This is a genomic window from Bacillus cereus group sp. BfR-BA-01408 (assembly GCF_022663305.1).
Lineage (GTDB): Bacteria > Bacillota > Bacilli > Bacillales > Bacillaceae_G > Bacillus_A > Bacillus_A pacificus.
Window position 1 is genome coordinate 1 of the sequence record NZ_JAKUFF010000007.1, and the last position, 57671, is coordinate 57671.

The window sequence follows — 57671 nt, forward strand, 5'->3', positions numbered from 1 at the left end:
TTCAAGGGCCAACGGGCGCTACTGGTATAGGAGTTACAGGACCTACTGGGCCTACTGGACCTAGCTTCCCTATAGCAACAATTGTTGTAACAAACAACATTCAACAAACAGTACTACAATTTAATAACTTTATCTTCAGTACTGCAATTAACGTAAATAATATTATCTTTAATGGCACAGACACAGTTACAGTTATCAACGGTGGTATTTATGTAATTAGCGTATCCATCTCTACAACTGCACCAGGATGTGCGCCACTCGGAGTAGGAATTTCAATAAATGGAGCAGTTGCAACTGACAACTTCTCTTCAAATTTAATAGGCGACTCACTTTCATTTACTACAATCGAAACATTAGCTGCAGGAGCAAACATTTCTGTCCAATCTACTCTTAACGAGATTACGATCCCTGCAACAGGAAACACTAACATTCGTCTAACTGTATTTAGAATCGCTTAAATTTCACTATTTATTGTTTATGGCAAATAAAAAAAGAGCGAGAAACTCGCTCTTTTTTTGTTATGTACAATAATTTATTACTACTCTAATTCAATTGAAACATTTTTTTGTGGTACAAATGTAGAAATTGCATGTTTATAAATAAGCTGTTGCTTACCTTCTGTTTCCAGTAGGACTGTAAAATTATCAAATCCTTTAATTAACCCACGAAGCTGGAAACCATTTAATAAGTACAGCGTAACAAACGTATTCTCTTTACGGAGTTGATTTAAAAACTGATCTTGAATATTGATTGATTGCTTCATGTCGAATCCTCCTCTTTTTCTCTACTTACTATTATTCGACTTTAGTTGTAGCTTTCCTTCTATGTATCGTAAAATTTCTGACGTTTTTTCACCGTCTGTAACATCAAACCATGTGACATCCATCTTATTACGGAACCACGTTAATTGACGTTTTGCATAACGACGTGAATTCGTCTTTAATTGTGATACCGCTTCTTCTAAAGAGACACGATCCTCAAAATAATCATATATCTCTTTATACCCAATCGCTTGAATAGATTGACAATCTCGTATCCCTCGATTATACAACCCTTCTACTTCTTCTAATAAACCTTGGTCCATCATTATATCAACTCGTAAGTTAATGCGATCGTATAGCATTTCACGATCCATTGTCAAGCCAATTAAGGAAACATCGTATAATAACTCGTTTTCTTGTTTTTCAAGTTGATCACTCATTTTTTCACCCGTCGTGTGGAAAATTTCTAACGCCCTAATGACACGGCGTACATTATTTGCATGAATACGCTCAGCGCTTTCTGGGTCTACTTCCTGTAATTTCTTATGTACATATTCCATACCACGTTCTAATGCTAACTTTTCCATTTGTTCTCGGTATATAACATCACCAGCATCATCCGTAAACTGATAATCGAATAAAACAGATTGTATATACAGACCAGTTCCACCAACGATAATCGGCAATTTACCACGCTCTGTAATCTCGCGAATATGCTTACGAACACGTTCTTGAAATTCGGCAACCGAAAATGATTCTTCCGGATTTTTTATATCAACCATATAATGTGGAATTCCGTCCATCTCTTCTTTCGTCACCTTTGCGGTTCCAATATCCATCGTACGATAAATCTGCATGGAATCTCCACTTATAATTTCACCATTTAACGCTTTGGCAAGATCAATACTTAACTTCGTCTTCCCAACAGCAGTTGGTCCAATGATGACAGCAACTTTTTCACGTTGCACTTCTCCCATATCATTCAACTCTCTTTATGTAATGTACTCCATCTATTGATTATATCCAATCTTACCAATTTTAACGGCATGATTGCAAGTTCTTTCATTACGGTACATGAAATTATAAATAAAAAAGAACATAGTTTGTCCAATTCCGCATATACATGATTAAAAATACCTTCGAGAGGATGAGTTAACTATGAAACAATCCACTATCAATTTTTCATCTTTGACAAAAGACCTCATTTTAGCTACTGCTACAAAAGAACACAATTGTTCACAAGAAGAATTATACTTTGCCTTAAATTGTTTACTACGTTCTTTTCATTCTGCTCTCCAAGAAACAACATTACATCTAGAAAATAAAGATACAGAGTATATACAAAACCAATTTTGCAGTGCATATAAAATTATTACAGGTAAAACTATTTACCCTTTTCAATAATCCATAAAAGGCGGTTGCTTACATACTTTCAAGCAACCGCCTTTTATATTAATACATATACACTACTCTATCACTTTCACTTTTACAGATTTGCGCCCCCAGCTATTCGCACTACCATCTGAGCCAACTAAAACATCAATACGATTTCCTTTAATTGCCCCACCAGTATCTCCAGCAATCGCTTCTCCATATCCTTCTACCCATACTTTTGATCCAAGTGGAATTACTTTAGGATCAACAGCAATTACTTTCATATTTGGATTCGCTGTTAAATCATGCCCCATTGCAGTTAATACACGACCACCATACGAACCATTCTCACTCGGATCTGCTGTATATGCTGTCGCTTCTACCGTTATTTCACGTCCACCAGCCGGTGCACTTGTTTCATTAGATTTCGCAACTTGTTTCGTAGTTGACTGCTGTTTTGCCACAGGTTTACTTGATTCTACATTCTTAACAGATTCTTTACCCTTAACTACTTTATTACTTTTAACCGGCGTATTTACTCTTTCCGGCGCTTCTTCTTTCGTTGCAACTTCTTTCTTTTCAATCACTGGTGCCGTTCCTGTTAAAAATGGCACATGAACATATCCTGTTTTTCCATTATAGTCAAATTGCAACCATTCATTTTGAACTTGATTTGTCGTTTCAATTACATCATTTTTATTCAGTTTACCAAGAATTTCTGAGTCAGTATTCGCTCCAGCGCGAACATTTAACACACCCGCCATCACATAATATGTACTTTTTGTAAATTCAGCACTTACAAACGCTTCTTGACCATTTAATTTAATTTTTGTCCATCCGTTTTCTGTATTTACAACATCTAATTTATTTCCACTTAACATTTTACCTACAAGCTTAGACTCTACAGTTGGGTTTTCTCTAACATTTAATACGTCTGTTGTTACAATCGTTTCTGCTTTCGCAGAACCTGCAAAAATCCCAAGACCAAAAACTGCCGCCGTTGCTATACCTAATAATTTTTTCATGAATAGCCTCCATTTGCTTTGTTTTCGTATTTTTATTATAGCAACAGATTTTTAGTATTTTTCGAAATCACACAATTACAAACCATTCGTAATATGCGATTAATGAGTTGTAACATAAATTTCCATATTAATAAATCCCATTTCTAATAGAATCTTCAATAGTTTTCATATATTTTCCACATACAAGCACCAGGATTTTTTTCCAGAAAAAATTACAGTATTACTTTTTTGTTACAAAAAAATCATATTTCATTACATCTTTTACCAAAATTCATCATTCTCCAATTATTAACCTCCTTTTTTGTAATAAAAAGGAGCAGCTAATAAAAGCTACTCCCTTTACACGTATTATTTAACTTTCTTTTTCCAAATTCCCATCATAAGAGCAGAAACAACTGCCCCTATCAATATCGAGAAAATATATAACACTGGTTTATTGACTAAAGCGATAACAAACAATCCACCATGCGGTGCTGGTAATGTAATTTGGAATAACATTGATAATGCACCTGCAATACTTGAACCGACAACACAACTGACAATTACCCGAACCGGATCTGCTGCTGCAAATGGAATCGCACCTTCTGTAATAAACGATGCCCCCATAATATAATTTGTTAAACCAGACTTACGTTCCGCTTCTGTAAACTTCGATTTAAAGAAGGTAGTTGCTAACGCAATTGCAAGCGGTGGCACCATACCACCGGCCATAACCGCTGAATGCACCCCAAAGTTCTTCGCTTCTATCGCAGCAATACCAAACGTAAATGCTGCTTTATTAATTGGACCACCCATATCAATTGCCATCATCGCACCTAAAATAAGACCTAGTAATATAGCATTTGTACCGTTCAAACCATTTAACCATCCTGTTAACATTTCATTCAATGCTACTACAGGCGGAATTACTACTTTTTGCATAACAACTCCTGTAATCAATAATCCAAAGACTGGATATAACAAAACAGGCTTAATTCCTTCTAACTGTACTGGTAACCCTGAAAATAATTTTTTCAATCCTAAAACAACATATCCGGCTAAGAAACCAGCAATTAATCCACCTAAAAATCCAGCATTCGCATGTGCCGCTAAAAATCCTCCGACAACACCAGGCATAAAACCAGGACGATCAGCAATAGAACTAGCAATAAATCCTGCTAAAATTGGTACAAGGAATAGAAATGCCCCTGTTCCCCCTCCTCCAATAGACATGAACAATTCAGCTAAAGGACCTTCTGCTTTTATACCACCAAACGAAAACGCTAGCGCAATTAAAATCCCGCCACCAACAACGAATGGAAGCATATTACTTACGCCGTTCATTAAATGCTTATAAATTCCTAATCCTTTTTCTTTCTCCGTATTTTCTACCTTTCCATCCTCTTTTACACCTTTAAAGATTGGTGCATCTTGTTTTACAGCCCGATTAAGAAGCGTCTCCGTTTTTCTAATCCCATCAGCGACTGGCACTTGAATAACATGTTTCCCAGCAAAACGGTTCATTTCTACTTGTTTATCTGCCGCAACAATTATAGCCGTTGCGCGTTCAATATCCTCTTTCGTTAAACCGTTTTTTATACCTGTTGATCCGTTCGTTTCAACTTTAATTGCAATTCCTAGCTCTTCTGCTTTTGCTTTCAAGCTATCTGCAGCCATATATGTGTGAGCGATTCCAGTCGGGCAAGCTGTAACAGCTAATACGTACGGTTCATTCCCTTCTGGTTTTGCAACTTCAACCTCTTCTTCTTTTTCATTTTCTTTTTCATCAAATAAACGAAGAAGTTCTTCTTCATCCTTCGTTTCTAACAATTGCTTACGAAACCCTTCATCCATTAATAGTGTAGATAGGCGTGATAACGTTTCTAAATGCGTATTATTCGCCCCTTCACTCGCAGCAATCATAAAGAATAAATGCGCAGGTTGTCCGTCAAGCGATTCATAGTTGATACCGCTTACACTTCTACCAAAACAAATCGCTGGTTGCTTAACAGCTTTTGTTTTCGCATGAGGTATAGCAATCCCTTCACCAATGCCGGTTGTACTTTGTGACTCCCGCTTTAAAATAGCTTCTTTAAATTCAGCTTTGCTATTTAAACGATTTGCCCCGTTTAATTTCTCAACTAACTCATCTATGACAGCTTCTTTATTTGAAGCTGTCAAATTCATAATAACTGTATCCCTTTTTAATAGTTCTGTAATTTTCATATGTTGCTTCCCCCTATCGCTTAGTTACAATTACTTGCGACAATAATTCTTCTACTTTTTCCTTTTCACATAAATCGGCTGAAAATGCTGTTGCACTCCCTGTTGCAACGCCATATTGAAATGCCTTTTCAATATCTTTTGTCTGTTCATATCTTCCTACAAATCCCGCAACGAGAGAATCTCCAGCCCCAACCGAATTAATTACAACACCTTTTGGAATAGTTGCTTCATATATACCTTCTGCCGTAAATAATAAAGCCCCATCTCCAGCCATTGATACGATAACATGCTCTACACCTTGTTCAACTAATTTTCTTCCATATGGTAAAACATCTTCTACTGTGGAAATCTCTACTCCGAATAACTCACCAAGTTCATGATGATTAGGCTTTATTAAAAATGGTTTATTTTTAACTACATGCTGCAAGGCACTACCACTTGCATCTACTACTACACGAATGCCTTTTTCAGCTCCGAACGCTGCGATTGATTCATAAAAAGTAGTTGGGATAGACGCTGGTACACTTCCAGCTAGTACAACACAATCTCCCTGCTCCATACTTTCAATTTGTTTCATTAATTGTTCAAATTGTTCCTTAGTCACACTAGGACCTTGTCCATTTAATTCTGTCTCTTCTCGTCCTTTTATTTTCACGTTAATTCGAGTATCTTCGCTTACTTGGATGAAGTTTGTTATTACACCTTCTGTCTGTAATACATCTTTAATAAATCGACCGGTAAATCCACCAGTAAATCCAAGCGCTACATTTTCAACACCTAAACGATGAAGAACGCGAGAAACATTAATTCCTTTTCCTCCAGGAAACTTCATATCTTTCTCCGCTCGATTTACTGCGCCTAAATCTAAGGAATTAACTTGTACTACATAATCAATAGATGGATTTAAAGTTACTGTATAGATCATTGTTTATCAGCCTCAATTACATTGGTTTGTCTTTTATATTTTTCTAAATCAATTTCTAAATGGTTTGTAATAATATTTGCCTCTTCCACATTGGCAATTTTCGCAAACGCAACTTCCGAAAACTTACTTTCATCTATTAAGAAATATCCTTCATTTGCTAATGTTAATGCCATTTGCTTTAAAAGTGCCTCTTCTGGATCTGGTGTTGTAAAACCAAGCTGTTCATGTACACCATTCGCTCCTAAAAAACATTTATCAAAACGATACTTCTGCATACTTTCCTGCGCCATTGCACCGATTAAAGCTTTCGTCCTACTCTTCATCATTCCGCCTAGTAAATATGCACGAATATTATTTTCAACTAAAGCTTCAATATGCATAAGTCCATTCGTAACAACGGTAACATCTTTATTTATTAAAAATGGAATCATTTCAAATGTTGTACTTCCTGCATCTAAATAAATACAATCACCTTGTTCCACAACGTTAGCCGCATACTTCGCAATTTGTTGTTTTATTTGAATGTTTTTGGATGATTTTTCAACCATCGTTGGCTCCTGTCCTTTTCCCGTTAAAACAGCCGCACCACCATGAACTCTTTTTAATAACCTTTGCTTTTCCAATTGTGCTAAGTCACGACGAATTGTTGATTCAGAGCTTTCTGTTCTTTCCACTAATTGTTGTAATTTAACAACCTTCTGCTCTTTTACAAGTTGCAATATCATTTGATGACGTTCAGGAGTTAACATTTCATTCACCTCTTCTTTGATTACAGTATAATGAAAACGACCACAAAAATCAACCATAAACATTCACAAATAATCAAAATCAGTCACAAACAGTTATAAACAACAAAAAAGAAACCCATTGGATTGTTATATCAAATGGGTTCCTTTACTCGCTTCACTTATAGGGAAGCTTTATATATGCTTAAAACATCGTCTTTATTTAATTTTTTAAAGTTACCAAATTCGCCATAAGCCATCGCTTTATCCGCCATTACATCAATTTCATTTTCTCCAATAGCATAATCAGATAACGTTACTGGTGCCTCAATTGAAGTCCAAAATTGACGTAACGCCTCAATTCCTTCTAACGCAATTTCTCGATCAGTCTTTCCATCTGTTTCTACATCGAATACACGAATAGCGAATTGTTTAAAACGACTTACATTTTCATCTACAACATGTTTCATCCAGTTCGGGAATAAAATCGCAAGGCCACCTCCGTGTGGTATATCATGAACCGCAGAAACTGCGTGCTCAATATTGTGTGTTGCCCAGTCTCCTTTTACTCCCATCGCTAAAATACCGTTTAGCGCCATAGTACCGCAGTATAAAATAGTTTCTCTATGCTCATAACTTTCTAAATCACTTAAAAGCTTAGGGGCAGTTTCAATTACTGTTTTTAAAACAGACTCACAATAACGATCTTGTAATTCTGTATTTGTTCCGTGGTGGAAATATTGCTCTAATACGTGCGACATAATATCTACCATACCGTAAATTGTTTGATCCCTCGGTACAGACGCAGTATGAACGGGATCTAAAATTGAAAATTGCGGGAAAGTAACTGGACTACCCCAACCATATTTTTCATTCGTTTCCCAGTTTGTAATGACAGAACCAGCATTCATTTCAGATCCTGTTGCTGCAAGCGTAAGTACAGTACCAAATGGTAATGCCTCACTAGCAAAAGCTTTTTTCGTTACAATATCCCACACATCTCCATCGTACTTACTACCAGCAGCAATTGCCTTCGTACAGTCAATTACACTTCCTCCACCAACTGCTAAAATAAATTCAACACCGTTATCTTTACAAATTTGAATTCCTTTCTTTACAGTTGATACACGTGGATTCGGTTCAACGCCTGTCAATTCAAACACTTCTGCATTTATATCTTTTAAAATAGAAATTACATTATCATAAATACCGTTTCTTTTAATACTACCTCCCCCGTATACGAGAAGAACTTTTTTACCGAACTGTGGAATTTCAGTTTTCAACTGTTCTAATTGCCCTTTACCGAAAATAAGTTTCGTTGGATTACGAAATACAAAATTTTGCATATCCCTTTACCATCCCTTCTATATGAAAAGTAACTATACTTTTGTATACCATATTTTTTTCATTTCACAAAAATATTTGCCTAACAAAAAAATCCCAGCCTATAGGCTGAGATTTTTTATTGATAATAAGGTGAGATCATTAAGTAAACAATAACACCAGATAAACTTACATATAACCAAATCGGCATCGTCCAACGTACAATTTTACGATGACGTGTTAATTGATTTGTAAAACCAAATACAAGTGCAAACAATGCAAGCGGTACAATAATTGCTGCCAGGATAATATGTGTAATTAAAATGATGAAATACACATATTTAATAAACCCTTCTCCGCCAAAATGTGTTGCCGGCGCTAAGTAATGATACGATAAATAAGAAACACAAAATAGCAACGTCGTCGTAAATGCTGCCAGGATGAAACCACGGTGCATTTTCACATTCTTCTTAATAATAGAGTATAGCGCTGCTAATAAGAATACGAACGTAAAGCTATTAAAAATTGCGTTTAACATTGGTAAAATCGTTACATCAAAATGTACTTCTCCTTCATAGCCAACAGGTCCAAAGAACAAAAATAAAATAATCGCATTTACAATTACAGAAAGCGTTATCACAATAGGAGCATAGCTTTTCTGATTTGTTGATTGATCCACCAAAATGGTCACTCCCTCTTCCTTCAAATATGTATACGTAACCTCACTATTTTAACATACTATTCACAGTGTAAATGTGACAATAGTTTGACACAGCAAGACAAAACAAAGAAAAAAACCCTTCTTAATAAAACTTCTTAAGAAGGATTTTATCGCTTTATTATTCAAATAGCAATGCGATTAGTTTTTGTTAAAAAATGTATCGCTATATGCTTGAAAAATTTCAGACACTTGATATCCCATTAAAGAAATTGCTGTTAATGAAAAGAAACCAATCATAAGAAATCGAAACCACATATAAATCTCCTCCTTGTATTTAGCTTAAAAAACATTCGCTATATTACAAGTTGAGTGGCACTCTTCATCGTCACTTTCCTTTTTCTTTACAATTGCTGTAATAAATCGAATCATAAAGAAAATAACAAAAGGAAATTGTTCGTAATTCACATTGGCATAGTTTAGCAACGGCTCGCGTTGCATATCGAACGGGGATGAGAAGGAATAGAACATACCTTGCTCTTCCATATATACAATTACTATTTTCATACAAAATACGATTCCTAGAAACGAAACAATATCTTGCCATTCTGTCGTATATAGCAGGTTATACAGCTCTAATACGTAATCTTCCATCGTCATCCCCCCTTCCTTTTTTACCATTCTGCTCGCCTTCGTATAAAAAGTCAAGAAAAAAGTTTATATTCACTATGACAATAGTAATTACTCATTTCTATGATTATATATGATTCTTTTATAGCAATGATTGGGTGTAAATCTCTTCGAAAACAAGAAATTAGAATCGAACAGATTCCTCATTCTTACTTGTAGTATTCGATACTGTACTATTTTTATTTCTATTAAAAATAAAATAAGAAAGTATTATAAGAACAGTAACAAGCATCGTCAAAAGTGCTTGTGAACGTAAAGATTCAATTGCAAGCATCGCAACTAAAACTGCTATAATAGCGGCAATTGTAACATACGTTACATACGGGAAAAACCACATTTTCACTTTCAAATTTTGTTGTTCTACTTTCCCCATTTTTTTACGGATCTTTAAATGCGAAACAGCTATAACGAGATAAACGAGCAACGCAATCCCGCCAGATGCATTCACTAAAAATAAAAAGACTTTATCTGGAGATATATAACTAAAAACAACTCCAATATAAGCGAAGAACGTTCCGAATAAAACTGCCCGAACTGGAACACCACTATTGTTCAATTTCAAAAACGCCTTTGGAGCATCTCCTCTTTCTGCCATCGAAAAAAGCATTCTTGAGTTCGTATATAAACCAGAATTTAAACAAGAAAGTACAGCTGTTAAAACGATAAAATTCATAATTTGTGCTGCCGCTGGTACCCCTATATGTTCCAGTACCGCTACAAACGGACTTTTTAGTATGTTCGCTGAATTCCATGGAAGAAGTGTAACAACTACAGCAATCGATCCAATGAAAAATACGAGAATACGCCAAATTACACTATTTGTTGCTGTTTTTACTGCTTTTACAGGTTCAGCAGATTCTCCAGCAGCTACTGCAACAATCTCAGATCCCATAAATGAAAATATAACGACAGTAATTCCAAGTAGCACCGAACTTATACCGTTTGGCATAAATCCTCCTTGTCCTACTAAATTCGAAGTGCCAGGTGCTTCCGTTCCTGGTACAAATCCTAAAATAACAGCTAGTCCAAGACAAAGGAACAAAACGATACTTATTACTTTAATAAAAGAAAACCAATATTCAAACTCTCCAAATGATTTCACCGAAAAAACATTCGTCAATGTTAATAAAATCGTTAATATTAGGCTTAATAACCAAAGTGGGATTTCTGGAATCCAGTATTGAATAATACCAGCACCTGCTGTGGCTTCTATTGCAATAACAATTACCCAGAAAAACCAATATAGCCACCCAATTGTATAACCGGCCCATGGACCAATTGCTTCTCTTGCATATGTTGCAAATGACCCACTTGTCGGGTTAATAGCTGCCATTTCTCCAAGCATTCTCATAACGAAAATAACTAGAAGTCCTGCTAATGCATATGAAATGATAGAACCTGGTCCGGCTGAATGTACAACCGCCCCACTTCCAACAAACAAACCAGCTCCTATTACGCCACCAATTGAAATCATTGTAATATGGCGTATTTTGAGGTCTTTCTTAAGATTTTTTTCCAACTCTTGTACATCCCCTTCCAAACGTAATTTTGAAATTTGCCCCGCATTAACGGGCAGTAAGACCCCCACCTCAAAATTCAGGGGAAGCAAAGAAGTTAGGTGGGAATCTACTCCCCGTAAATGCCCGATTGGTTCAACTTTATGTAAGAGTATTATGTGAAAAACCTTGGCCTACACTTTAAAATATATCAAAATATTCTGAATTTAACAATTGTAATGCAAGCTCCTATAAAAATTATTTCATTAAGTTTAACAATTTCCCATATACAATTGTTGAGAAAATTATAGTTACCTTACAAAAGAATGAATTTTCAGATATTATTAAATAAACAAGATTATACATCTAGACAACTTTTTGTATAGGAGTGTTGATATGTTAAACAAGTTCAAATTCATTTGTTGTACGTTAGTAATTTTTTTACTGTTACCACTATCCCCCTTTCAAGCACAAGCAGCAAACAATTTAGGATCAAAACTACTCGTTGGATACTGGCATAACTTTGATAACGGTACTGGCATTATTAAATTAAGAGACGTTTCACCAAAATGGGATGTAATCAATGTATCTTTTGGGGAAACTGGTGGTGATCGTTCTACTGTTGAATTTTCTCCTGTGTATGGTACAGATGCAGAATTCAAATCAGATATTTCTTATTTAAAAAGTAAAGGAAAGAAAGTAGTTCTTTCAATAGGTGGACAAAATGGGGTCGTTTTACTTCCTGACAATGCTGCTAAGCAACGTTTCATTAATTCCATACAATCTCTAATCGATAAATACGGTTTTGATGGAATAGATATTGACCTTGAATCAGGTATTTACTTAAACGGTAATGACACTAATTTCAAAAACCCAACTACTCCTCAAATCGTAAATCTTATTTCGGCTATTCGAACAATCTCAGATCATTACGGTCCCGACTTTCTATTAAGCATGGCTCCTGAAACAGCTTATGTTCAAGGCGGTTATAGCGCATACGGAAGCATCTGGGGCGCATATTTACCGATTATTTACGGAGTGAAAGATAAACTAACATACATTCACGTTCAACACTACAACGCTGGCAGTGGCATTGGAATGGACGGTAATAACTACAATCAAGGTACTGCAGACTACGAGGTCGCTATGGCAGATATGCTCTTACATGGTTTTCCTGTAGGTGGTAATGCAAATAACATGTTCCCAGCTCTTCGTTCGGATCAAGTCATGATTGGACTTCCTGCAGCACCAGCGGCCGCTCCAAGTGGTGGGTATATTTCTCCAACTGAAATGAAAAAAGCTTTAGATTATATCATTAAGGGAATTCCTTTCGGAGGAAAGTATAAACTTTCAAATGAGAGTGGCTATCCTGCATTCCGCGGCCTAATGTCTTGGTCTATTAATTGGGATGCAAAACACAACTTTGAATTCTCTAATAACTATAGAACATATTTTGATGCGATTTCCTTGCAAAAATAATAAAAAACAACAATAGGTTTTATGTGACCTATTGTTGTTTTTTATTTACCATCAATTAACATCGCTCGTTCATCAAAATCAAATTAAGAATGATGATGTGGAATTGAATACATTAGTTACTATTTTGCTTCAATACAAATACTGAAAGTTCAGGTACACTCAAAAATCTAACAGGCATTCGAGTTGTCCCAATCCCACGATTTACGTATAAATGTAATGGCTTATTCTTTCCTTCTAATTCATACATACCTTCAACATGACTCTCAGCTAGTTTTGTCGTAATGAATGGACCGATAAAAGGGATTTGAACTTGTCCTCCGTGACTATGGCCTGACATTTGAAAATCAACTGGGTAACGTACTATTTTGTCTACAACATCCGGCTCATGTACTAATAACATATTGAAATCTTGTTGCCTTACATGTTTTAAAGTCGAGTCTATTTGCGGCTTACCTAATAAAAAATCATCCAAACCTGATATTGTAATATATTTGCCGTTTTCCGCTTTAATTTTCTGCACTTCATTGACTAACACAGCGAAACCAGCTTCCTCCATATATTTTTTATAAAATAAACTACCTCCGCCGCCCCTATCATGATTCCCAAACACTGCATATTTCCCTAAGGGCGCATGTATTTTTTGTAAAATCCCTTTCGCTTCTTCTCTTTCGGCTTTGTACGATCCAAACTTATCTATTAAATCCCCTGTGAAAACTACTACATCTGGATTTAATGCATTCATCTTCTCCACCAAATTTTCTAATTGTTTCAGTGTGAATTCTGGTCCTAAATGTACATCTGAGAACTGTAATATTTTTTTATTATGAAACTCTTTAGGAATTGTAGAAGCTTCTATTTCATTCCACGTAACTGTTACTAGTTTTCGTTCTATTTCTGTCGCATAGAAATACAAACTTATAGAAATCATTACTACACTTACGAAACTGATTATAGATATCTTGACGATTGATTTTTTTTGTTCTTCTTTTACGTGATACGTATTCATGTTCTCACCTCTAGAAGTACTTTAAAACCTTATTGTTACATTCATGTGACAACACGAACAATGTTAGTTATATTCAATTCCAGCCCTGCTCACTTTGACAAATTTATACAGAAGTCATAACATATTTTTATAATACATAGATTCTTAAAAATGTTCCATTTATTCTTTTATCATTTTATTAAGGAGAGATTATTCATGTCTGTATTTACACCAGAAGAAATCACGGAACTTGCTGCTAATTCCGGAAGAAAAAAAGCTCATTTATCATTACTCCCTATGCTAATTCTCGGTTTTTTTGGCGGTGCTTTCATAGCATTAGGGTATTTACTCGATATTCATGTTATTGGAACAATGCCAAAAGCTTGGGGATCATTTACTAGTTTTCTAGGTGCCGCTGTATTCCCTATCGGTCTTATACTCGTTATTCTTGCAGGCGGTGAGTTAGTAACTGGCAATATGATGACCGTTTCAATGGCGTGGCTTCATAAAAAAATCGACTTATTTCACTTCATTCGAAATTTAGTTATTGTTACGTTTAGCAACTTCATAGGTGCTGTATTCGTTGCTTATTTTTTCGGTCATGTCGTCGGATTAACAGAGGGAGCTTTTTTAGCAAAAACAGTTTCTATTGCGCAAGCTAAACTACAAGATACACCACTACAAGCCTTCATTTCTGCCATCGGATGTAATTGGCTCGTTTGTTTAGCTGTTTGGCTTAGTATGGGAAGTAAAGAATTTATCGGAAAGATTATCGGCATTTGGTTCCCAGTTATGACTTTTGTTGCAATTGGATTTCAACACGTTGTAGCCAATATGTTTGTCATCCCAGCTGCAATTTTTGCTGGTCATTTAACATGGATTGAATATTTTCCAAACTTCATTTTTGTTTTCTTCGGAAACTTAGTGGGAGGTATGTTATTTGTGGCATTACCTTATTTCATATCTTATAATAAGAAACTACCTTCCAATAAAGAGCAAACCGAATTAAAGAAAAAATCTGTATCCGCTTAAATGAACCGTCTATATAGACGTATCTAAAAAATATTACAAATTCCATTTTTTTTACGAATATATGTGCGTACACTTGTTCTCGAATGTTTTATACGTTATAATAACAACTTAAATAGCATTATTTACATATGAGGTGAAAAACATGAACAAAACAGAATTAATTAAAAACGTAGCACAAAATGCTGAGATTTCTCAAAAAGAAGCTACTGTAGTTGTACAAACTGTAGTAGAATCAATCACTAACACTTTAGCTGCTGGTGAAAAAGTACAACTTATCGGATTCGGTACATTCGAAGTTCGCGAAAGAGCTGCTCGTACAGGCCGTAACCCACAAACTGGTGAAGAAATGCAAATCGCAGCTTCTAAAGTACCTGCTTTCAAAGCTGGTAAAGAACTAAAAGAAGCTGTAAAATAATGAAAAATAGCCTTCTCGTTTACGAGAGGGCTATTTTTTTCATTACATAATTAATAAAAATCTGACCATTATGCTGTTTCTTTTGTTCCTTTATGCACATAAAGCCTTTGCTTTCAAAGAAAGGTTTTGCTGTAATACTCGCTTCTGTATAGATCTCCCTATACCCTAGGTTCGCTGCTTCTCTTTCTAACTTCTGTAATATGTAGGAAGCTATCCTTTTTCCTTGATAATCTTTATGTGTAAATAAGCGATCTACGTAATGATCCTCATTATAATCTCCAAATCCCACTATCACACCGTTATGATCCGCTACATAACTAATGTTCTTCTCTAAAGACTGTAACCAGCTTTCTCTATCTAGTCGCTCTGGTGCCCATGCCTGTAGCTGTAATACGTTATAATCTTTTGCATTAATTGTATGAACTGTTTCATAGAACAACTGTAATACTTGTTCTAAATCCTCTTTATGGAATGTTCTAATGATCGTATCTTTTAACATATATGAACCACCTTACTACACTATCATTTAACTTTTCTACCATCTAGTATTCAATATTTCTGCTTTATTATATCTTTTTTCTTTCTATATAAACAAAAAACAATACTTATTTCAAAGTATTGTTTTTTGTTTAAAAGCCTATGCAATTACTCTATAGATTTAAAGTTTTATTATTTTAATTTCACTCTTTGCAATCGTAATGCATTTAATACGACCGATACAGAACTAAATGCCATCGCTGCTCCTGCAACCCAAGGCGCTAAGAAACCAAGCGCTGCAATCGGGATTCCTAAGCCATTATAAGCTAGTGCCCAGAATAAGTTTTGCTTAATATTTCTTATCGTCATCTTACTCATAAAGATTGCATCAGCAATACTATTTAAATCACCACGGATTAACGTAATATCTGCCGCTTCCATCGCTACATCCGTTCCTGTTCCAATCGCCATACCGATATCCGCCGTTGCAAGTGCTGGAGCATCATTTATTCCATCTCCAACCATTGCTACTTTTTTACCTTGCGCTTGCAGTTGTTTCACTTCTTCTGCTTTTCCTTCTGGTAATACTTCTGCGATTACGTGATCAATACCTACTTGCTTAGCGATTGCCTGAGCAGTTTGTGTATTATCTCCTGTAATCATAACAACGTCTAGACCCATTTTCTTAAGTCTTGCGATAGCTGCTTTTGACGTATCTTTTACAGTATCTGCAACGGCAACTATACCAGCATATTCTTTATTGATCGCAATAAGCATTGCTGTTTTTCCTTCTCGTTCTAACTCTTCCATTGATTTAGAAACTTCTTCAATATCAATATTGAATTTCTTCATTAATCGGCGTGTACCAATTAATAATTGTTCCCCTTCTACAACTGATTCAATACCAAATCCAGGAATCGCTTCAAATGTTTCTGAACTTGGAATATCAATTTTCTTTTCTTTAATTCCATCTACAATCGCTTCTGCAAGTGGGTGTTCAGAATTCTTTTCTGCCGCACCTACTAAACGTAGTATTTCTTCTTCATGGAATCCATCTGCTACAATTACATCTGTTAACACAGGCTTCCCGTTTGTCACAGTACCTGTTTTATCTAGAATAACTGTATCTAATCGATGCGTTGCTTCTAAATGCTCTCCGCCCTTAAATAAAATACCATACTCAGCTGATCTTCCTGATCCAGCCATAATAGATGTAGGCGTTGCAAGACCTAATGCACATGGACAAGCGATAACAAGTACTGCTATCATTTTCTCAAGTGCTCCGCCAAAATCACCTGGTGTAACAAAGATCATCCACACTGCAAATGTAATAATCGCGATTCCAACTACAACTGGTACAAAAATACCAGAAATTTGATCAGCTACCCTTTGAATAGGAGCTTTTGAACCTTGTGCCTCTTCTACTACTTTAATAATTTGAGCTAATGCAGTATCTCTTCCTACCTTAGTTGCTTTCACTTTTAAAAATCCATTTTTATTCATTGTAGAACCGATTACTACATCCCCAATTGTTTTATCAACTGGAATACTTTCACCTGTTAACATCGATTCGTCTATTGCTGACTTTCCTTCTACAATCTCACCATCTACTGGAATTTTTTCACCAGGCTTTACATAAACGATATCACCAGCTACTACTTCTTCGATTAAAATTTTCATTTCTGTTCCATCTCGCACAACTGTAGCTGTCTTTGCTTGTAAACCCATCAACTTTTTAATTGCCTCTGATGAACGTCCCTTTGCTTTCGCTTCAAATAATTTACCTAAAATAATTAGTGTAATAAGTACCGCGCTCGTTTCAAAATATAAATCTGTCATATGCTCCGAAGAACCGATAGATTGAATGCTTAAATATACACTATAGAAATAGGCAGCCGACGTTCCAAGTGCCACAAGAACATCCATGTTAGCACTTTTATTACGTAATGCTTTATAAGCCCCAACATAAAACTGTCCACCAATGATAAATTGAACTGGCGTTGCAAGAGTCAACTGCACCCAAGGGTTCATAAGCATATCTGGTAAATAAATAAACGATGTAAATGAGAAGTGACTTACCATTGCCCACAGTAACGGGAATGATAAAATAAACGAAACGATAAACTTCTTCTTTTGTCGCTCAATTTCTTGTAAGCGATGATCAGTTGATCCATCTTGCTCATCTGATTTCAATTCCAATTTATATCCTAACTTCGTAATTGCACTCTTCATTTCATTTACATTAATTTCATCAGGATTAAAATTTACTGTAGCCGATTCCAAAGCGAAATTTACTGTCGCTTCGTTCACACCTTCTAGCTTATTTAAACGCTTTTCTACTCTATTCGCACATGCTGCGCATGTCATTCCTGAAACAGTAAACTCAGCTTTATCACTTACAATTCCATATCCTAACGATTCAACTTTTTCCTTAAATTGTTGCGGATTTGTTTTTTGGGGATCATACATTATTTTTGTTTTTTCAAGTGCAAAATTTACATTTGCATCATGAACACCTTCTACTTTTTTTAGGCCTTTTTCAATTCTATTTGCACATGCGGCACATGTCATTCCTGATATTTGAAGATTGGCCTCTTTTTGTTCATTCATGTCTCTCACCTCTATATACCCTTATGAGGTATAATTATTAGCAAAATAAATCGTACTTTCTATAAAGTACGATTTATTTCCATATCTAAAAATAATTATTGAACATCATATCCTTGATCTTCAATTACAGCAACGATATCTTTTAACTTTACAACTGATGAGTCAATAGTAACTTCAACAGTTCCTTCTGCTAATTGAACTTTCACTTGTTCAACACCGTTTAGTTCTTTCACACTACTTTCGATAGCATTTACACAATGTCCACAAGACATACCTTCAACTTGTAATGTTAACTGTTCCATTTAAAATCCTCCTCTTGTTTCTTCATTGTTTGTTAACCACACCCTCATCTTACCATACCCCCCTAAGGTAATCAATGGTTTTGTATCATGATTTTTCAATTATTTTCTAAAAGTTTATTTTACATACACTTTTTCACATCAATACCCCGAAACCTTATATGAAAGTAAACAAAAAACAAGCCAGTTACGTACTAGCTTGTTTTTACGCTTTTGAAAAACGTTCAAATACTGTCATTAATTCTTCGATTGCTTCGTCACCATTACCATCTTTAATTGCACCTGAAACACAATGACTTGTATGGTTTTTTAATACACCCATTCCTACTTTTTTCATCGCTGCATTAATCGCTGAAATTTGCACTAAAATATCCACGCAATACCGATCATTTTCAATCATATTTTGAATACCCCGAACTTGCCCTTCAATTCTCTTCAATCTATTTATAATTTGCTCTTTTTCTTTTTCTGATCTATGTGTTACTGCTTCATGCTCTTTATGCCCCATATTATCACCTTCTTAAAGTTTCTCTTCATCCAATAAAACAATTGCTTTTACGAGTATACCAATTATAGCATTAAATATCTATGTATGATACCCCATATGAGTATATTTCCACTTTATGATTATTCTTAACACATTGTTAGCTTCTCAGTCTCAATTTTCATTATACCCTTTCCTTTTTTCAAAAAACAATAATAAGCGGGGATTTTCCATCCCCGCTTATTATTCATTCCCAAATATAAAAGCCTCAATCTTCACACATGTAAATTGAGACTTTTTCTTCCTATATATAATTATTGCTGATCACATACTTTTGTATCATTCACTACTGAAGTTCCTTCAACGGTTACCGTATGAAAACAGTCATTTACACGAACAGTCACAACGTTATCTTGCCGATCAATAATATGATATTCATTAAAATTTTTATTCAGAGCACTGCGAATTTGTTCTCCTTCATAAATTGGAATGCCATGTGATAAAACCCAAATAAGCCCAGCAATAGCAAGAATAGTTTTCATACGATCTACCTCCTTGAGAATATAGTGAACTTTTCATCCGTGCTTTTTCAGCTCTACGAATCATAATTGGAATGAACCAAGCCTTTTCGGAAATAAGTTCATTTCGTCTATTTTATGTTTATGCTAATTGTGAACGAATTGTGACAACTTTTTGTCTCTTTAGACGAAAAATTGAAACAAAACTTTCAAAAAGGACAATTCTACTTACGCAAACAAAAGGCTATGGAGAATTTCCCCATAGCCTTTTGTTTACATTTATAATTAGACGATCATTTCATTATGTTTAATAGTAAGTGTTTCAATTTGAATGGTAGCATGTTCAATATGAAACTCTTGTTTTAACATATCAATAATATTTTGAAGTACTTCTTGATCATCCTGTTTTTTATCAATCATTACATGGACGCTTAATGCATCTAATCCAGATGTAATTGTCCAAATATGAAGATCATGTAAATCACGTACACCTTTTACTCCTTTAATCGCTTGCTTTACTTTCTCTAGTTCAATTGCAACGGGTGTACCCTCCATAAGTATATGAATGGAATGTTTTGTTACTCCCCACGCGCTCTTTAAAATTAATAAAGCAACAACTACTGAAATAATTGGATCTGCAATATACCATGAGAATAACGACATAAGTACACCAGCTACTAATGCTCCCACTGATCCTAAAGCATCTCCAAGAACATGTAAATACGCGCTACGTAAATTCACATTATTTTTCACATCACCTTGTCTCATAAGTGCCCATGCACTAATTAAATTTGCTAGTAAACCAATTGATGCGATTAACATCATTGGACCACTTGCAACAGTTGGTGGTTCAAAAAAACGACCAATTGCTTCCCATACGATAAGCCCTGCTACAACAAATAACGTAACTCCATTAATTAATGCTGCTAAAATCTCAAACCGATAATATCCATACGTTTTTTTAGAAGTAACTGTTCTAGCTGCCAATCCAATAGCAATTAAACTTAATAATAATGAACTTGTATCACTTAACATATGGCCTGAATCAGATAATAAGGCCAAACTATTTGTGACTAGTCCCCCGAAAAATTCAAGGAACATAATAGTTGCTGTAATTACTAAAGCTGTAATTAATCCTTTTCTATTTCCTTTCCTGCTTTCCTCAAAATGATGATGTCCATGTGAATGCCCATGAGCATGTCCATGATGTTGGTGACCGTGATGATGTCCCATATAAATGCCTCCTTTTAATTTTGTCTTTCATAATTCCTCTATTAAATTTTTACTTTCTTTATAAAGTGAAACTTCAATTAGTGGGGGTCTTACTGCCCATTAAAGTGGGATAAATGGCTCTTTTCTGACCTGAATTGAACTTGTTGGGCAGCCGTCACTTGCCGCCAACATTGCTTGCAAGAAAGTTTTTGGTATACCCACTATTCCTTGATTGTTATCTAATACACCAAATGATTTCCCCCTTCCGTCTAATTGATATATATCAGGTGCTATAGAAGTACATAATCCACATGACTTACAATTCTTTTTATTTACGACCGTATAATGTAACACTATTAATCACCTCCATTGTTAATATACAATACATAGGTAGGGTATTATAAATCGTTTATTTCACACCTGTTTTTCTTCTAAAGTTTCTATTTCCCTATTTAAATAATAATGGCCTATCGGTTTTAAATCGTTATCCAATTCATAAACTAATGGTGTTCCTGTTGGAATGTTTACATTTTCTATATCTTTATCTGAAATTTGATCTAAATGTTTTACTAAAGCACGTATTGTATTTCCATGGGCTGCAATAATTACTTGTTTACCAGCTTTTACGTTAGGAGCTATCTCTTCATTCCAATATGAAACAACTCGTTTCTCTGTATCTTCTAGGTCTTCTGTAAGAGGGAACTCATAATCTTTTATATCTCTATATTTCGGATGTGCTGCTTCATATCTTTCATCATCTTTTGTCAGTGCTGGTGGGCGTACATTTGTTGAACGTCTCCATAAGGTTACTTGTTCATCGCCATATTTTCTTGCTGTCTCTTCCTTATTTAACCCTTGAAGTGCACCGTAATGTCGCTCATTTAATTTCCATGTTTTATAAACAGGTATCCACATCAAATCCATTTCTTCGAGAGTAATCCATAAAGTACGCATCGCTCTTCTCAAAACAGATGTATATGCGATATCAAATGAGAAACCACTAGCTTTCAGCATTACTCCGGCTTCTCTTGCTTCTTCCAAACCTTTACTAGATAAATCAACATCCGTCCAACCTGTAAACCGATTTTCAACATTCCATTCACTTTGTCCATGTCGTATTAAAACTAACTTTACCATACTTATTATCCCCTCTCCCTTGAAAGTTGCATTTTCATAAAGAAGTACCTTTATGAAAATGCATTGTTACATATTTAGTTCTTTTTTGCTTATTTCACTACTATGACTAAACGCTAATTCAATTAATCCATTTACGTGGGAGTCATCTAATGAATAAAAAACAAGTTTCCCCTCTTTACGCTTTTTCGCTAATCCTATCGTTTGTAATAGTCTTAAGTGGTGTGATGCTGTTGCAATACTACTATGAATAATACTTGCGACATCGCGTACGCAAAGTTCCTTTTCTGTATACAACGCATAAGCAATTTTTAAACGTGTTTCATCTGCAAGTGCCTTAAACATTTTTGCTACACTACTTATATTTTCTTTCTCTAGCATATCACTTGCATGTTTTACTTTTTGCTCATCATAATAACAAAGTTCACAATGTTCTTCCTTCATATGTAACACCTCTTGTTCAAATATATATTTGATTATGTATGTAGTATACCTTATAAACGAGAAACATTCAAATATTCATTTGAATGTTTCTCGTTTATATTAAATTACTCGCTTTCTCACTAGCTTTTTAATTGATGGATACGTTGCTTTTAAACAATAATGAAAAAAAGGTAAGCAATCGCTTACCTTTTCCCTCTTCTATATGTGACTAACAAACCTCAATCCTTTACTTAAAGAAGTCGGCACAACAGACGCGTGATTCTCTCCTTCAGCTTCATAAAACGTAAATCTAAACTGATCGTGTTTCACTTGGAAAAGGCGCTCTGATAATTCCTTTGCCCCTACAACCATATGCTCTCGTTCTAGTGAACCCACTGTAAGAAATACTCCTGTTTTAACCTTTGCATTGTTTAATTCACTTATAAGATTCTCTTCTTTTTCAAGCACAGATTGGTTATTCCACCAAATCGACGGGCTACTTATAAAATAATTTTGAAAAGCATTTAGATTTGTAAATAATATATGTAAAGCAAATAGACCACCTAAAGAATGCCCAAATAGTGTTTGCTTTCCTTTATCAATTTCAAAATTCTTTTCAATTTGCGGCTTTAATTCTTCTTCAATAAAAGTAAAAAAATGATGTGCTCCTCCTGTTTTAGGCCACGGTTTACCGTCTGGCTTTAAAGGTGCATCATTTGAAATTACGCTAGGCGTAAAATCATAGCATCTTTCTTCACCTGAAAATGCCCCTTCAATCGGATAGCCAATACCTACTATAATGGCTGGTGAAACACCTGTTTTTTCTGCTCTAACTGATTGTATTTTAACAGCTTCATGGAATGTTTGAAAAAAGGCATTGCCGTCTAATACGTATATAACAGGATACCCTGACTCGGGTGCTGGCTGCCTCGGCTTTGAAATATAAATTTGATATTCGTTACCTTCTAATTTTGAATACATGTTCCACTGTTCTGTATTAGATGTTTTAATCTGCTGTTTTTCAATAGTAGTATTCACCCTATATCCCCCCTTTTAACTTGTTACATATATTTCTACTTTTTCTTCTTGAGATACAACGCTATCATAACCGAAGCAAACAGGAGCCCCGTTATACGGATCGATCATGACACGCGCATCAATATGAAATACTTCTTTTAATACTTCATTTGTAATAATCTCTTCTGGACTACCAGTTGTAACAATCTCCCCTTCCTTCATTGCAATAATTTCATCTGAAAACCTTGCTGCATGGTTAATATCATGTAGTACCATAACGACCGTACAATTATGTTCTTTATTTAACTTCTCCACAATTTGTAATACATCTAATTGATGAGACATATCAAGATATGTAGTTGGTTCATCTAGTAGTAACACTTCTGTCTCTTGTGCTAAAGCCATTGCTAGCCATACCTTTTGTCGTTGACCACCTGATAAATTTGCAATTTGTCTCGTTCGAAATGCAGAAGTTTTCGTTATATCTAATGCCCAGTCAATCATCTCTTTATCTTTTGAAGTTAACTTATTTACATTATTTCGATGTGGATAACGTCCATAAGAAATTAATTCTTCTACTTTAAGCTCTCCTGGCGCGATTGGAGTTTGCGGGAGTAAAGCTAACTGCTTCGCAATTTCTTTCGTTGGAATTGTATTTAGATCTTGCCCTTGCAAATATACTTTACCACTCTTTTGCTTTAAAATTCTTCCCATTGTTTTTAACAATGTTGATTTGCCGCACCCGTTTGGCCCTATAATTGTCGTTACTTTTCCTTCTTGTATTTCCACATTTAAACCGCGAAACACTGTAAGCTTTTCATAACTCGTTTCTAAATTTTTTGCACTTAAAATACTCACTTTTATTCCTCCTCTTACGCTTTCGCCTTATAAAGTAAATATAAGAAATACGGTACACCGACAATAGAAATAACGATTCCAACTGGTAACTCTACAGGTGTGAAAACTGTTTTTGCAATAAAGTCTGAAGCAATTACAAGAAACATTCCGATTACTCCGCACGTAGGAATGATATGCTTATGCTGAATACCGACAAGTCTTTTCGCTATATGCGGTGCCATTAATCCAATAAAACCAATACTCCCTGAAACAGCAACACATGCGCTCACAAGTCCGATACTACTTAATAGTAAAATTGATTTCTCTCTTTCTAGCGAAACACCTAAACTTGTAATACTCGTTTCTTCCAACTGAAATAAATCTAATAAATAAGCTTTCTTTTGTATGAGAGGAATTAATATGATAAGCCACGGCAACATGGCAATAATGTACTTCCAGTTTGCACTATATATACTTCCGGACACCCATACTGCAGCCATTTCAAAATCAGTTGACTTCATTTTGAGTGATAAATACATAGAAAATGCCCCAAATCCTGATCCAATTGCAATCCCTGTTAATAAAAGTCGCTGCGAATCTAACTTACCGTTTTTCCAAGAAAACAGATAAATGATGATAGCTGCACCTAATCCACCTACTAAACCAAACATTGGCATCATCATAATAGAAACCCAGTCTGTGCTTTTTAATTGTCCTTGGAAGAAAAACATAAAAATGACGATTGCTGTTCCTGCTCCGGCATTAACCCCTAAAATACCTGGGTCTGCCAATCCATTTCTCGTAATCCCTTGAATAACAGCACCTGCAACACCGAGACCTAATCCTACTAATCCAGCAATTATGATGCGCGGGAGACGGAACTCAAAAATAACTAAATCATGGTCTGGTACTGGATCTATTCTAAAGAGTGTTTTAAATACATCTGTAATCGTAATATCAAACGTACCATTCGTTAAACTAATATAAATAGCACATAGTATTAAAAATATAAGTATCCCCATCGTCATTCCGAAACGTTGATTTGAGCTTTTAAGCATGTCTCTCTCCTCCTCTTGTCCGGATTAAATACAGGAAGAAAGGAATTCCAATTAAAGATGTTACGACTCCAATCGGCGTTTCAAATGGATAATTTACAAATCTACTTAAAACGTCACATAACGCTAGAAAAACGCCGCCAATAACGCCTGCACATGGTAAAATCCACTTATAATCTACTCCAATTATAAAGCGAGTAATGTGCGGAATAATTAAACCTACAAAACCTACTTTCCCCACTAAAGCAACTGCTGTTCCTGTTAAAAAGATTACTGATAAAATAGCCATTGCTTTAACTAGTTTTGTACGCTGCCCTAGGTTAATAGAAACTTCTTCTCCTAAAGAAAGAATCGTAATAGATTTTGATATTAACAGTGCTAAAACTATTCCAATTACCCCAAAAGGTATTGTGATTTTAATTATATTAGGATCAACTTGATCTAACTTTGCATTAAACCAAAAACTAACATTTTGAGAAATTTGGAAATATGAAGCCATCGCGGCCGATACACCACTTAAAAATGTTCCAATAACCGTTCCGATAATTGCCAACCTAACTGGCGATAAGCCATTTTGAAGGAGTGAACCAAAACCAAATACGATACCGGCTCCTAATGCAGAACCAATCATTGAACATACAACCATACCAATCGATGACATTCCTGGAAGAAAAATCATACAAAGTGTAATAACAAAAGCTGCCCCATCCGTCACACCCATAATAGAAGGGGATGCAAGATAGTTTCTTGTCATCCCCTGCATAAGTGCTCCTGATATGGCTAGAAATGCTCCAACTAAAAGAGCTGCAACTACCCTTGGTAAACGTGAAGTAATAATGATATTATGATTTACATCACTTGAATCAAAATGAAATAACGCGTTCCACACCGTTTCAGCATCAATACTTTTCGCCCCATACAAAATAGAAAGTATAACTGTAAATAAGATGAGTATGGGTGCTATACATAATATGGTTACTGGTACTGCATTTGTTTTCTGCATATCATTCAACGCACCTTACTTAAAATATTATTTAGATAAATTTTTCACTGCTTCTTTTAAGAATGCTGTTTTACTCCAAGCAGTACCACCTTGTGCCATTGGATCCACAACGTTTACAAATACTTTCTTTTCTTTCGCAGCATTCATACTTTGCCAAATTGGATTACTTTCAATTTCTTCTAGCACTTTCGGGTTTTTATTTTCAGTTGTTTCATATTGTAAGAAAATATAATCCGGGTTAAGTTCAGCAAGTTTTTCAAATGAAATCTTCTCTTGTGCTTTTACAGTTTTTAATTGTTCTGGAGCAGTTAGCCCAAGATCTTTATAAATTACAGGGTTGAAGTATACTCCTTCTGGATATAGGAATAATTCGTTTGCCCTTAGTCTAATAACAAGTACTTTTTTGTCTTTTAACTTATCTCCTAGTTTTGCTTTTGCTTTTTCAGCGTCCGCATTGTAATCTTTAATAATTTTTTCCGCTTTATCTTTTTTGCCAGTTAATTCTCCCATTAACTTTAAGTTATCTTCCCAATTTGTTGAAACATGTGATACCGGGAATGTAGGAGCTACTTTCGTAAATTTTTCAGCTGTTTCTGCTGGGAATTTCGTACTTGATGTAATAACATCTGGCTTTAATTGAAGTAATGTTTCGAAATTTGGTTCCATTTTCTCACCAACAGATTTTGCACCCTCTAAATCTTTCTCAAGATACTTCGGTAATTTACCACCAACAGTAATTGCACCTACTGGCTTAATACCAAGTACCGCCGCATCTTCCATTGACTCTAAACTAGCTGTCGCAATTTTATCTACTTTTGCTGGCACTGTATATTCTTTACCTAAATATGTAATTTTTCGTTTTTCGTCTTTTTTCGTCTCACTAGCCTTTGTCTGTTGTGTTTTTTCTCCTGAAGTTTTATCTGCACTATTACATGCTACTAGCCCTACGCTTAAAACTGTAACCATCCCTAATGTAAATAACTTCTTATTCATCTTTATACATCTCCTCTCGAATTTTCAAAACTATATTCTCAATAAAATTTAACTATATGAAACTTGTCTTACATATATTTCATTAGATTAATAATTCTATCCAGAACTCATTCGCGTTCACTTCCCCTAAGCTATAATTCTTTTATACCTCATCCATTGATAATTATTTTCATTGATAATGATTATCGTTACTAAGTATATATTTAATACGCATTTATTTCAAGAAAGATTTGAAAAATTTTAACAAAATGAATAAAAAAGAAGTATCCGCCTAATGTTAGGGGGATACTTCTTTTTTTAGAAATTTATATGTAATTCAACTGGGCCATGGTCTGATTCCATTACTTCACTATTAATTTTCGCCTCTGTTATTTTGTCTTTCATTCTTTCGGAAACAACAAAATAATCTAAACGCCATCCAATATTTTCACCTTTGTAATCTTGCTCTTACATTTGTGAATACATACATACGCACTTTATTCAGGTTATACTAATTTCAGAGGTGATGTTCTTTGTACAATGAAGGAGTTACGTTAACAAATGAGCATTGGCAAGCGATTATTCATAATGATTCTTCCTATGATAGCAAGTTCTTTTATGCTGTGAAATCAACCGGAATCTTTTGCAGGCCATCATGCAAATCAAGAATACCGAATAAAAACAATGTACGAATTTTTCATCATGCAGAGCAAGCGTTAAGTGAAAATTTTCGCCCGTGCAAACGTTGTAAACCAAATGGGCTCACTTTACCTAATGAAGAGTGGGTAGAACAAATTAAAAAGTATATCGAAAAACACTTTGATGAATTATTAACTCTCGACATACTTGCGGAAATGTGCCATGGTAGCTTATTTCATTTACAACGCACTTTCAAAAAAACGACAGGAATAAGTCCTATAGAATATATACAACAGTTCAGAATTGTTAAAGCGGCAGAACAACTATTACAAACAAATCAATCCATTAAAGAAATTAGTAATGCTGTTGGGATAGAAAACCCAGAATATTTCACAACTTTATTCAAAAAGAAAACAGGATTTATGCCTACTGCATATCGAAAAAAGAATGAAATGAAAGAGGGTTACAATAATGAATTCCTACAAAAATGATTATATATATTGGACGCTACTTACACATGAAAATTGGCAATTTCATATTGCTGCAACTGAAAATGGACTATGTTTCATTGGATCACAAGATGAGACCTTTGAAGAATTAAATATATGGGCTAGAAAAAAGCTTCCCCAACATATATTGATCCATAGTCCAGATTACTTACAAGTATATACAAAAGAAATTATCGAGTATTTAGAAAACAAGCGAGAAACTTTTGCATTTCCTATCGATGCTTACGGAACTGAATTTCAATTATCTGTTTGGAATACAGTACGTGAAATTCCTTATGGGAAAACATATTCTTACACAGAAATTGCCGAAAGAATTCAAAAATCTAAAGCGGTGCGTGCCGTTGCTACTGCTATTGCAGCTAACCCACTTCTTATTACGATTCCTTGCCATCGTGTTATTGGAAAGAATGGGAAACTAACTGGCTTTAGAGGGGGATTAGAAATGAAGAAAGAATTGCTTACATTAGAAAAGTCGCAGGTAGAATTCTTATGACAGCAGAATATAGTAACGCATTAACTTTAGCAGTGCCAACAGAATTTAGTTTCCAAGAAAATTTACGCTATCTATCACGTTCTAACAATGAATGTATGTTTCACATTGAAGACAACAAAATTTATAAAGTTATCTCTGTTCACGATGTAAATCCTTTAGTTGCAATTAGTATGAATACAGATGGGCATATTCAAATACGTTTTTTAGAAGAATTATATACATCTGAAGAATCGATACACGAAGCTGTAGCTAACTATGTGAAGGATTGGTTTGATTTAACTACTGATTTAGCTCCCTTTTATACATTGGCTAAACATGATGTACTCCTTCAAAGACCAATTGAACAATATTATGGACTTCGTACTTTAGGTATTCCAGACTTATTTGAAGCACTTTCCTGGGGAATTATCGGTCAGCAAATTAACCTCACATATGCTTATACGCTAAAAAGAAGATTAGTCGAACACTTTGGAAATTATGTAGAATGGAACGATAGAAAACATTGGATATTCCCTTCTCCTGAAACGATTGCCAATTTACATGTAGAGGATCTCAAAAACTTAAAAATGACGACTAGAAAATGTGAATATTTAATCGGTATTGCAAAGCTTATTACAGAAGGAAAACTATCAAAAGAATCTTTACTGCAAATACAAGATGTGAAACAAGCTGAAAAACAATTAACCGCTATACATGGTATAGGACCGTGGACTGCCAACTATGTTTTAATGCGCTGTTTACGCTTTCCTTCTGCCTTTCCAATTGACGATGTTGGCTTGCACAATGCAATTAAATATATAACAGGTTCCGAAAGTAAACCGACTAAACAGGAAATAAAAGATTTTGCGGCAAATTGGATGAACTGGGAATCTTACGCAACTTTTTATTTGTGGCGAGTATTATACTAAAAAACCAAGTAGCACATCTGCATTACTTGGTTCTTTTTTTAAGCTTGTTCTTCAAATCGTCTTGCAATCTCTACAATAACTTGAACAGCTTTTTCCATAACATCTACCGAAACATACTCGAATTTACCGTGATAGTTTTCACCACCTGTGAAAATATTCGGCGTTGGTAATCCCATATATGATAACTGTGATCCATCTGTCCCGCCGCGAATCGGATGAATGTTTGGTTCGATATTTAAACTTTTCATTGCCTCATATGCAATATCAACAATTTCTCTCACTGGTTCAATCTTTTCAAGCATGTTATAGTATTGATCATTCATTTCTAAAACGACTGCATCTTGTCCATACTTCTCTTGCATTTGCTTCACAATATTTTCAACGTTATGTTTACGCGCTTCAAAATTTTCACGATCAAAATCTCGAATAATATAATACGCTTTACTTTGCTCAACATCACCATTTAAAGAAAGTAAATGATAGAATCCTTCATAGCCCTCAGTATATTCCGGCGCCTCTTCTACTGGTAAATACCCATTAAACTCCATAGCAAGTTTAGTTGCGTTACGCATTTTATTTTTCGCTGTTCCAGGATGTGTATTCGTTCCGTTAAACGTTAACTTAGCACCTGCAGCATTAAAGCTTTCATATTCTAAACCACCTAATGGACCTCCATCCATCGTATAAGCGAATGATGCACCAAACGCTTCTACATCAAAATGTGCTGGGCCACGGCCAATTTCTTCATCCGGCGTAAATGCAACTCTTATTTTTCCATGCTTAATTTGTGGATTATGTACTAAATAGTTCATTGCAACCATAATTTCTGTCGAACCAGCTTTATCATCTGCTCCAAGAAGTGTCGTACCATCCGTTGTAATAATCGTATGACCTTTATAAGATGGTAGCTCTGGGAACTGCTCTGGTGTTAACACAACATTTAGCTCTTCATTTAACGTAATTGCGTTCCCGTCAAAGTTTTCATGAATTTGCGGTTTTACATTTTTCCCTGTAAAATCTGTCGCCGTATCTAAATGTGCTAAAAAGCCAATTACAGGAACATCCTTATCCGTATTAGCAGGAAGTGTTGCCATTACATAACCGTTATCATCCATCGTCACTTCTGTTAACCCAATTTCTTTTAGCTCTTCCACTAATAACTTACCAAATTCAATTTGTCCAGGTGTTGTTGGCACTGTATGACTTTCTTCATTTGATTGCGTATCAATTTTTACATATCTCGTAAATCTTTCAATAAGTTCTTGTTTCAAACTCGTTCACTCCCTTTTATATTTCTTTCTCTATTATAATCCTTGAGACGAAATATTTTAACTTTTTTGACTGTGAATACATATATTTCATTTGCATTTTAGCTATTTTAAATACCAGCGGAAAAGTCGTAATATTTGTACATTAAAACTCTCACATGTAATATACATAATTATACAATATGGGAGGTTTTAAAAATGAGGCTAACTCTCTTTCGCTATTTTCTTTTTTTCTTAGGATTAATTTTTTTCGGCCTTGGAAATGCTCTTGCAGTAAAAGTTAAATTTCTCGGTTTACATCCTTGGGAAGTTTTAAACATGGCTCTCTACCAAAGGTTTGGATGGACCATTGGTACGTGGAGTGTCGTATGTGGATTATGTCTCGTTCTCATTTCTTTACTAGTAGATCGAAAATACATAAATGTAGGAACATTTTTAAATGCACTACTTATCGGTCCGATTATGGACTTTTTCTTACAATCAAATATTCTTCCAAACGCTAGTGATTATTTATGGTTAAACTTACTCATTTTATTTTCTGGCATTGCCATTACAGGTATCGGGGGAGGTATGTATGTTGCGGCTGGAATCGGCGCTGGACCTCGTGATGGATTCATGCTTACTATTTCCGACAAAACCGGTCTATCTATTAGCCGTGCTAGAATCATAGTAGAATGCGTTGTACTAGTTATTGGATTTATGCTCGGTGGCCCTGTTTTTGTCGTAACTTTTCTATACACTTTTATTCAAAGTCCAATCTTCCAGCAATCATTTAAAATGTTTCAAACACTCCTACATACTTTACAAAACAAAAACAAAGAGCAAATTAATAAAAATTTATAAAACACAACTTAATACAAATAAATTCACCCTATTTACGGCTCTCACCGCAAATAGGGCGTTTCTTTTTCATCTCACAATTTAAGAATATATGCTACTCATTCACAATAAAAGTATATACATCATTATAAATACAACCATTCACCCTAATAACGTACTTCCCAGGTTTACTAAAACGAATTGTGTATTTGTTTAGCTGAATTGCTTCTTTATCTCCAGAAAGAACATCAATGCTTCTGCCACTTAATACATATAATTCATTTAGATTCATCGATACATCAATTGCATTGAAATTCTCCTCTTTCATTTGCTGTACTTCCGCAGCGCTTACACTTGGTTCTAAAAACAGTAATCCACTTAATCCAATCGTCCCCGCTAAAGCAACTCCCGCAAACTTTTTAATTTGTTTCATTACAATGACCTCCTTATAGATTTTGCGTAAAGGTGATGTCCCCCTTACACCACAAAGCTATATGTAATGAAATAAAAAGTAAACGAGGACAGTAAGACAAAATTCTACATCTTTTTCTCCTATTGAATATAAATCCAACGTTTGGAGTTTTGTCACATTTAAAATTGTTTACTTAAACCAACTTTCAATTATATTATTCAGAAACTGAATAATTACTTATTGATTTAACATTCTAAAAATAGTTGATAAAAATACTTTCTATTCAAATAAGAAGATTTTGCTATAAAAGTAACTTTTACAATAAAGCCCATACAACCAATTTTATTCTGCTTTCCATAATCTCTCTACATTCATTAATTGTTCTTCTTTCAACTCCATCTTATATATATCTGGTTTTGACGTATTCATTAAAAATTCGAAACTATATTGCTTATCAAAATAATTCATCATGAGTGTCATGACAAGCCCATGTGTACCAATTACAATTTTTTGTCCTTGAAAATCCATTAAGATTTCTTTTAATACTTTCACTACCCTTCTTTGGCAATCCGCATATGACTCTCCTTCCGTTCGTGCAAAGTCCGGATTAGAGAACATCTTCTTTACAAGTGGATACACTTCTTTATCTGATATAATCCGGTCTTCACTTGCAAACCTACATTCTTTGAGATTTTCATATATTAATATTTCTTTTTCATAGAAATCGGCTGTTTTTTCTATCGTTAATACCGCTCTCTTATACGGACTTGAAATGAAAGTATCGATTCCCTCTGTTTTTAATATTTCTGTTACTCTATGAGCGTCTAAGCTTCCCTTTTCAGTTAATCCACGTGTTCTTTCACCCCCTTCTAATTTTGGTGATTCACCGTGCCTAACCATATAAATATATGTATTCATACTTCCCCCTCGAAAATATTAATTCATTCATCTTTTATAAACTTTGCTGATTTGTCCGTTTAATCCATTCTCCTACTAAACTCTCGAACAATTCAGGTTGTTCAATTTGTAAATTATGCCCTGCCATATCTAACACCGCTAATGTCGCTCTTGGATAATCATCAATAATTTCTATAATATCTTGATAACCTACGGATATATCTTGCCTTCCAGCTAGTAAAAGAACAGGTTTCTCATATTTCATATGATGAAAATTCATAGTAAGAGAGTAATTTTTTTGCAACCTTTCAATAAACTCATAATTAGCAATATCTAGTCCCGGCTTAATCTCCTCTTTAAATCTCGTATATGTATATTCATTCGCGACCACTGCTAACTCGCAAAATTCTTCTCTATCAGTTGAAGTAAGCTTATTTAAAAACTCCTTATCTTGTACAATTACCTGTTTATTCGGGCGGATCCTTTTTTCTTGCTCCGCTACAACAACAGGACATACTAATAGTAATCCATTAACTCTTTCAAACAGCTTTGTGAGTATACCTCGAGCTAAATATCCGCCATAGGACTCCCCTACTAATAAAAAGTTTTTGGCTGGAATAATTTTTTCAATACATGCAATTAACAGTTCTAACATATGATCTGAACTATTTATCCAATCTGGAGCATTCGATTTCCCCATGCCAGGTAAATCAATATATATTCTTTGGTAACCTTTATATTTTTCGAATACTGATTCCATGCACCTCTGCATTAACCTATGATCAGGTGCACAGCCATGTATAATAATGACTGGTTTTCCTTCGCCAATAATTTCATAATATATTTCTGCATCCTTAATCCGGCATATCATAAAAAAGTCCCCCTAGTGTTCTATTCATGTTTACAGGCATCCCTCTCACCCCCATAGGAATACACGTTCTTATTTTATAACTTTTCAGAACATAATTTCAAATTTTATTTTTCAGATTTAAAATAAAAAAGCCTTCCATGAGTGTATCCCCTCAAAAGAAAGCTCTCTTACATATATTTCCTCCCACTTGAACTTCAAGCATAATTACACATTATTCTTCTAATTTCATCAACACAATTCTCCAGCCATCTGGATCCTCTATCGTTATCCCCTTATCTTTCCAATATGGGTTCTCTGGTTCGACTTCATCATATCCCAATGCGTGCAACCTTTTACTCACCTTTTTCATTTCACTATCTTCATGCATATAAAATACGAGTAAATTATCTTTTGTCGGAGCTGGACATGGGCTCCCATCTATATGTCTTGTAAATTCTAAATGATACTCTTCATCTGGGAGTCCAAACATGACCCCATCATAGCCTTCATGATCATAGAATTCACCTATACGTTTTAAGCCCAATCCTTTTTCATAGAATTCTATCACCTTTTCAAACTGATCAGTTGGACGTGCTATTCGAAACTTTACCCAGTTCTTCATGCTCTTCCTCCTATACTAGAGATTTCATACATACTTACGTATTATTGTATATACGCAACATCTTTTTGAAATCCCTCATTCGTATGAGAATAGATGCATACAAAAGTTTAGTTTATACTTTATAACATTCAATTTTATATAAAATTGAATGTTATACCCTTATGCAATTATACATATTCACTTGCGAACCACTAAAAAACCTTTAAAATTCAAAGGATGACTAAATATACAATTTCCATTTAAAATCTTGATGTAATACATACTATCAAACGCCATGTTTTTTTAATTTTAAGAAGTATTAAACTCTTCATCACTTTCCTTATACGCATGATTTTTATAAGGAAATCTGATACAATTCTTAAATAATATTATTATGTATAGATATTACGAATATAGTGCATAATTAAAGAAGGTGATTTTATTGAAATTAAATAAAAATTTACAACTATGTATATTAATTGCGACATTAATATGCTATTCAATCTATTTTATGTTTTTCTATCTGTTCCCTACTCATTTTTCAAATTCAGATGTACGCTTCGCTTCACTTATTGTTGAATCTATTACATTTGTATCACTCATTTACTCTATATATTCTAAAAAAGTCAGTTCAAATCCGTTTTGGATATGTATCACAATAGCAATTGGTAGTTTTTTATTAGGAAAAATAGTATATACATATCAAGATAGCTTCTTCGAAATTCCAATACATCATTTTACAATTTCTGATGTATTTTACATGTTTTTTCTACTCTTTTGTCTTATCGCTTTCTGCTATAAAATCTTAAAAGAATGCGATAAATGGGAAAAAGCGTTCTTTATTTGTGATATATGCATAGTACTTACTTCCATATTCACATTGGAGTGGTATTTATTTAATCAACCAAATTTAAATATATTCTCTCTTTCACTAGGAGATGTTTTCCTTTCATTTCTATATCCAATTGCTGATTTATTATTTCTTCTACTAGGTGTTAGTCTCTTTTTCCGTCCAACAATTTTTAATTCCAAACGGAAAATTTATATCTTTATTTTTGTATTAATAAGTTCTGCAACTTTTAACTATATTTATTTTTACCTAAATAATCATTTATCAACTGAAACGATAACATTATTACGTCTTTTATATAGAATACCTATATTACTTATTGCAATAGCTGGATCTATTTCAGAAGATCATAATAGCCATAAAAATTATTTCATTGTTAACCCTATAATAGGAAAGAAGGCTTTAGTTGTATTTCCTTATCTTGCCGTTGCAATACTAATCGGGTTTACGTTAAAAGAACAAACAGCATCTTCCACTCTCATTACGGGAAATTGTATTACTTTTATTTTCGTACTCATTCGTCATTCTATTGTACGTATGCAAAACAATTCCCTAACCAAACGTTTACAAGTATTTAATGCCCAATTAGAAGAAAAAGTTACATTACGGACTTCAGATTTAGTTCATAAATCAGAGGCTCTATCTCAAAAGCAACAAAAATTCAAATCATTATATGAATATCACCCTGATCCTATTTTTACAATTGATTTAAATGGTGTATTCTTAAATGTAAATAAAGCTGGAAGTATACTACTTGGAGCACCAACGAACGAGTTACTTGGTGAAACATGTTTTTCAATTATTTTAGATGAAGATAAACATAAACTAGCATGTGCATTAGAAAAAGTGAAACAACAAGAATCGGCATCCTTACAACTTAGTTCTCAATATAAAGATGGCTTTACTTATTTTTTATACGTTACTATCGTCCCTATCATGGTAGATGGACAAATTTTAGGAAGCTATATTATGGTGAAAGATATTACTGCACTAAAAAAACAACAAGAAGAAATAAAATATTTAGCATTCCATGATACTGTAACGAAAATTGGGAACCGTGCCTTTTTCCATAAGAAATTAAAAAGAATTATAAAAAATGCTAAAACGACAGAAAGCGAGTTTGCATTATTATATTTGGACTTAGATCGCTTTAAAGCAATTAACGATACACTTGGACATTCGGCAGGGGATTACATATTAGAAGAAGTAGCGAAGCGATTCCAATCCTGTCTTCCATCACATACTCATCTGTCAAGAATCGGTGGTGATGAGTTTACAGTCTTAATTGAAAACTATACTGATGAAGATTCTTTATTCGAGTTATGCAACCAGTTATTTGAATGCATGGAAAAATCGTTTGTCATACATGAACATACATTAAGTTTATCACTAAGTATTGGCATCGCTATTTATCCATATTCCGGAATCGATACCGCTACACTTCTGAAAAACGCTAATGTTGCAATGTATGATGCGAAAGCAAAAGAACTTAATTCTGTCTCTATTTATGATGACGTAATTGCAAACAAAATTGAAAGACGATTACGATTAGAAAAAGATTTACCAAATGCAATTCAAAATGAAGAATTGTTCCTTTTATATCAACCTCAAGTTGATAGCGAATCTAACGACATTATCGGTGCTGAAGCTTTAATCAGGTGGAATCATCCTGAATTAGGTATTATTTCTCCATACGAGTTTATTCCGATTGCAGAAGAAACACTACAAATCATTCCAATAGGAAAATGGACATTACAACAAGCATGTCAACAAATGAAACGTTGGCATACACTCGGATATTCTCATTTAAAAATAGGCGTAAATTTATCTGCTAAAGAATTTGAACAAGAAGATTTTGTAAAGTCTATTTCTGCTACATTAACAAATACAGGTTTACCAGCAAGTTCTCTTGATCTTGAATTAACAGAACGAATTGCAATGATGGATGAGCGAGAAACGTTAATAAAACTGCGTACACTAAAGAGTTTAGGCGTTCACATTTCAATTGACGACTTTGGTACAGGTTATTCTTCGCTAGCTTATTTACCTTTATATCCAATCGATACGTTAAAAATCCCGAGAGAATTTATTACAATGTCTGAAACATGTGACGATGGAATGGAAATTATTAAAACGATCATCACATTAGCAAATACATTAGGAATGTCAGTTATCGCTGAAGGTGTAGAAACGAAAGAACACGTGCGTTTCCTTCAAAAAAATAATTGTCAATTTATTCAAGGCTACTACTACAGCAAGCCTATTCATGCTGATTCATTTTCTACTCTTCTCAAAAAAGGTGTTCATTCTCTGTAGCGTAAATACATACAAGAAAAGGAAAGAAGAGACGGACTCTTTTTTCCTTTTTTGTACTTTGCAATTTTTCATTTCCTTCACATATCATTTATGTAAGTAGTTACTAATATATTTATGATAACAGACTTGAATAGGAGGGATTTACATGCAACACGAAAATCCAAATCATAAACTTTCCAAAAACATTCCTCTATCCCTCTTCTCAATAAAAAACGAGCTAAAACAAAAATGCATCAACGTAAATAACTTCCTTTCTCCCCTTTCGAACGAAGAAAAAGTATTCATACATACAATTAAAGAAAGAACAAAATTATTGAATCAAAATAATGTTACAAGAACTCGTGCTTACTATCAATTTTACAAAAGATATCCTGAAATACATTGGGCATTACTTGGACATATGGTATCGCGGAACGGCGGTTGGAATATGACCGATTTAAAGGGGGATTTATATACGAAATTGTTATCTAATAACGATCAATTTACTTTCTTTTCTTTTTTAGAACGGGGTAATTGGCTTATCTTTCAAGATGTGTATCCACAATTTTTATTATATGAACAGAGTGTTAAAAAAAATAAAAATCTTTTTCATCTCCTCCCTCACCTCAATGTGTCAACATTTATGGAAACGATGTGGAACTTTTTTTGGAAAACTGGAAACAAACAAATATTAACGATTGCGACTATTATTAATGAACAAAACTACTTAGAAAAAAGAGTGATTCAAAATAAATACTTCAAAAAAAATGTACTAAATAGTATTGGATTTAAACTTTTTGATTTCTTTCAATTTAATCATATTCTCTTCCCTTTCTCTGAAGAAAATACTGTACAAAAAACAATATTAATTGGTGATACAATGAAACATTTCACTTCCTTACACGAACGAATTTTGCTCGGAAAACGATTATATACATTATTGTTTCATGATGAACACGTTTTAGCTCGTATACTACAATGGGCTGACACTCATCCACATACTGGATCACGAAAAGATTATTGGCCACATTTATTTTCAAGTGTGAATGAATCCTTTTCAAGAGAGTTTTATAAACGAAGAATAAAGAAATGCCAATTAAAAAGTGATGCCCACCGTATATATAGCCCTGCACTTATGTATGTATGGAAAAATATGAAACATGAAGAAACAGAACATGAAGATTGGTTTAACGACTGGCAAGTCATACATTATTTAACCGATAAGGAGGAAAGGATACATGGACAAATTACAGAAGACTACTGTAAAACACTCGAAAAAATTGAGTTGGCAATTCTTGCAAAGAAAAACGTCCTCCTTCGAGAAGAAGAATAACCTTTTCGCATTAGTTATTACAATCTTATTCTCTTCTATTATCGGAACTTGCTTAGATGCTTTCTTTGTTGCGAAACAAATGTATTCCTTTCCGGTTAGACCATTCTCATCCATATTTTCAGTTAACATTGGTTTTACTTTGTTTGTACTACCGATTTTAACGACGATTTTCATACAAATTTCCAAAACATTATCTACAATTTCTAGAAGTCTATTTATTATTTCACTAGGTATTTGTGCTAGCATTTTTGAACAGATTGCTGAAAGATTTGGTTTCTTTATTCATAGTTTGGATTGGAATCATACATATTCTTTATTTGGCTATATGATTTTCTTTTCTTTTATTTGGAAAGTATATTATTTCATAATTAATAAAAAAGAGTACTAAAAGGCTAGCAAACCTTTTCGTACTCTTTTTTATTATGTTTCATATATTTATTACGCATATAATTCGGATAACTCAATTATTTTATTAACAATACTTTGTTCATCTATTTTTAAACATGTGGATGCATAACCCAATAATACTTCATGACTCCCAACACAAATGCTTTCCTTAGCGTGTAGAAACATTGATAAATCGTTCGAATCATTACCAAACACTACGAATTCTCTCTCTTTTATACCCAATCGTTGTAACCCTACCCATTTATCAATATTCTCAGGGCTTATATCCACGATCCCTTCATTATCATGTTCATAAATACGTATAGGAAGTTCTGTTAACATATTCATAATATATTCTTTTTGAACATGGTCAGGAAATAATACCACCTTAACTACTTCCTTAATTTCATCAATATGTACATTATTAGCCAATTGATTAGGATCTATGTTTTTGTAGATAGGATGATTCTCGCTTCCTGTATAAGAATAATTCCAATGACTATCTATCAAATATGAAAGGCTATGTTTCTTTATTATTGAATGTATAGCACTTACCGTTCCTGGATCAAAAGTTATAACTTCAATAGTGTCCTTTCCCTTTGCAATAAATGCCCCATTCCCACCAATCATTGAATAATGATGCATATGATTTGGTAGCACCGGTAATAAGTCCCTAATCGGTCTAGCTGATGCAAATATAACCTCATGCCCTTTACTTTGACATACGTCTAGCGCGTGAATTATCCCTTTCGTTACTGCGTTCCCTTTAAAACAAATAGTACCATCAATATCAAAAATAAATTTCATATACATCACTCCTTTCTTTTTAATGTATATGAATTATTTTATAATAGAAAGGACAGATGTCCCAAAAGGAGAAACATTATGCAAAATATTGTAGATAATACCTTATTATTAAGCTACTTAAATAACGAGTACATAAAAAAGCTATTCCAACAATTCAATCATCCATTTAAGATCCTTAGATATGAAGCGAAAGAAACTGTACTACACGAAGGCGAAATGATTGATGGCCTATATATTCAAATGTCAGGTCGTACAAAAATAACTTCAAGTGTAATTACAGGTAAAGCATTATTACTAAGATTTTGTTCTGCCGTTTCTATCATGGGAGATATTGAATTAATTCAGTCCGTAAACATACAATCTCATGTAACCTCCGAACAACAGACGGATTTTCTTTTTATTGATAAAAATTATGTAACAAGTTACTTATTACAAGATGTAATCTTCCTTCAAGAACTCATTCATCACGTCACTTATAAACTACAAACCTGCACAACAGCTTCACGTATCAATTTACTAGCTTCTGTGGAAACACGCTTTGCTAGTTATTTATGTACAGCCCGAAATCCATCTAATTTATTTGGGCGCGAAATTCATACTAAAGATCATCATGAAATAGCCTCATTAATCGGGACAACTACCCGTCATCTTAATCGAGTCATTGAAAAACTAATAGCTAACAATATCATGCATAAAAATAATAAACAAATTGTTGTTGACGATTGGAAAGCTATTGATACCCTTTCAAATGGACTACGATATGAATAAAAATTTAATAATTATATAACCCACTTTAATAAAGAGACCGTTTTTATAACGATCTCTTTTTAAGCATAATCTTCAGTTATTGCTAATGATGTAGGATTTTGAAGGCGTTTTGAACGCAAACGATAGGCAACGATTTTCTTTTTATATTGCTTTATTACATCAACATGTTCCTCATGACTATACAGAGAAAATCGAACCTCTTTATTCCCTTTCTTCGTGTTAATAACGATTGGTGTTCCTTCCCCGTGCGGCGGAAAATAATGTTTATCTAAAAATAGAGCTTCGTTAAATTCATGAATAACTTGTAGTTTCGTTTCCCCCTCTATATTTTTTCCGTCTATCAATATAGTGGTATTCTCTTCCTCAAGTTTTTGATGCAATTCAAATCTACTAATAATTGATTCTACAACAGAAGTCGGCATACTAGAAACTAGTACTTTAATCGCACCAAAAATAAATAATGTAACTATAAACCATGTTGTCATTTTCATCATCTCCATTACATTTTAAAATATAAATTTCGTTCCATACGGTATAATTATACTAATAAGTATTCCGGTTACAATCATCGTCACCGAACCGATCGTCGCTTCTTTCTCGCCTTCCTTCACAAGACGACTTACCCCGATAATATGTGATGAGCAGCCCATTCCCACTCCTTTTCCAATTGTACTCGTTATACGGAAAAACTTAAGTACTGTTGGTCCAATAATAGCACCTGTGATTCCTGCAACAACTACAAAACTAGAAGTCATAGACCAACTAAGCTAAATATATATATCACGCATACTTGAAGTAAAAGTGTCACGTACTTCATTTCTTCTCCTCTTTTCACTATCTCACATCCATGTTATGAAATCTCATTTAACGTATCAGCAAACCGTGCAATTCCAAGTTGAATTTGTTCTATATTCACTCTCCCAAAAGTAAAACGAATATATTCACTTTTAGTACCTAAAACACTTCCCGGAACAAACGCTACACCATTTCGTATAGATTCGCCTAATAAATGATATTCATCAAACGTTCCTTGCACTTTGCACCATAAATGTATTCCACCCTCTGGAACAAAAAATTCAACCTGATCCCCTAATATTTCTTTAAGCTTTCTAATTAACGCATCTCTTCTTTCTTTCAATTGTCCACGAAGCATTGTAATATGTGCATGAAAATCTTCTGATTCTAAAAATTGATTTGCCACCCACTGTGTAAATACACTATGGCCAAAATCAACTTGCTGCTTCGCATCCGCTAAACGCTCTATTACACGCGTAGGGCCAATTACCCAGCCAATACGTAATCCTGATGCAACAATTTTTGATAGTGAACTTATATAAAGAACATTCCCGTTTTGATCCATTGATTTTAATGTTGGATTCACTTCACCATTAAATGAAGTTAAACTATACGGATCATCTTCTACAATCGGTATGCCAAATTCAGAAGACAGTTCTAAAATCTTTTTACGTCTTGCCAATGAAAGCACGGTTCCAGTTGGATTTTGATAATCCGGATTTAAAAATACCATACGAATACGATGCTTTTTATGCAAATCAATTAAGTCATCTGGATTCATTCCATGCTGATCAACAGGTAAATGGAATATTTTTAAGCCAGCTGATTTAAATATCGGCAGTGAAAAACAATACGAAGGGTCCTCAATTGCAATCGCATCACCAGGTTTTAATAAGCATTGAACGATAAGATTAAGTGCCTGTTGTGCTCCAGATGTAATAAGGATAGAATTCGAATCTGCTTCAATTTGTTTATATTGCTGAACATGTGCTGCAATTGTTTTTCTCAACATTTCATTTCCAAGTGGATGGTCATAACCGAGGTTTTCCATAAATGTTTTCTCCGACAAAATCGTTCGGAATCTATCACTCGGAATTAATTCTGGTGACAATTCACCACTCGCTAAATTAATTAAGTCGTTTTTTTGTGTTTCCGTTCGAATTTGTTGAACGAGTGGTACATTAGGTAAGAATGAACCATCCTCGACGTACCTACCCCAGTTTGGTATTCGTTTATGCGAAACACCCCATATATCTGTATTCACCCGCGTTCCGCTTCCTTTTTGCCGTTCTACTACTCCAAGTGATTTTAATTCTTCATATGCAGCTACTATCGTACTCCTATTCACTTGTAATTCTTTTGCTAACATACGCTCAGAAGGTAACTTACTGTCAGAAGGAAACTCACCTGAAGAAATACCCCTTTCAATATAACCCGCTATTTGTTTATATACAGGCGTCTTATCTGCACGATTTGGTTTCCATTCCATATAGTTGCCTCCTTTCAAAACGAACTATCCTCAATTTATTACTAACAGTATTCACCGTAAAAATAGTATTAATTAGTCACATTTTCTCATCCAAAAATGGATATATTAAAATAGCTCCGTCTCTAATTACTCGATAGCTTCTGAAATTCCAGCTTCATGCTCTCGTTGCAGTTCGGTTACAAACTATCAAATTATTACCGCATACCATGTTACCCCTAGCAGTAGAACAAAAAGAAGGACAATATAGATGGCAGATAAATTTTTCACATTTCTCTTTGTGGACTTGCCGTAATTCTCCTCTACATTTCGTGCAACTAGCACGGTCCCAAACAGTGATACAATTACAATAATAACGACTAGTGAAATCGCAAAGCTCATTGTATTTTCACCTCTCTAAGGCCAGTCTATTTTTATTAAGAACTTCCTCTTTAAAACGTTGATAACATACTACCTTTCTTCTCTTATCATAATAGATGTTTGCAAAAAACGGACCAACCACTTTTATATTTTTTTGCTCATCCACTTTAAAAATAAAAAGCAACTGAACACTTATGATCAGTTGCTTTTTCCCAGGATTATTTATGCCAATTTTCATTTGAAATTAATTCGATTTAAAAGTTTAGTCTTTTCATAATGAAACATCGATTGAGATAACTCGAAAATTGTTCCATTTACAAGATACACTGTATTTTCAATAAGAAGCGACGTATTTTATCGCTTCTTATCCTCATCATCTTTATTCTTTTATAAGTGACTTATTCGCTCTTATAACTTCTTGATACAGCAGTGGTGACCACTTTTCATTTATATAGTCTTGAATAATCCAGCCTACTCTTGTAGGGTTCTTTTGTTTTATATAGTTTGCAATTTCAGGATTTATATAAGAGGCATAGTAATATGGACTATTCCATGCTGTACCACCAGAAGACAAGCTTGTAAAATTAATATATAGATGATTTAAATCCTCACTATCGTTCATCGTTTCATTTATCGTATCTTTAATAGATTTTACTTTCTCATCATAACTCACTTTATATTTATCTTGTACTGTTACATGTACATTTTGATTTACAGTTGTGGTAAACGTCTCATTATCTGGCCAATAGAAATTATTATATCCTCCAGATTCATTACTACCACCATATCTTTTTAGTAGTACAATTTTCCCACGAGCATCTCCCAATTTTATATTTCCTTCTGTTTTTAAAAAGATAGGATCCACAAAATAACTTTTTTCAAACGTATTACTAAAGGAACTTTCTGCTCCTTTCATATCCTCATACTCTTTTTTTAAAGACATAATAATCGTTTCGCTTGGGTTATCTTTTAAAAATTGTTTCGCTTCGTTTATGAATTCATGCAGTGTTACATAAAGATACAATGGCCCATGATGAAGGACTATCGTATTATCATCTGTTAAACGTCCTCTTATATCAAAAATACGAGCTCCATGATCCATTTGGTAACGAAAATCATATTCTTGCGTCATTCCCCATACTTGCTTTATTGGATTTTGTAATTTGAACGTCCCGCTATCATGTGTTCCTGGAATTGAAATTCGTGCTAATGGGATATTATCAGGTATAGGTTGCATCCACTTTGACCAATTTTCAAACTCATTAACAGAGCTTGTTGCAACTACTTGCTTATCATGTAAAGCAAATACAAATGTGATAAATATCGTACTACATATGAATAATTTCAAAATAAATTTCTTACTGCTCATTATTATTCCTCCTTTTTCTGTTTTATATCAAACTTATTGAATATAATATAATCTGGTGAGTAAAAAATAAATAACATTTCATAAATATGAAATATTACATAGAAGTAAAGTTAAAAAATCATTCACATATCCTAAATTAGAAAAATTTAAAGGAACTTCACCTGAAGTTCCTTTCGTTTACTTTATATTCAATACATATGAACCATCTTTATTCTCATACTTATAGACGTATAAATAATATTTACCTGGCTTTGCATTATAAGTACCTTTAACTACATTTCCTTCGTTTTCACCATATGCTACATAGTTATTTAAATCTGATTCATGATGAAGCACCCATGTCATCCCAATGTTTTGTTCATTTAATAGAGAAATAGTAATATTTTCTGACGAGTCAATTTGGAAAGTAAATACATCTACTCTATCACTATTATGTAGTGTCCCTTTCATCGGTGTATGAAAGTTAACTTTATTTGCCTGTATACGTTCATTATTTGGTTCATTTTCTGTTACTGGTAACTCATTTCCACCGTTTGGTTTTCTTTGTCCATACCCTAAGTTTACTAGTATAGACTTCAAATCTGGTAAAACACCAATTCTATCTGAATATGGATCTTTAGATTTTGTTCCTGTATTCTGGTTGCTTAATATTGCTCTTAGTTCACTCGGTCTATATGGTTGTCCTAAGTTTTCTTTAGCAATGCTTTGTACTAAAGTCGCTGCTCCGGCAATAATAGGTGACGCACTCGACGTGCCACTAAAGCTAGATGTATAAAGATTTACAGCACTTCGACTTTGCTCAGCTGTAGTTGTATCTACGTTTTCTCCCCAACCATACACATCAATACGGCTTCCATAATTCGAAAACCACATACGTTCATGAGGGAAAGATGAAGAGCCCGCTCCTACCATAATTGCACCTGAATCTTTAAAATCTTTACTATTACGATTTAAAATTTGTTTACCATTTCTATCTTTAAATTGATCTAAATCATTCCAACCATTCGCTCCAGCTTCTATAATGACAACACCTTTATCTGTACCAGCACGAATTGCATCAAAGATATCTGGTTGTACCTCAACAGGTAAATATTTATCACCATACCCATCAAAGGAAGCTTGTGCCTCTAATAATAAAACATCCCCAGCTTCTAACTGATTTATAGCACTTAATATTGCATCAGCTGTATTATACTGTCCGTTATCTCTTATTTGAGAAATCACCTTTGCTTTCGCTTTTGGCGCAATCCCAATATTCCCAACTTCATTGTCCTCAGAGGATACAATTCCTAGTACAGACGTCCCATGACCGACATGTTGATCTATATTTCTTCCAGACATTAATTCAATATTTTGATGTACTAAATCCTCATGATTTAATAACCATCCATATTCCATATCAACAAAGGTTACATCACTTCCATTACCGCCTCGGACTCCCCAGGCGAAAGGCGCATTAATACCAGATGGTGCTGCTTCAAGATAACCTTGTTTTTCATATCTAGGATTGTTATTAGGATTAAACGATACACTTAATGGCTGTACTTCCGGTGGTGTTATTTTTTCTTGTTTCTTTATATACACATCTTCTATTAAAGAAGATGTCTTTAACTTATCTACTAGTTCTTCCTCTTGCCCACCATGTTGAGTTTGAAGAATATAGTAGTTTAATAAACTTGTAGATACATTATTAGGTGCTTTCACTTCAAGGTTTTGTATTTGTTCCGGGCTTACAGATGTGAATAAACGAGTAAATGTTACATCTGGGTATTCTGCCAAAAGATCTTCTATTACTTTATCGTTCGTTTGAGATTGTATTTGTTTTTCAATACCATCTTCATATGGAAATTTCAAATCCGCTTTAAATTTTACAATGATTTGCTTATCTGTTTCTTGTTCTATTCCTAATTTACTCTGCTGTTCTATAGAATCAGCATGTACACTATTGACAGTGCCTCCTATTCCTAAAAGTGTTGTAATAATTACAGTTGACGTACACATTTTTTGAAATATTTTCATTACATCAATCCTCCTATTAACAATAATTAATCACTATATTAATCTATAATGATTTTATTTATATAACATATTCCCTTTCTACTAAATAGATTATAGTAATCAGCAATATGAACTTCAATGTATTTTCATATGCAATATTTCATATTCGGACTCTACACTAAATAAATAAGAAACTTATAATGATTATTTATTTTATATGTGCTAATATACTTACATTGAAATATTATATGTAGACATTTTAAGCTACATTACTTAACCGTTTTACCTTATTTTTCCTAGGAGGATTTACAATGAAATTATTAAAAATAAAACATATAATCCCTTTATCTGCAGCTGCAATTACATTCGTATGTAGTCACAGTACAGCTGAAGCTTCTACCATTCATACAGTAAAAAAGAATGATACACTTTGGGGCATTAGTAAACAATACGGAGTTTCAATACAATCCATTAAACAGGCTAATAATAAAGGAAACGATCAAACTTTCATTGGCGAACAGTTACATATCCCGAGTTCCGTCAACTCAAATGAAATCACTGTTCACCAAAACGCCAAGCCTGCGAACATTTCTGGACAAATTATTTATCAGGTACAACCGGGAGATTCATTAGAAACGATAGCACAGCGTTACAATGTTACCGTTCAATCTATAAAACAAATGAACAACACAATCGAAAACAAGCTTTATACAGGACAACATTTAAAAATCAACTCAAGTATTTCAGAAAAAGAAAAAGACTTAATGGCACGCTTAGTTACCGCTGAAGCAGGTGGCGAATCATATAAAGGAAAAGTAGCAGTAGCTAAAGTTATACTAAACCGTGTAAACGCAAAAGGTTTTCCAAATACAATAACAGGCGTTATTTATGAACCTATTAAATACGGATATGCATTTACTCCTGTTACAGATGGAAGAATTAATCAGCCTGCAAGCGCAGAAGCAAAAATGGCTGTAGAAGAGGCTATCTCCACAAATGGAATACATTCTGATTGGCTTTATTTCTATAACCCGAAAACATCAACAGACAAGTGGATTACGACACGTCAAACAGTAGCAGTAATTGGTAACCACGTCTTCGCTAAATAACATTTAAAATCATTAACAGACCTCTTCACTTAAAAGGTCTGTTTTTTTGTATGTAAGAATTTATTTATCATGTGATATAGTGGTCTTTAAAAACTATTTCTTCTTTTAAATAAAGACACTTGTATTTACTTCATCACTCTAAGAAATTAAAAAAGCATCAAGTTCAAAAACTCCCCTTTATTAATAAAATTTATTTCTTACCTTCATAAAATTGTTATACACTAGAAAAATAAAAAACAAACTATTCGTTAGCAGGTGAAAGAATATGTATGATGTTACAATTATCGGCGCTGGAGTAAGTAGCATTTTTCTGGCTTATTCACTAGTTAAAAGTAACAAAAAAGTTTTAATTCTTGATAAAGGTAAAGCGCTAGGAGCTCGCCATTGTCCTTTAGACGAAGGAAAAGCGTGTAATTGTACTACATGTGATAAATATTTCGGATTTGCTGGTTTAGGAAAATCTGAAGGGAAATTTAATTATACAAACGGATTTGGTGGAGAACTTGAGCAAAAAGTTGGTAAAGAGGGCTTTATACAACTTATGGCTGAAGTAGATGAAATTCTATGTCAGTTCGGAGGAAATTCAGTTTCAAAATATTCTACAGAAAATCCAAATCTCAATAAGAGAGCTGCATCGTGTGGTTTACAAATGCTAACAACAGAAGTACGGCATCTTGGTACTACCCTTTCAAATGAAATTTTTCAGCAACTCTACGAATTTTTACTTACGAAAATAAATATACAATTTCATATAGATGTACAACATATTATGAAACAGAAAGATCATTTTACTATAGATACAAATGAAGGAACATTTCAATCTAGGCAACTAGTATTTGCAACTGGGCGTTCCGGAGCAGATTGGTTAAAGGAGATGTGCACTTCTCTACATATTTCTCAGGAACAAACTCGTGTAGATTTAGGTATCAGGGTAGAGATGAAAGAACACCAATTACGTTCTATATTAAAAGATACATTTGAGACTAAACTTTCTTATGAGCATGAAGATTTCACAGCGACTACATACTGTATGAATCCAAAAGGACGCATTATTAGAAAGTACGAAGAAGGTTTAGTTATGCCTGACGGTCAAAATTTTCGAGAGAAAGGAACTGGTACACCTAACTTAAACTTCACTTTATTTATCCCGCGCTATTTTCCAACTCTCAAAGAAGCAAATGTATATGCAAGTTCAATTATTAAAAACATTAACCAAGGACGAGATCGGATTGTTATACAGCGCTTAGAGGACTTACTAAATAAACAGCCTACAATAGCGAACGACATGAAATATAACCGTATACAACCTACGCTACAAGGAGATTATGGAGATTTGAATACAGAAATTCCTCCATTATATATTGAAGGACTTAAAGAATTTTTATTACGATTAGAACAATTCATCCAAGAACCAATCGATACAGATACTTTATTATATGGAATTGACGGAAAATTTTATGCTCCTACGATAAAACTCAATAATCATTTTGAAACGAGTATAAATGGCCTATTTTTAGTTGGGGATTGTTCAGGCGTCACTCATTCATTATCTCAAGCTGCTGCAAGTGGGTTATATGTTGGAAAATATTTATCTCACATTTAATTTCCTTCATTCAGATTGCAATTAAATATTTTAACTTCCATAGTAATAGCTTACTATTTCCCCACAAAAAATCAGGGTTTTATGAGATACATATTTAACATAGCCATTGACATTCAATTCTCACAAATTGAATGTCAACAGTTTTAAAATCCTCTATTCATTTCCATTTTCATTTGTTCGATATTTTGTAACATCATCATAGTGTTTAATATGTTAGGATGTCTATAAGTATTTTTTACTACAACTATGACTTTTTCTGCTCTGTTCTAAAAAATAGATTTACGCTTTAAAATTCCTCATTGTACGTATGTGAATACTTTATATTATTACCTTTAGAAACCATTAACTAAATGGTTCAGTATACTCTAATAGTTATAAAAACATAATATATAACACAAGTTAAATAAATTGCAAAAAAAGGAGTAAAAATGAAAAATAAAATCAATTTACAAATGCAAAATATAAGCTTTGTTTTAATAATTGCTTTAGCAGTATGGTTAAAAACATATCTTATTACAAGGTTCAGTTTTGATTTAAAAATTGAATCTTCTACACAAGAGCTTATTTTGTTTATTAGTCCACTCGCTACATCACTAGCTTTTGTCGGATTAGCATTATTTGCAACCGGTGAAAAAAGAAATTATATCGCGCTATGTATCAACTTCGTATTAACAATCGTACTCGTTGGAAATGTAATGTTCTATGATTTTTATAGCGATTTCGTTACGTTACCAGTACTTGGACAAACATCAAACTTCGGCCAATTAGGCGGCAGTATTATAGAAATATTGAACTACAAAATTATACTCGCATTCGTAGACATTATTTTCTTCTTTATTTTATTGAAGAAAAAATCAATAGTCTTCCAAACAGGACGTGTAACTCATCCGGCACGCTTGTTATATTTTCTTTTAACGATTGGTGTATTTTTTGCTAATCTACATCTTGCAGAAAAAGAGCGACCTGAACTATTAACAAGATCATTTGACCGAGTTATGCTTGTTAAAAATTTAGGACTATACACGCATCAAGTTTATGATTTAACACTGCAAGTAAAAGCAGGATCACAAAAGGCACTTGCTGATAGTAGCAAATTACAAGAAACTGAAAACTACGTGAAGGCAAACCAAAGTGAGCCGAACCCTAATATGTTTGGTGTAGCGAAAGGAAAAAACGTAATTGTTGTCACTCTTGAATCCCTGCAAACCTTTTTAATAGGAGCAACAGTTAACGGACAAGAAGTTACACCATTTTTGAATGAATTCATAAATGAAAGCTATTACTTTGATAACTTTTTCCACCAAACTGGACAAGGAAAAACATCCGATTCTGAATTTCTAATCGATACGTCATTGTATCCATTAAATCGAGGAGCTGTATTCTTCACACACGGTAACAACGATTATACTGCGACTCCAGAAATTCTACGTCAGCAAGGTTATTTCACTTCTGTATTCCATGCGAATAACGCCACATTTTGGAATCGTAACATTATGTACTCTGCTCTCGGTTATGATCGTTACTATAATGAACTTGATTACAAAATTACGCCCGAAACAAATTTAAATTGGGGCTTAAAAGATATCGAATACTTTGATCAATCAGTAGATATATTAAAAACTGTTGATCAACCATTTTACGCTCGTTTTCTTACTTTAACGAACCATTATCCATTTACGTATGATGAAGATACACAATTCATTGAACCATATAACTCTGGTAATGGCGTATTTGATCGTTATATTGTAACAGCACGTTACTTAGACGAATCAATAAAAAAATTTATTGAGCGTTTAAAAGCTGAGGGAATGTATGATGATTCTATTATTGTTTTATATGGTGATCATTATGGCATTTCTGAAAAACATAATCGCGCGATGGCACAGTTTTTAGAAAAAGATCAAATAACAGAATTTGATACTTTAAATTTACAACACACACCTTTATATATTCATATCCCTGGACAAACAGAAGGTCGAACGATTTCAAAGCCTACGGGACAAATCGATATGAAACCTACTATTCTCAATTTATTAGGAATTGATACTACAAACGATATTCGTTTTGGCCATGATATGTTTTCGGATGAATATGCCGGTTTTGTTGTTTTACGTGATGGTAGCTTCATTACAGACAAGTATGCATACAAAAACAATACTTTCTATGACCGCATAACAGGTGAAATTGTAGACTTACCAAAAGAAGAAGCAGAAGCACTCATTAAACGTGCACAAAATGAATTACGAATGTCTGACAAAATTATTGAAGGCGATTTATTACGTTTCTCAGAAAGTAATAAAATTAAAACTGGTGAAGTACAAACTAAAATTAAAGAGACTGAAAAATAATCTTAATATGAAAAGGGAGCAACTCGTTATAGTTGCTCCCTTTTATTCTCCTATAATACATGATGCAGTTTCATATATTTCATTTTTATTCTACGCTTGTCTCTAAACTTACATCTGTATAAGCATGATCATCACCTATATGTAAAATCACTTCACATTGACGTAATCTCAATTCAAAGAGCATGATGGAATCATGATAAACTTCAGGGTTTGATTTCATTTTATGTAACATCTCTTGTTTTTCTTGTATTTCTAATTGTATATTCTCTACAGCTTGTTTCAAGGAGTTAAATGGATTCCTAAAGAATATATGAATATCTCGCTCTTGTGTGTTTTCGAATAGCTCAAATTGCAAGAAAAATTTCTTCATAATAGAATCCGTTACCTCGGTATAATCTTCATTTTCTACATACTGTTTGTATTTGTTATATAGCATAGTTTTGTTTTTCGGAAGAACTCCAAATAATTTACCGGCACTTTTCAATAAAAATTGTGCTGGCGTAAATCGACGTAAAATATTTACTTCATCCATTTGTATTCTAGTCGTCATTCTGTCAGTATCTCTGCGCCAGTCATCAAGCACTTTAAAGTCACATTCTAACTGTATTCGATTTTCTCCAAATAAAGAATTAAGTCCTTCACTAAGTTCTTCTAAGTACGATTGACTTTGAAGGAGCTCATTATGAGAAGTGGCAATCCAATTTTGCATAGAAAGAGCAAGATTAGGTAATACAGTTTGTTCTAAATATTTATGCACTCTTTCGTTCATTGCTTTATTTAGTTCTGTATCCATGTGACCGAAATCACTGTCTTCACTCATTAAATCAGAACAACTCTGTAATATCTTCGGTATATTTTCAGTAAGATCGTTCGTAATTTCCATTTTCATTGTACGATATGACTGTGTAATGAAATGAATTTTTTCCCTCTCAAATGCAGTAAGGTTATTCATGCTACCGTTTAGTTTCACTAGCATATCTTCATTCCAATTAATAGCATCCACTAGATTATTTTCTTTCTCAACTCGTTTATCCAAAAGATATGTAATTGTTTTTCGAATGAAAAATAATAGCTTTTCAGTACGTTCTGCATCGATATTTTTATGATTAAAGTTAAAATGAATAAACTCTGTTAATTCATTCAATTGTTGATTACTTGTATATAACGAAGAGTAAGGGAAAATCCTCGCATGCGGGAAATATGTGTTTATTCTCGTTGCCGTATCATGTAGTACTCTTTTTACTTCTGCTTCACTATAAATGTTATCGATTTTATTTAATAAGAAATGCACTTGTAAATTTGGTGTATGCTCTTGAATGTTTAATAGAATATCACGCTCTTTATCAGTAAAAGGTGAATCTGCATTCAATACAAACAATAATTCATCTACGGAATTTAGATATTCAAATACCTCATCCCTAGTGTCGTTATTCCTATTAAAGCCGGGTGTAACTACAAATGTAAGTTTATTTTCACTTAAAAATCTGCATGGTAATTTAAATTCGACACATGCCCTATCTCTATATGTTTGATGGTGCTGAGACATCATATTATGGTAATCAGAGATATCTTCCGTTGTTGTAATTGTAGCGTCTGTTATGGCGTTAATTTCTGTATGAGCATTATTTTTTAAAACTACTACATTTGAAATTGATTTTTCTACTATATTTTCTCCTAATATAGAGTTAATAAATGTAGTTTTTCCGTTCCCTGAAGTTCCCGTTACTAAAATACGATTTGTTCTTAAATCCGCAAGTTCGTCAACTAACCATCTAAATCGGTGACCTATTTCTATATTGTGCTTTTGTGCCCACTGTGTAATAGATTCAAAAAGATGTAGACTGTACTCTAAAGCATTCACATGATTCATAGAATATGACAGTAGGTTTTCCGCATGTTTTATATTTGATGAATCTATTTGGGTAGGAAAAATTTCATCCCATGCCAATACAGCTGCTGATGGAAATACAGCATACGATGGATTAACTACTTTCAACCAATTTGTTAAAAGATTGGGAATGATATCGTGTAATTGTCTAAGCGTATATTTCCCTTGAATTAATGCAAAGTATGTTTCTTCGTAAAGAGAAGAAATTTTGTCCCATATATCGGAAGACTCTATTTCAATATGTAAGAAAAATTCATTTATTGTGTTAAGCCACAATAAGTAATTTTGTTCATTTTTATAACTGTTCCAAAGTGATGAAACCATTTGCGTAAATTGTACTTGATCTACATTATTTAATGTAACTAATGCATCATAAAAATAATCTGGTGAAATATGTTTAGTAAATCCTTTATCGATATATCCTTTTAACACCTCAAACCACGGATAAGATTCTGTTCGAATTAACTCATTCACAGCAAGCTCTACTGCACTATCAAAATCTTGTTGTTCCTCATAAAAGGAACGGGCAATTTTTGTGACATTCGGATAATCCGGATTTAAAGAAACCGCTTCTTTAATAACAGCGAAAGCTGAGTCAAAATTATTTTGCTCTATGTAAAGAGAAAGTAATTGTAATCTAATTTCAGTCATCAATATTTTATTATCAGTCGTAATGGAAGTATAAACATTTTCAGCAACTGATAATTGATTCAGTTCGAAATAAGCATCCGCAATATTTTTTTGTGCCCATGGTGCTAATTCATTACTAACCTTCTCCCATTTAAAAATAGCTGCTTCAAAATCTTGATGGCGATAATAAAATTCACCTTGTGCAAAACGAATATAAGATCCATCAGAAACCTCATTTTTTTCTTCGTTTACATAAGCTTCTCCAAGTACGTCAAGAGGTGATTTTGTTACATTCTCCATTAGAAATGTTTCATAATACATCTTTTTTATTAATTGTTTTTCTATTCTCATCTTTTCCCCCACTATATCTTGAAAATACATTTTTAAGATATGTCAACACTTTATTTATGTATGCTTTTTATCTTAACAAAGAATATCTTTTGGAAAATTTCATTTTCCTTTCATTTTTCAAGTTAGATTGAATTTTTATGAGAAAAGTTTCAGTTTTTTTTCAATTCCCTTTCAGTTATGAAACAGCATTAAATGTTCCTAATAACATAATAACACTATAATATTCCGCATTATATTATCAGGAAAAACTTATATGAATCATATTATAAAAACAATTTATAACGAATATATATACAAAATTCACTTCACCTAACATAAAAGAGTTCATCACATAGTGCTTGTTAGATAGACATATATACTAAGTCTCTTCAGAATTTCACATACACCATGATAATTTAAACAACAACAACAACAATAGCGAGCAGCTATTCATACAATATCTTTCTCGAATTGTTTTCCTTTAGAACACTTCAGTAGTTACGTAATTAAATTCCATTAACCTATATAAATAACTAGTCCAAAAAAAATCTATATGCATATCATGTTATAGTAAAGAATTCAGGAAATCCTAAAAGGAGGCATTTTCATGTTTGAAGATAAATCTAAAATCAACTACCCATATGAATTTACTGAAACTACAACAATCCCGCTAAAAAACCCTATCAATAAAAATTTCAAAAACGGCTCTGGTACACATACTTTCCCAATTAAGAAGCATTATAAAGAGCAGGTGCTATATACGGAAAAAATTAATAATAATAAAAATAAATAAGCGTATAGGCTCTTATAACAATTAATCAAATAAGAATCTATATTAGACCTTGCATAGTTATAGGTAATATATAAGTCTTTCTTATACAACTCATGTACTTTTAAAAAGTGCTGATATACAGCGCTTTTTTATACATAGATAATGGAAGAACAAAAAAGGTATGGATATTTTCCGCACCTTTTTTGTCCTTTACTATTTATAAATAAAGCCTACCAGCAAAACTTTACTTGTTGAAGTCATCGGAGAAAGGAGTAGATTTATGATGAATCACAAAGTTAAAGAAGCACCCATGAATTATATAGGCCATTATTGTTCTATTATATATATTTAAAAATTTACTAAACGTTGTTTCAAAGCAACTTAGTTTTCATAAAATATTTTTTGTTTCCGTTGGAACGGATAGGCTTTAATCTCATCTGTATCTAAATTTTCATGAAATAAATGAATGGCTATAATTTGTCTACAATCGTAAGTATGATAATAATATGTTCCGGACTCCATACACATTACACTTGTATATATGGTATTATCTAGTGCACCTTCTTCTGTTATTACTCCACCTTTAGGAACCTCGCAATTTGATAAGATATGAAAAAGAGCTGATACTCCCTCTTCTTCACTATCTATACCTTGAATGTTTTGTTTGCCATATGCTGCCCGCACAAATCTTGATGGTGGAGTGAAATCCCCTGGAAGTCCCATTGAGCCCGATCCCTGACCAAAAGCACTTAATGGTAAGTTACTCCACTCTGTTGGCGCGAATGGCTGCGATTTAAGACCTATGTATTGTCTTAAATTTTGTAAATGCCAATTAAACTCCGGACTATTCGTCATCACTCCTAGTGGGTTATCATACAATTTTAATCCTTCACTTGTCGGCTCCAGTACAATGCAATCTCCCCATTTATCCGCTAAAATCCAATGTAGTGGTGGCGTAAGTCCTAAATCCGGTAATGGTATATCCAAAAAGGTAATGCTATCTACAGATTTCTTTAACTCTTTGACAGAATTGAATTGTGTCAGACTCCAAGTTACAAAATCAAATGGAGCCAAATTCGTTGTGTTGTCATCTATGCTTTGACTATAAGTAGCGAATCCTGGAAAATAGAGTGTTGCACATGTCATACCTGCTTCATTTACTCCGTCCGCCATAATGATCCTTCCTTGATGATTAATACCCATTCCGACCGTAGCATGTTTCGTATTAATGATTTCACCCGTTATATTATTCCACTGGTAATGTCGAGGAATGATTATTACTTCTTGATTCATATCTAATGTGAAGTCCATCGTTCTTGCAAAAAGATGCTGATCGTTTTTTGTCTGTAATGTCAAACTAGTACACATAGATAACACCCCATTTTATGATTTTATCTATACTTTACATAATTCTGATAAATCTGTAAAATAAAAACCTCTTTCCTTACAAACAAATTGAGAACGCACATATAAAGTATACATACGTTGAGGTTATCTCTAGTTTATAAATTTTTAAAATATAGTTGCAAAAGAATTATATGAAAAAGGAGCGAATTGTTACTATCGCTCCTTTTTATTTCTTTCTATATTTTATTAAAATAACTAGAGACCATTTTCTCTATGAACAGTATCCCTACATAACCCTCTTAAACATCTTCTCCAACTCATAAGTAGAATGATGCACAAGAATTGGTCTTCCGTGCGGGCACGTGTATGGGTTTGTTGTTGTACGAAGTTCTTCCAGTAAAGCAAATATTTGATCGTTTGTTAAATATTGATTAGCTTTAATGGACGCCTTACAGCTCATCATGATGGCTGCTTCTTCACGTAGTTTTTTAATATCAACTTTTTTTAGTTTGACGACTTGTTCCATCATTTCGTCGATAATTTCTGTTTCTTGTCCTTTTGGGAACCACGTTGGATGTGAGCGGACGATAAAGGATTGATGACCGAATTGCTCCAAAAATAGTCCAACTTTTTTTAGTTCTTCTAGTTGCTCTTCGACACGTAAAA

The 57671-nt window shown here is 33.7% G+C and carries 56 protein-coding genes and 3 pseudogenes (1 of these 59 running past the window's edge); 17 read left to right on the top strand and 42 right to left on the bottom strand.

The genetic code is table 11. The features are described 5' to 3' along the window. On the top strand, positions 1 to 458 hold a 458-nt coding region (locus MR083_RS05795), incomplete at its 5' end, for a Gly-Xaa-Xaa repeat protein (protein ID WP_242268717.1). A gap of 80 nt (positions 459 to 538) precedes the next feature. Here the strand turns inward: MR083_RS05795 and hfq are convergent. Continuing rightward, on the bottom strand, positions 539 to 763 hold the full coding sequence (hfq, locus tag MR083_RS05800; RefSeq protein ID WP_000813896.1) for an RNA chaperone Hfq: 225 nt from the start codon (positions 761 to 763) through the stop codon (positions 539 to 541). A gap of 21 nt (positions 764 to 784) precedes the next feature. Beyond that, complete coding sequence (miaA, locus tag MR083_RS05805; RefSeq protein ID WP_242268719.1) at positions 785 to 1738, bottom strand: tRNA (adenosine(37)-N6)-dimethylallyltransferase MiaA; 954 nt, start codon at positions 1736 to 1738, stop codon at positions 785 to 787. Positions 1739 to 1919: 181 nt separating this feature from the next. Here miaA and MR083_RS05810 point away from each other — a divergent pair, with 181 nt between their 5' ends. Then, positions 1920 to 2165 carry a hypothetical protein gene (locus tag MR083_RS05810; RefSeq protein ID WP_000814415.1) on the top strand — a complete coding sequence of 82 codons (246 nt, stop codon included), beginning with the start codon at positions 1920 to 1922 and terminating at the stop codon, positions 2163 to 2165. A 62-nt stretch (positions 2166 to 2227) separates the two neighbouring features. On the opposite strand, the gene entD is transcribed toward MR083_RS05810, so the two are convergent. The 8 genes from entD to gabP form a co-directional block, all read right to left on the bottom strand. Further along, positions 2228 to 3160, bottom strand: a complete 933-nt coding sequence (gene entD / locus MR083_RS05815) for a cell wall-binding protein EntD (RefSeq protein WP_242268722.1) — start codon at positions 3158 to 3160, stop codon at positions 2228 to 2230. Between the two features lie 348 nt (positions 3161 to 3508). Then, a complete protein-coding gene (locus MR083_RS05820; RefSeq protein WP_000704642.1) occupies positions 3509 to 5365 on the bottom strand; it encodes a PTS fructose transporter subunit IIABC in 1857 nt (618 codons plus the stop codon). A 13-nt stretch (positions 5366 to 5378) separates the two neighbouring features. Continuing rightward, positions 5379 to 6290, bottom strand: a complete 912-nt coding sequence (pfkB, locus tag MR083_RS05825; RefSeq protein ID WP_000640847.1) for a 1-phosphofructokinase — start codon at positions 6288 to 6290, stop codon at positions 5379 to 5381. Continuing rightward, entirely contained in the window at positions 6287 to 7039 is a 753-nt protein-coding gene (locus MR083_RS05830; RefSeq protein ID WP_000957276.1) for a DeoR/GlpR family DNA-binding transcription regulator, read from the bottom strand. The genes pfkB and MR083_RS05830 overlap by 4 nt, the downstream gene beginning before the upstream one ends. Before the next feature lie 158 nt (positions 7040 to 7197). Then, positions 7198 to 8361, bottom strand: coding sequence for an iron-containing alcohol dehydrogenase (locus MR083_RS05835; RefSeq protein WP_001179079.1), 1164 nt, complete (start codon positions 8359 to 8361; stop codon positions 7198 to 7200). A gap of 116 nt (positions 8362 to 8477) precedes the next feature. Beyond that, positions 8478 to 9020: a DUF420 domain-containing protein gene (locus tag MR083_RS05840; protein ID WP_000228316.1), complete on the bottom strand. Its 543-nt coding sequence runs from the start codon at positions 9018 to 9020 to the stop codon at positions 8478 to 8480. A 318-nt stretch (positions 9021 to 9338) separates the two neighbouring features. After that, entirely contained in the window at positions 9339 to 9677 is a 339-nt protein-coding gene (locus MR083_RS05845) for a hypothetical protein (RefSeq protein ID WP_116733334.1), read from the bottom strand. A 133-nt stretch (positions 9678 to 9810) separates the two neighbouring features. Continuing rightward, the gene (gabP, locus tag MR083_RS05850; protein ID WP_000414399.1) at positions 9811 to 11205 is read right to left on the bottom strand and encodes a GABA permease; all 1395 of its coding nucleotides are present in this window, start codon (positions 11203 to 11205) and stop codon (positions 9811 to 9813) included. 373 nt (positions 11206 to 11578) lie between these two features. Between gabP and MR083_RS05855 the strand changes: the two genes are divergently transcribed. Further along, positions 11579 to 12661, top strand: coding sequence for a chitinase (locus MR083_RS05855; RefSeq protein WP_000932465.1), 1083 nt, complete (start codon positions 11579 to 11581; stop codon positions 12659 to 12661). A 112-nt stretch (positions 12662 to 12773) separates the two neighbouring features. Here MR083_RS05855 and MR083_RS05860 read toward each other — a convergent pair whose 3' ends face one another. Beyond that, positions 12774 to 13667: a metallophosphoesterase gene (locus MR083_RS05860; RefSeq protein ID WP_001099523.1), complete on the bottom strand. Its 894-nt coding sequence runs from the start codon at positions 13665 to 13667 to the stop codon at positions 12774 to 12776. Between the two features lie 195 nt (positions 13668 to 13862). Between MR083_RS05860 and MR083_RS05865 the strand changes: the two genes are divergently transcribed. Together MR083_RS05865 and MR083_RS05870 are read left to right on the top strand one after the other, a co-directional pair. After that, positions 13863 to 14678, top strand: coding sequence for a formate/nitrite transporter family protein (locus MR083_RS05865; protein ID WP_000110523.1), 816 nt, complete (start codon positions 13863 to 13865; stop codon positions 14676 to 14678). A gap of 142 nt (positions 14679 to 14820) precedes the next feature. Beyond that, positions 14821 to 15093 carry an HU family DNA-binding protein gene (locus tag MR083_RS05870; protein ID WP_001043904.1) on the top strand — a complete coding sequence of 91 codons (273 nt, stop codon included), beginning with the start codon at positions 14821 to 14823 and terminating at the stop codon, positions 15091 to 15093. Positions 15094 to 15112: 19 nt separating this feature from the next. Here MR083_RS05870 and MR083_RS05875 read toward each other — a convergent pair whose 3' ends face one another. The 15 genes and pseudogenes from MR083_RS05875 to MR083_RS05945 all read right to left on the bottom strand — a co-directional run. Beyond that, positions 15113 to 15592, bottom strand: coding sequence for a GNAT family N-acetyltransferase (locus tag MR083_RS05875; protein ID WP_000910419.1), 480 nt, complete (start codon positions 15590 to 15592; stop codon positions 15113 to 15115). Positions 15593 to 15762: 170 nt separating this feature from the next. After that, complete coding sequence (locus MR083_RS05880; protein WP_001005297.1) at positions 15763 to 18180, bottom strand: heavy metal translocating P-type ATPase; 2418 nt, start codon at positions 18178 to 18180, stop codon at positions 15763 to 15765. A gap of 95 nt (positions 18181 to 18275) precedes the next feature. Continuing rightward, positions 18276 to 18482, bottom strand: a complete 207-nt coding sequence (gene copZ, locus MR083_RS05885) for a copper chaperone CopZ (RefSeq protein ID WP_000436974.1) — start codon at positions 18480 to 18482, stop codon at positions 18276 to 18278. Positions 18483 to 18684: 202 nt separating this feature from the next. Beyond that, complete coding sequence (locus MR083_RS05890) at positions 18685 to 18987, bottom strand: metal-sensing transcriptional repressor (protein WP_000509876.1); 303 nt, start codon at positions 18985 to 18987, stop codon at positions 18685 to 18687. Between the two features lie 290 nt (positions 18988 to 19277). Next, positions 19278 to 19505, bottom strand: a complete 228-nt coding sequence (locus MR083_RS05895) for a hypothetical protein (RefSeq protein WP_000849103.1) — start codon at positions 19503 to 19505, stop codon at positions 19278 to 19280. A gap of 261 nt (positions 19506 to 19766) precedes the next feature. Continuing rightward, entirely contained in the window at positions 19767 to 20714 is a 948-nt protein-coding gene (locus MR083_RS05900) for a cation diffusion facilitator family transporter (RefSeq protein ID WP_229130724.1), read from the bottom strand. Positions 20715 to 20813: 99 nt separating this feature from the next. Beyond that, positions 20814 to 21047, bottom strand: a complete 234-nt coding sequence (locus MR083_RS05905) for a ferredoxin (protein ID WP_000903573.1) — start codon at positions 21045 to 21047, stop codon at positions 20814 to 20816. 60 nt (positions 21048 to 21107) lie between these two features. After that, positions 21108 to 21830, bottom strand: coding sequence for a 2,3-diphosphoglycerate-dependent phosphoglycerate mutase (gpmA, locus tag MR083_RS05910; protein WP_000240143.1), 723 nt, complete (start codon positions 21828 to 21830; stop codon positions 21108 to 21110). 66 nt (positions 21831 to 21896) lie between these two features. After that, a complete protein-coding gene (locus MR083_RS05915; protein WP_000656812.1) occupies positions 21897 to 22271 on the bottom strand; it encodes an ArsR/SmtB family transcription factor in 375 nt (124 codons plus the stop codon). A 198-nt stretch (positions 22272 to 22469) separates the two neighbouring features. Continuing rightward, positions 22470 to 23288 carry an alpha/beta hydrolase gene (locus tag MR083_RS05920; RefSeq protein WP_001098330.1) on the bottom strand — a complete coding sequence of 273 codons (819 nt, stop codon included), beginning with the start codon at positions 23286 to 23288 and terminating at the stop codon, positions 22470 to 22472. A 15-nt stretch (positions 23289 to 23303) separates the two neighbouring features. After that, positions 23304 to 24125 carry an ABC transporter ATP-binding protein gene (locus tag MR083_RS05925; protein ID WP_242268724.1) on the bottom strand — a complete coding sequence of 274 codons (822 nt, stop codon included), beginning with the start codon at positions 24123 to 24125 and terminating at the stop codon, positions 23304 to 23306. A 14-nt stretch (positions 24126 to 24139) separates the two neighbouring features. Next, positions 24140 to 25162, bottom strand: coding sequence for a FecCD family ABC transporter permease (locus MR083_RS05930; protein ID WP_000920433.1), 1023 nt, complete (start codon positions 25160 to 25162; stop codon positions 24140 to 24142). Continuing rightward, positions 25155 to 26162: a FecCD family ABC transporter permease gene (locus tag MR083_RS05935; RefSeq protein WP_242268726.1), complete on the bottom strand. Its 1008-nt coding sequence runs from the start codon at positions 26160 to 26162 to the stop codon at positions 25155 to 25157. The genes MR083_RS05930 and MR083_RS05935 overlap by 8 nt, the downstream gene beginning before the upstream one ends. Before the next feature lie 27 nt (positions 26163 to 26189). After that, entirely contained in the window at positions 26190 to 27155 is a 966-nt protein-coding gene (locus tag MR083_RS05940) for an iron-hydroxamate ABC transporter substrate-binding protein (RefSeq protein WP_001035516.1), read from the bottom strand. 297 nt (positions 27156 to 27452) lie between these two features. Further along, positions 27453 to 27590: pseudogene (locus MR083_RS05945) on the bottom strand (exodeoxyribonuclease III); the annotation flags it as partial. A gap of 77 nt (positions 27591 to 27667) precedes the next feature. On the opposite strand from MR083_RS05945, the gene MR083_RS05950 reads away from it, so the two are divergent. The 3 genes from MR083_RS05950 to MR083_RS05960 are packed head-to-tail and all read left to right on the top strand — an operon-like array spanning position 27668 to position 29683. Next, complete coding sequence (locus MR083_RS05950; protein ID WP_242268728.1) at positions 27668 to 28264, top strand: bifunctional transcriptional activator/DNA repair enzyme AdaA; 597 nt, start codon at positions 27668 to 27670, stop codon at positions 28262 to 28264. Beyond that, entirely contained in the window at positions 28245 to 28775 is a 531-nt protein-coding gene (locus tag MR083_RS05955) for a methylated-DNA--[protein]-cysteine S-methyltransferase (protein ID WP_001089810.1), read from the top strand. The genes MR083_RS05950 and MR083_RS05955 overlap by 20 nt, the downstream gene beginning before the upstream one ends. Next, positions 28772 to 29683 (top strand): DNA-3-methyladenine glycosylase family protein, encoded by a 912-nt coding sequence (locus MR083_RS05960; protein ID WP_000123529.1) that lies wholly within the window; start codon positions 28772 to 28774, stop codon positions 29681 to 29683. The genes MR083_RS05955 and MR083_RS05960 overlap by 4 nt, the downstream gene beginning before the upstream one ends. A 38-nt stretch (positions 29684 to 29721) precedes the next feature. Here the strand turns inward: MR083_RS05960 and pepT are convergent, their stop codons facing one another. Then, on the bottom strand, positions 29722 to 30954 hold the full coding sequence (gene pepT / locus MR083_RS05965; RefSeq protein ID WP_242268730.1) for a peptidase T: 1233 nt from the start codon (positions 30952 to 30954) through the stop codon (positions 29722 to 29724). Positions 30955 to 31149: 195 nt separating this feature from the next. Between pepT and MR083_RS05970 the strand changes: the two genes are divergently transcribed. After that, entirely contained in the window at positions 31150 to 31794 is a 645-nt protein-coding gene (locus MR083_RS05970) for a YczE/YyaS/YitT family protein (protein ID WP_001241271.1), read from the top strand. A 91-nt stretch (positions 31795 to 31885) separates the two neighbouring features. Here the strand turns inward: MR083_RS05970 and MR083_RS05975 are convergent, their stop codons facing one another. The 4 genes from MR083_RS05975 to MR083_RS05990 all read right to left on the bottom strand — a co-directional run bounded on the left by MR083_RS05975 (position 31886) and on the right by MR083_RS05990 (position 34551). Further along, a complete protein-coding gene (locus MR083_RS05975; protein ID WP_000809489.1) occupies positions 31886 to 32203 on the bottom strand; it encodes a hypothetical protein in 318 nt (105 codons plus the stop codon). Between the two features lie 321 nt (positions 32204 to 32524). Further along, entirely contained in the window at positions 32525 to 33100 is a 576-nt protein-coding gene (locus tag MR083_RS05980; protein ID WP_001099564.1) for a histidine phosphatase family protein, read from the bottom strand. Between the two features lie 34 nt (positions 33101 to 33134). Then, positions 33135 to 33950: an alpha/beta fold hydrolase gene (locus MR083_RS05985; protein WP_000563088.1), complete on the bottom strand. Its 816-nt coding sequence runs from the start codon at positions 33948 to 33950 to the stop codon at positions 33135 to 33137. 211 nt (positions 33951 to 34161) lie between these two features. Further along, the gene (locus tag MR083_RS05990; protein ID WP_000800657.1) at positions 34162 to 34551 is read right to left on the bottom strand and encodes a VOC family protein; all 390 of its coding nucleotides are present in this window, start codon (positions 34549 to 34551) and stop codon (positions 34162 to 34164) included. A 421-nt stretch (positions 34552 to 34972) separates the two neighbouring features. On the opposite strand from MR083_RS05990, the gene MR083_RS05995 reads away from it, so the two are divergent. The 3 genes from MR083_RS05995 (at position 34973) to MR083_RS06005 (ending at position 39396) form a co-directional block, all read left to right on the top strand. Beyond that, positions 34973 to 37696: a bifunctional diguanylate cyclase/phosphodiesterase gene (locus MR083_RS05995; RefSeq protein WP_000773530.1), complete on the top strand. Its 2724-nt coding sequence runs from the start codon at positions 34973 to 34975 to the stop codon at positions 37694 to 37696. 145 nt (positions 37697 to 37841) lie between these two features. Next, a complete protein-coding gene (locus tag MR083_RS06000; protein WP_242268731.1) occupies positions 37842 to 39008 on the top strand; it encodes a DUF2515 domain-containing protein in 1167 nt (388 codons plus the stop codon). After that, entirely contained in the window at positions 38971 to 39396 is a 426-nt protein-coding gene (locus tag MR083_RS06005) for a CBO0543 family protein (RefSeq protein ID WP_001189175.1), read from the top strand. Before MR083_RS06000 ends, MR083_RS06005 begins: the two co-directional genes overlap by 38 nt. Before the next feature lie 50 nt (positions 39397 to 39446). Here the strand turns inward: MR083_RS06005 and MR083_RS06010 are convergent, their stop codons facing one another. Then, complete coding sequence (locus MR083_RS06010; RefSeq protein ID WP_000668600.1) at positions 39447 to 40202, bottom strand: HAD-IIB family hydrolase; 756 nt, start codon at positions 40200 to 40202, stop codon at positions 39447 to 39449. Between the two features lie 78 nt (positions 40203 to 40280). Here MR083_RS06010 and MR083_RS06015 point away from each other — a divergent pair, with 78 nt between their 5' ends. Beyond that, positions 40281 to 40970, top strand: a complete 690-nt coding sequence (locus tag MR083_RS06015; RefSeq protein ID WP_001179788.1) for a Crp/Fnr family transcriptional regulator — start codon at positions 40281 to 40283, stop codon at positions 40968 to 40970. A gap of 59 nt (positions 40971 to 41029) precedes the next feature. On the opposite strand, the gene MR083_RS06020 is transcribed toward MR083_RS06015, so the two are convergent. From MR083_RS06020 to MR083_RS06055, 7 genes and pseudogenes are all read right to left on the bottom strand, one after another. After that, a complete protein-coding gene (locus MR083_RS06020; RefSeq protein ID WP_000214612.1) occupies positions 41030 to 41455 on the bottom strand; it encodes a YfmQ family protein in 426 nt (141 codons plus the stop codon). A 21-nt stretch (positions 41456 to 41476) separates the two neighbouring features. Further along, positions 41477 to 41728: pseudogene (locus MR083_RS06025) on the bottom strand (LrgB family protein); the annotation flags it as partial. A gap of 92 nt (positions 41729 to 41820) precedes the next feature. Next, a complete protein-coding gene (pdxR, locus tag MR083_RS06035; protein ID WP_000454988.1) occupies positions 41821 to 43254 on the bottom strand; it encodes a MocR-like pyridoxine biosynthesis transcription factor PdxR in 1434 nt (477 codons plus the stop codon). Between the two features lie 186 nt (positions 43255 to 43440). After that, positions 43441 to 43632 (bottom strand): hypothetical protein, encoded by a 192-nt coding sequence (locus tag MR083_RS06040; protein ID WP_000006463.1) that lies wholly within the window; start codon positions 43630 to 43632, stop codon positions 43441 to 43443. A 213-nt stretch (positions 43633 to 43845) separates the two neighbouring features. Further along, positions 43846 to 43959: pseudogene (locus tag MR083_RS06045) on the bottom strand (GntR family transcriptional regulator); the annotation flags it as partial. 31 nt (positions 43960 to 43990) lie between these two features. After that, positions 43991 to 44980, bottom strand: coding sequence for a phosphatidylinositol diacylglycerol-lyase (plcA, locus tag MR083_RS06050; RefSeq protein ID WP_000095609.1), 990 nt, complete (start codon positions 44978 to 44980; stop codon positions 43991 to 43993). 177 nt (positions 44981 to 45157) lie between these two features. Continuing rightward, positions 45158 to 46999, bottom strand: a complete 1842-nt coding sequence (locus tag MR083_RS06055; protein WP_046647921.1) for a S8 family peptidase — start codon at positions 46997 to 46999, stop codon at positions 45158 to 45160. 290 nt (positions 47000 to 47289) lie between these two features. Between MR083_RS06055 and MR083_RS06060 the strand changes: the two genes are divergently transcribed. The 3 genes from MR083_RS06060 to MR083_RS06070 all read left to right on the top strand — a co-directional run bounded on the left by MR083_RS06060 (position 47290) and on the right by MR083_RS06070 (position 52038). Then, positions 47290 to 48087 (top strand): cell wall hydrolase, encoded by a 798-nt coding sequence (locus tag MR083_RS06060; protein WP_000770999.1) that lies wholly within the window; start codon positions 47290 to 47292, stop codon positions 48085 to 48087. 265 nt (positions 48088 to 48352) lie between these two features. Continuing rightward, positions 48353 to 49690 (top strand): NAD(P)/FAD-dependent oxidoreductase, encoded by a 1338-nt coding sequence (locus tag MR083_RS06065; RefSeq protein ID WP_000272375.1) that lies wholly within the window; start codon positions 48353 to 48355, stop codon positions 49688 to 49690. A gap of 428 nt (positions 49691 to 50118) precedes the next feature. Further along, on the top strand, positions 50119 to 52038 hold the full coding sequence (locus tag MR083_RS06070) for an LTA synthase family protein (protein ID WP_242268733.1): 1920 nt from the start codon (positions 50119 to 50121) through the stop codon (positions 52036 to 52038). Between the two features lie 85 nt (positions 52039 to 52123). Here the strand turns inward: MR083_RS06070 and MR083_RS06075 are convergent, their stop codons facing one another. Continuing rightward, positions 52124 to 54937, bottom strand: coding sequence for a dynamin family protein (locus MR083_RS06075; RefSeq protein ID WP_116733333.1), 2814 nt, complete (start codon positions 54935 to 54937; stop codon positions 52124 to 52126). A gap of 556 nt (positions 54938 to 55493) precedes the next feature. Between MR083_RS06075 and MR083_RS06080 the strand changes: the two genes are divergently transcribed. Continuing rightward, the gene (locus MR083_RS06080; RefSeq protein ID WP_000461128.1) at positions 55494 to 55679 is read left to right on the top strand and encodes a hypothetical protein; all 186 of its coding nucleotides are present in this window, start codon (positions 55494 to 55496) and stop codon (positions 55677 to 55679) included. A 360-nt stretch (positions 55680 to 56039) separates the two neighbouring features. On the opposite strand, the gene MR083_RS06085 is transcribed toward MR083_RS06080, so the two are convergent. Both MR083_RS06085 and mutL read right to left on the bottom strand, forming a co-directional pair. Then, positions 56040 to 57026 carry a choloylglycine hydrolase family protein gene (locus tag MR083_RS06085; RefSeq protein WP_000337584.1) on the bottom strand — a complete coding sequence of 329 codons (987 nt, stop codon included), beginning with the start codon at positions 57024 to 57026 and terminating at the stop codon, positions 56040 to 56042. Between the two features lie 265 nt (positions 57027 to 57291). After that, on the bottom strand, positions 57292 to 57671 hold the 3' end of the coding sequence (mutL, locus tag MR083_RS06090) for a DNA mismatch repair endonuclease MutL (RefSeq protein WP_000516452.1). The gene runs 1564 nt beyond the window's last position; only the last 380 of its 1944 coding nucleotides appear in the window; its start codon lies off the right edge, out of view; its stop codon occupies positions 57292 to 57294.

Excerpts from the sequence above, each read along its gene's own strand:
- plcA (WP_000095609.1), bottom strand. The coding sequence starts at position 44,980 with ATGAGCAGTAAGAAATTTATTTTGAAATTATTCATATGTAGTACGATA.
- MR083_RS05960 (WP_000123529.1), top strand. The coding sequence starts at position 28,772 with ATGACAGCAGAATATAGTAACGCATTAACTTTAGCAGTGCCAACAGAA.
- MR083_RS06015 (WP_001179788.1), top strand. The coding sequence starts at position 40,281 with ATGCAAAATATTGTAGATAATACCTTATTATTAAGCTACTTAAATAAC.
- MR083_RS06060 (WP_000770999.1), top strand. The coding sequence starts at position 47,290 with ATGAAATTATTAAAAATAAAACATATAATCCCTTTATCTGCAGCTGCA.
- MR083_RS05835 (WP_001179079.1), bottom strand. The coding sequence starts at position 8,361 with ATGCAAAATTTTGTATTTCGTAATCCAACGAAACTTATTTTCGGTAAA.
- MR083_RS06085 (WP_000337584.1), bottom strand. The coding sequence starts at position 57,026 with ATGTGTACTAGTTTGACATTACAGACAAAAAACGATCAGCATCTTTTT.
- copZ (WP_000436974.1), bottom strand. The coding sequence starts at position 18,482 with ATGGAACAGTTAACATTACAAGTTGAAGGTATGTCTTGTGGACATTGT.
- MR083_RS06020 (WP_000214612.1), bottom strand. The coding sequence starts at position 41,455 with ATGACAACATGGTTTATAGTTACATTATTTATTTTTGGTGCGATTAAA.
- MR083_RS06055 (WP_046647921.1), bottom strand. The coding sequence starts at position 46,999 with ATGAAAATATTTCAAAAAATGTGTACGTCAACTGTAATTATTACAACA.
- MR083_RS05930 (WP_000920433.1), bottom strand. The coding sequence starts at position 25,162 with ATGCTTAAAAGCTCAAATCAACGTTTCGGAATGACGATGGGGATACTT.
- MR083_RS05935 (WP_242268726.1), bottom strand. The coding sequence starts at position 26,162 with ATGCAGAAAACAAATGCAGTACCAGTAACCATATTATGTATAGCACCC.
- pfkB (WP_000640847.1), bottom strand. The coding sequence starts at position 6,290 with ATGATCTATACAGTAACTTTAAATCCATCTATTGATTATGTAGTACAA.
- MR083_RS05970 (WP_001241271.1), top strand. The coding sequence starts at position 31,150 with ATGAGGCTAACTCTCTTTCGCTATTTTCTTTTTTTCTTAGGATTAATT.
- MR083_RS06080 (WP_000461128.1), top strand. The coding sequence starts at position 55,494 with ATGTTTGAAGATAAATCTAAAATCAACTACCCATATGAATTTACTGAA.
- MR083_RS05860 (WP_001099523.1), bottom strand. The coding sequence starts at position 13,667 with ATGAATACGTATCACGTAAAAGAAGAACAAAAAAAATCAATCGTCAAG.
- MR083_RS05810 (WP_000814415.1), top strand. The coding sequence starts at position 1,920 with ATGAAACAATCCACTATCAATTTTTCATCTTTGACAAAAGACCTCATT.
- MR083_RS06000 (WP_242268731.1), top strand. The coding sequence starts at position 37,842 with ATGCAACACGAAAATCCAAATCATAAACTTTCCAAAAACATTCCTCTA.
- MR083_RS05900 (WP_229130724.1), bottom strand. The coding sequence starts at position 20,714 with ATGGGACATCATCACGGTCACCAACATCATGGACATGCTCATGGGCAT.
- MR083_RS05975 (WP_000809489.1), bottom strand. The coding sequence starts at position 32,203 with ATGAAACAAATTAAAAAGTTTGCGGGAGTTGCTTTAGCGGGGACGATT.
- gpmA (WP_000240143.1), bottom strand. The coding sequence starts at position 21,830 with ATGGTAAAGTTAGTTTTAATACGACATGGACAAAGTGAATGGAATGTT.
- MR083_RS05820 (WP_000704642.1), bottom strand. The coding sequence starts at position 5,365 with ATGAAAATTACAGAACTATTAAAAAGGGATACAGTTATTATGAATTTG.
- MR083_RS05880 (WP_001005297.1), bottom strand. The coding sequence starts at position 18,180 with ATGAATGAACAAAAAGAGGCCAATCTTCAAATATCAGGAATGACATGT.
- pdxR (WP_000454988.1), bottom strand. The coding sequence starts at position 43,254 with ATGGAATGGAAACCAAATCGTGCAGATAAGACGCCTGTATATAAACAA.
- MR083_RS05865 (WP_000110523.1), top strand. The coding sequence starts at position 13,863 with ATGTCTGTATTTACACCAGAAGAAATCACGGAACTTGCTGCTAATTCC.
- MR083_RS05845 (WP_116733334.1), bottom strand. The coding sequence starts at position 9,677 with ATGGTAAAAAAGGAAGGGGGGATGACGATGGAAGATTACGTATTAGAG.
- MR083_RS05915 (WP_000656812.1), bottom strand. The coding sequence starts at position 22,271 with ATGAAGGAAGAACATTGTGAACTTTGTTATTATGATGAGCAAAAAGTA.
- MR083_RS05855 (WP_000932465.1), top strand. The coding sequence starts at position 11,579 with ATGTTAAACAAGTTCAAATTCATTTGTTGTACGTTAGTAATTTTTTTA.
- MR083_RS05990 (WP_000800657.1), bottom strand. The coding sequence starts at position 34,551 with ATGAAGAACTGGGTAAAGTTTCGAATAGCACGTCCAACTGATCAGTTT.
- MR083_RS06010 (WP_000668600.1), bottom strand. The coding sequence starts at position 40,202 with ATGAAATTTATTTTTGATATTGATGGTACTATTTGTTTTAAAGGGAAC.
- MR083_RS06040 (WP_000006463.1), bottom strand. The coding sequence starts at position 43,632 with ATGAGCTTTGCGATTTCACTAGTCGTTATTATTGTAATTGTATCACTG.
- MR083_RS05940 (WP_001035516.1), bottom strand. The coding sequence starts at position 27,155 with ATGAATAAGAAGTTATTTACATTAGGGATGGTTACAGTTTTAAGCGTA.
- entD (WP_242268722.1), bottom strand. The coding sequence starts at position 3,160 with ATGAAAAAATTATTAGGTATAGCAACGGCGGCAGTTTTTGGTCTTGGG.
- MR083_RS06065 (WP_000272375.1), top strand. The coding sequence starts at position 48,353 with ATGTATGATGTTACAATTATCGGCGCTGGAGTAAGTAGCATTTTTCTG.
- miaA (WP_242268719.1), bottom strand. The coding sequence starts at position 1,738 with ATGGGAGAAGTGCAACGTGAAAAAGTTGCTGTCATCATTGGACCAACT.
- MR083_RS05870 (WP_001043904.1), top strand. The coding sequence starts at position 14,821 with ATGAACAAAACAGAATTAATTAAAAACGTAGCACAAAATGCTGAGATT.
- MR083_RS05875 (WP_000910419.1), bottom strand. The coding sequence starts at position 15,592 with ATGTTAAAAGATACGATCATTAGAACATTCCATAAAGAGGATTTAGAA.
- MR083_RS06070 (WP_242268733.1), top strand. The coding sequence starts at position 50,119 with ATGAAAAATAAAATCAATTTACAAATGCAAAATATAAGCTTTGTTTTA.
- MR083_RS05890 (WP_000509876.1), bottom strand. The coding sequence starts at position 18,987 with ATGGGGCATAAAGAGCATGAAGCAGTAACACATAGATCAGAAAAAGAA.
- MR083_RS05895 (WP_000849103.1), bottom strand. The coding sequence starts at position 19,505 with ATGAAAACTATTCTTGCTATTGCTGGGCTTATTTGGGTTTTATCACAT.
- MR083_RS05985 (WP_000563088.1), bottom strand. The coding sequence starts at position 33,950 with ATGATATGCCGGATTAAGGATGCAGAAATATATTATGAAATTATTGGC.
- hfq (WP_000813896.1), bottom strand. The coding sequence starts at position 763 with ATGAAGCAATCAATCAATATTCAAGATCAGTTTTTAAATCAACTCCGT.
- MR083_RS05980 (WP_001099564.1), bottom strand. The coding sequence starts at position 33,100 with ATGAATACATATATTTATATGGTTAGGCACGGTGAATCACCAAAATTA.
- MR083_RS05830 (WP_000957276.1), bottom strand. The coding sequence starts at position 7,039 with ATGTTAACTCCTGAACGTCATCAAATGATATTGCAACTTGTAAAAGAG.
- MR083_RS06075 (WP_116733333.1), bottom strand. The coding sequence starts at position 54,937 with ATGTATTTTCAAGATATAGTGGGGGAAAAGATGAGAATAGAAAAACAA.
- MR083_RS05955 (WP_001089810.1), top strand. The coding sequence starts at position 28,245 with ATGAATTCCTACAAAAATGATTATATATATTGGACGCTACTTACACAT.